This window comes from Oceanithermus profundus DSM 14977 (genome assembly GCF_000183745.1).
Taxonomy (GTDB): Bacteria; Deinococcota; Deinococci; order Deinococcales; family Marinithermaceae; genus Oceanithermus; species Oceanithermus profundus.
The window spans coordinates 1,003,765-1,058,813 of sequence record NC_014761.1 but is presented as its reverse complement, the minus strand read 5'-3'; the positions used below and the strand labels follow the sequence as shown (position 1 = coordinate 1,058,813).

56 protein-coding genes and 1 rRNA gene (2 of these 57 only partly in view) are annotated in these 55,049 nt (G+C 70.4%); 38 read left to right on the top strand and 19 right to left on the bottom strand.

The features are described 5' to 3' along the window. The 4 genes from OCEPR_RS05185 to OCEPR_RS05170 form a co-directional block, all read left to right on the top strand. A protein-coding gene (locus tag OCEPR_RS05185; RefSeq protein WP_013457658.1) for a DNA translocase FtsK crosses the window boundary here: on the top strand, positions 1-64 show its final stretch. Its footprint begins 2,693 nt before the window's first position; 64 of the gene's 2,757 nt are visible here — the last part of the coding sequence; its start codon lies beyond the left edge, outside the window; the stop codon is at positions 62-64. A gap of 76 nt (positions 65-140) precedes the next feature. Beyond that, complete coding sequence (locus tag OCEPR_RS05180) at positions 141-1,301, top strand: DUF1800 domain-containing protein (protein WP_013457657.1); 1,161 nt, start codon at positions 141-143, stop codon at positions 1,299-1,301. 9 nt (positions 1,302-1,310) lie between these two features. Beyond that, the gene (locus tag OCEPR_RS05175; protein ID WP_013457656.1) at positions 1,311-2,474 is read left to right on the top strand and encodes a DUF1501 domain-containing protein; all 1,164 of its coding nucleotides are present in this window, start codon (positions 1,311-1,313) and stop codon (positions 2,472-2,474) included. 31 nt (positions 2,475-2,505) lie between these two features. Further along, positions 2,506-3,627, top strand: coding sequence for a hypothetical protein (locus OCEPR_RS05170; RefSeq protein ID WP_013457655.1), 1,122 nt, complete (start codon positions 2,506-2,508; stop codon positions 3,625-3,627). A gap of 87 nt (positions 3,628-3,714) precedes the next feature. Here OCEPR_RS05170 and sucD read toward each other — a convergent pair whose 3' ends face one another. Together sucD and sucC are read right to left on the bottom strand one after the other, a co-directional pair. Then, positions 3,715-4,584, bottom strand: a complete 870-nt coding sequence (gene sucD / locus OCEPR_RS05165) for a succinate--CoA ligase subunit alpha (RefSeq protein ID WP_013457654.1) — start codon at positions 4,582-4,584, stop codon at positions 3,715-3,717. Beyond that, a complete protein-coding gene (gene sucC / locus OCEPR_RS05160) occupies positions 4,581-5,714 on the bottom strand; it encodes an ADP-forming succinate--CoA ligase subunit beta (RefSeq protein ID WP_013457653.1) in 1,134 nt (377 codons plus the stop codon). The genes sucD and sucC overlap by 4 nt, the downstream gene beginning before the upstream one ends. Before the next feature lie 115 nt (positions 5,715-5,829). On the opposite strand from sucC, the gene OCEPR_RS05155 reads away from it, so the two are divergent. After that, positions 5,830-6,267: a PspC domain-containing protein gene (locus OCEPR_RS05155; protein ID WP_013457652.1), complete on the top strand. Its 438-nt coding sequence runs from the start codon at positions 5,830-5,832 to the stop codon at positions 6,265-6,267. Continuing rightward, on the top strand, positions 6,264-7,148 hold the full coding sequence (locus tag OCEPR_RS12270) for a LiaI-LiaF-like domain-containing protein (protein ID WP_013457651.1): 885 nt from the start codon (positions 6,264-6,266) through the stop codon (positions 7,146-7,148). The genes OCEPR_RS05155 and OCEPR_RS12270 overlap by 4 nt, the downstream gene beginning before the upstream one ends. Here the strand turns inward: OCEPR_RS12270 and OCEPR_RS05145 are convergent. The 3 genes from OCEPR_RS05145 to OCEPR_RS05135 form a co-directional block, all read right to left on the bottom strand. Beyond that, on the bottom strand, positions 7,130-8,176 hold the full coding sequence (locus OCEPR_RS05145) for a PIN/TRAM domain-containing protein (RefSeq protein WP_013457650.1): 1,047 nt from the start codon (positions 8,174-8,176) through the stop codon (positions 7,130-7,132). The genes OCEPR_RS12270 and OCEPR_RS05145 overlap by 19 nt on opposite strands. Next, the gene (radA, locus tag OCEPR_RS05140; RefSeq protein ID WP_013457649.1) at positions 8,173-9,459 is read right to left on the bottom strand and encodes a DNA repair protein RadA; all 1,287 of its coding nucleotides are present in this window, start codon (positions 9,457-9,459) and stop codon (positions 8,173-8,175) included. The genes OCEPR_RS05145 and radA overlap by 4 nt, the downstream gene beginning before the upstream one ends. A 61-nt stretch (positions 9,460-9,520) precedes the next feature. Next, the gene (locus OCEPR_RS05135; RefSeq protein WP_013457648.1) at positions 9,521-11,725 is read right to left on the bottom strand and encodes an ATP-dependent Clp protease ATP-binding subunit; all 2,205 of its coding nucleotides are present in this window, start codon (positions 11,723-11,725) and stop codon (positions 9,521-9,523) included. A 168-nt stretch (positions 11,726-11,893) separates the two neighbouring features. Between OCEPR_RS05135 and OCEPR_RS05130 the strand changes: the two genes are divergently transcribed. The 5 genes from OCEPR_RS05130 (at position 11,894) to OCEPR_RS05110 (ending at position 16,550) form a co-directional block, all read left to right on the top strand. After that, positions 11,894-12,751: a glycine--tRNA ligase subunit alpha gene (locus OCEPR_RS05130; protein WP_013457647.1), complete on the top strand. Its 858-nt coding sequence runs from the start codon at positions 11,894-11,896 to the stop codon at positions 12,749-12,751. Beyond that, positions 12,748-14,841, top strand: coding sequence for a glycine--tRNA ligase subunit beta (gene glyS / locus OCEPR_RS05125; protein WP_013457646.1), 2,094 nt, complete (start codon positions 12,748-12,750; stop codon positions 14,839-14,841). Before OCEPR_RS05130 ends, glyS begins: the two co-directional genes overlap by 4 nt. 121 nt (positions 14,842-14,962) lie before the next feature. Next, positions 14,963-15,949, top strand: a complete 987-nt coding sequence (locus tag OCEPR_RS05120; protein WP_013457645.1) for an aspartate-semialdehyde dehydrogenase — start codon at positions 14,963-14,965, stop codon at positions 15,947-15,949. A gap of 55 nt (positions 15,950-16,004) precedes the next feature. After that, entirely contained in the window at positions 16,005-16,205 is a 201-nt protein-coding gene (locus OCEPR_RS05115; RefSeq protein WP_013457644.1) for a dodecin, read from the top strand. 3 nt (positions 16,206-16,208) lie between these two features. Beyond that, positions 16,209-16,550 (top strand): DUF3234 domain-containing protein, encoded by a 342-nt coding sequence (locus OCEPR_RS05110; RefSeq protein ID WP_013457643.1) that lies wholly within the window; start codon positions 16,209-16,211, stop codon positions 16,548-16,550. 402 nt (positions 16,551-16,952) lie between these two features. On the opposite strand, the gene OCEPR_RS05105 is transcribed toward OCEPR_RS05110, so the two are convergent. Then, positions 16,953-18,483, bottom strand: a 16S ribosomal RNA gene (locus tag OCEPR_RS05105). A 291-nt stretch (positions 18,484-18,774) separates the two neighbouring features. Here OCEPR_RS05105 and thyX point away from each other — a divergent pair. Continuing rightward, positions 18,775-19,593: an FAD-dependent thymidylate synthase gene (gene thyX, locus OCEPR_RS05100; RefSeq protein ID WP_013457642.1), complete on the top strand. Its 819-nt coding sequence runs from the start codon at positions 18,775-18,777 to the stop codon at positions 19,591-19,593. On the opposite strand, the gene pheA is transcribed toward thyX, so the two are convergent. Next, positions 19,590-20,420: a prephenate dehydratase gene (gene pheA / locus OCEPR_RS05095; protein ID WP_013457641.1), complete on the bottom strand. Its 831-nt coding sequence runs from the start codon at positions 20,418-20,420 to the stop codon at positions 19,590-19,592. The genes thyX and pheA overlap by 4 nt on opposite strands. A 21-nt stretch (positions 20,421-20,441) precedes the next feature. On the opposite strand from pheA, the gene ruvA reads away from it, so the two are divergent. The 4 genes from ruvA (at position 20,442) to OCEPR_RS05075 (ending at position 25,627) form a co-directional block, all read left to right on the top strand. Next, on the top strand, positions 20,442-21,029 hold the full coding sequence (ruvA, locus tag OCEPR_RS05090) for a Holliday junction branch migration protein RuvA (RefSeq protein WP_013457640.1): 588 nt from the start codon (positions 20,442-20,444) through the stop codon (positions 21,027-21,029). A gap of 6 nt (positions 21,030-21,035) precedes the next feature. Further along, positions 21,036-22,109 carry a lipid II:glycine glycyltransferase FemX gene (locus tag OCEPR_RS05085; RefSeq protein ID WP_013457639.1) on the top strand — a complete coding sequence of 358 codons (1,074 nt, stop codon included), beginning with the start codon at positions 21,036-21,038 and terminating at the stop codon, positions 22,107-22,109. Between the two features lie 107 nt (positions 22,110-22,216). After that, positions 22,217-23,323, top strand: a complete 1,107-nt coding sequence (locus OCEPR_RS05080) for an Mrp/NBP35 family ATP-binding protein (RefSeq protein WP_013457638.1) — start codon at positions 22,217-22,219, stop codon at positions 23,321-23,323. Positions 23,324-23,395: 72 nt separating this feature from the next. Continuing rightward, entirely contained in the window at positions 23,396-25,627 is a 2,232-nt protein-coding gene (locus OCEPR_RS05075) for a DEAD/DEAH box helicase (protein ID WP_013457637.1), read from the top strand. On the opposite strand, the gene OCEPR_RS12265 is transcribed toward OCEPR_RS05075, so the two are convergent. After that, positions 25,624-27,543 carry a sensor domain-containing diguanylate cyclase gene (locus tag OCEPR_RS12265; RefSeq protein ID WP_013457636.1) on the bottom strand — a complete coding sequence of 640 codons (1,920 nt, stop codon included), beginning with the start codon at positions 27,541-27,543 and terminating at the stop codon, positions 25,624-25,626. The genes OCEPR_RS05075 and OCEPR_RS12265 overlap by 4 nt on opposite strands. 55 nt (positions 27,544-27,598) lie before the next feature. After that, positions 27,599-29,059: an amidohydrolase gene (locus tag OCEPR_RS05065; protein ID WP_013457635.1), complete on the bottom strand. Its 1,461-nt coding sequence runs from the start codon at positions 29,057-29,059 to the stop codon at positions 27,599-27,601. Between the two features lie 30 nt (positions 29,060-29,089). Here OCEPR_RS05065 and OCEPR_RS05060 point away from each other — a divergent pair, with 30 nt between their 5' ends. The 9 genes from OCEPR_RS05060 (at position 29,090) to OCEPR_RS05020 (ending at position 36,972) form a co-directional block, all read left to right on the top strand. After that, entirely contained in the window at positions 29,090-29,575 is a 486-nt protein-coding gene (locus OCEPR_RS05060) for an NUDIX domain-containing protein (protein WP_013457634.1), read from the top strand. Next, positions 29,575-30,459, top strand: a complete 885-nt coding sequence (gene ribF, locus OCEPR_RS05055) for a riboflavin biosynthesis protein RibF (RefSeq protein ID WP_041554632.1) — start codon at positions 29,575-29,577, stop codon at positions 30,457-30,459. Before OCEPR_RS05060 ends, ribF begins: the two co-directional genes overlap by 1 nt. A 32-nt stretch (positions 30,460-30,491) precedes the next feature. Next, on the top strand, positions 30,492-31,577 hold the full coding sequence (locus OCEPR_RS05050) for a GAF domain-containing sensor histidine kinase (protein WP_013457632.1): 1,086 nt from the start codon (positions 30,492-30,494) through the stop codon (positions 31,575-31,577). Next, the gene (locus OCEPR_RS05045; protein WP_342626184.1) at positions 31,564-32,166 is read left to right on the top strand and encodes a response regulator; all 603 of its coding nucleotides are present in this window, start codon (positions 31,564-31,566) and stop codon (positions 32,164-32,166) included. Before OCEPR_RS05050 ends, OCEPR_RS05045 begins: the two co-directional genes overlap by 14 nt. Positions 32,167-32,274: 108 nt before the next feature. Then, positions 32,275-32,811, top strand: coding sequence for a TorD/DmsD family molecular chaperone (locus OCEPR_RS05040; RefSeq protein WP_013457630.1), 537 nt, complete (start codon positions 32,275-32,277; stop codon positions 32,809-32,811). Continuing rightward, on the top strand, positions 32,795-35,104 hold the full coding sequence (locus OCEPR_RS05035) for a molybdopterin-dependent oxidoreductase (protein ID WP_013457629.1): 2,310 nt from the start codon (positions 32,795-32,797) through the stop codon (positions 35,102-35,104). The genes OCEPR_RS05040 and OCEPR_RS05035 overlap by 17 nt, the downstream gene beginning before the upstream one ends. Beyond that, entirely contained in the window at positions 35,105-35,692 is a 588-nt protein-coding gene (locus OCEPR_RS05030) for a 4Fe-4S dicluster domain-containing protein (RefSeq protein ID WP_013457628.1), read from the top strand. It abuts the gene before it with no gap. After that, positions 35,689-36,486 carry a polysulfide reductase NrfD family protein gene (locus OCEPR_RS05025; RefSeq protein ID WP_013457627.1) on the top strand — a complete coding sequence of 266 codons (798 nt, stop codon included), beginning with the start codon at positions 35,689-35,691 and terminating at the stop codon, positions 36,484-36,486. Before OCEPR_RS05030 ends, OCEPR_RS05025 begins: the two co-directional genes overlap by 4 nt. A gap of 39 nt (positions 36,487-36,525) precedes the next feature. After that, a complete protein-coding gene (locus OCEPR_RS05020) occupies positions 36,526-36,972 on the top strand; it encodes a rhodanese-like domain-containing protein (RefSeq protein ID WP_013457626.1) in 447 nt (148 codons plus the stop codon). Positions 36,973-36,992: 20 nt separating this feature from the next. On the opposite strand, the gene OCEPR_RS05015 is transcribed toward OCEPR_RS05020, so the two are convergent. From OCEPR_RS05015 to tdh, 3 genes are all read right to left on the bottom strand, one after another. Next, entirely contained in the window at positions 36,993-37,400 is a 408-nt protein-coding gene (locus OCEPR_RS05015) for a DUF4258 domain-containing protein (protein WP_013457625.1), read from the bottom strand. Positions 37,401-37,421: 21 nt separating this feature from the next. Then, entirely contained in the window at positions 37,422-38,018 is a 597-nt protein-coding gene (locus tag OCEPR_RS05010) for a ComF family protein (protein WP_013457624.1), read from the bottom strand. A 153-nt stretch (positions 38,019-38,171) separates the two neighbouring features. Further along, positions 38,172-39,209 carry an L-threonine 3-dehydrogenase gene (tdh, locus tag OCEPR_RS05005; protein WP_013457623.1) on the bottom strand — a complete coding sequence of 346 codons (1,038 nt, stop codon included), beginning with the start codon at positions 39,207-39,209 and terminating at the stop codon, positions 38,172-38,174. Between the two features lie 58 nt (positions 39,210-39,267). Between tdh and OCEPR_RS05000 the strand changes: the two genes are divergently transcribed. The 12 genes from OCEPR_RS05000 (at position 39,268) to OCEPR_RS04945 (ending at position 49,311) form a co-directional block, all read left to right on the top strand. Then, the gene (locus tag OCEPR_RS05000) at positions 39,268-39,999 is read left to right on the top strand and encodes a YebC/PmpR family DNA-binding transcriptional regulator (protein ID WP_013457622.1); all 732 of its coding nucleotides are present in this window, start codon (positions 39,268-39,270) and stop codon (positions 39,997-39,999) included. Positions 40,000-40,002: 3 nt separating this feature from the next. Then, the gene (gene ruvC / locus OCEPR_RS04995; protein ID WP_013457621.1) at positions 40,003-40,494 is read left to right on the top strand and encodes a crossover junction endodeoxyribonuclease RuvC; all 492 of its coding nucleotides are present in this window, start codon (positions 40,003-40,005) and stop codon (positions 40,492-40,494) included. Positions 40,495-40,570: 76 nt separating this feature from the next. Further along, complete coding sequence (locus OCEPR_RS04990; protein WP_013457620.1) at positions 40,571-41,896, top strand: hypothetical protein; 1,326 nt, start codon at positions 40,571-40,573, stop codon at positions 41,894-41,896. A gap of 9 nt (positions 41,897-41,905) precedes the next feature. Beyond that, entirely contained in the window at positions 41,906-42,493 is a 588-nt protein-coding gene (locus OCEPR_RS04985) for a hypothetical protein (protein ID WP_013457619.1), read from the top strand. Positions 42,494-42,560: 67 nt separating this feature from the next. After that, a complete protein-coding gene (locus tag OCEPR_RS04980) occupies positions 42,561-43,676 on the top strand; it encodes an ABC transporter ATP-binding protein (protein ID WP_013457618.1) in 1,116 nt (371 codons plus the stop codon). Then, positions 43,669-44,538, top strand: coding sequence for an ABC transporter permease (locus OCEPR_RS04975; RefSeq protein WP_013457617.1), 870 nt, complete (start codon positions 43,669-43,671; stop codon positions 44,536-44,538). Before OCEPR_RS04980 ends, OCEPR_RS04975 begins: the two co-directional genes overlap by 8 nt. After that, positions 44,535-45,317: an ABC transporter permease gene (locus tag OCEPR_RS04970; RefSeq protein ID WP_013457616.1), complete on the top strand. Its 783-nt coding sequence runs from the start codon at positions 44,535-44,537 to the stop codon at positions 45,315-45,317. Before OCEPR_RS04975 ends, OCEPR_RS04970 begins: the two co-directional genes overlap by 4 nt. 2 nt (positions 45,318-45,319) lie before the next feature. After that, the gene (locus OCEPR_RS04965; RefSeq protein ID WP_013457615.1) at positions 45,320-46,345 is read left to right on the top strand and encodes a polyamine ABC transporter substrate-binding protein; all 1,026 of its coding nucleotides are present in this window, start codon (positions 45,320-45,322) and stop codon (positions 46,343-46,345) included. 54 nt (positions 46,346-46,399) lie between these two features. Further along, on the top strand, positions 46,400-46,864 hold the full coding sequence (locus OCEPR_RS04960) for a c-type cytochrome (RefSeq protein ID WP_013457614.1): 465 nt from the start codon (positions 46,400-46,402) through the stop codon (positions 46,862-46,864). Between the two features lie 61 nt (positions 46,865-46,925). Next, entirely contained in the window at positions 46,926-47,654 is a 729-nt protein-coding gene (gene modA, locus OCEPR_RS04955; protein WP_013457613.1) for a molybdate ABC transporter substrate-binding protein, read from the top strand. Next, positions 47,651-48,313 carry a molybdate ABC transporter permease subunit gene (modB, locus tag OCEPR_RS04950; RefSeq protein ID WP_013457612.1) on the top strand — a complete coding sequence of 221 codons (663 nt, stop codon included), beginning with the start codon at positions 47,651-47,653 and terminating at the stop codon, positions 48,311-48,313. The genes modA and modB overlap by 4 nt, the downstream gene beginning before the upstream one ends. After that, positions 48,280-49,311 (top strand): ABC transporter ATP-binding protein, encoded by a 1,032-nt coding sequence (locus OCEPR_RS04945; RefSeq protein ID WP_013457611.1) that lies wholly within the window; start codon positions 48,280-48,282, stop codon positions 49,309-49,311. The genes modB and OCEPR_RS04945 overlap by 34 nt, the downstream gene beginning before the upstream one ends. Here the strand turns inward: OCEPR_RS04945 and OCEPR_RS04940 are convergent. Genes OCEPR_RS04940 through minD form a run of 5 tightly spaced genes read right to left on the bottom strand, consistent with a single transcriptional unit; the run spans position 49,278 to position 52,345 of the window. Continuing rightward, positions 49,278-49,445 carry a twin-arginine translocase TatA/TatE family subunit gene (locus tag OCEPR_RS04940; protein WP_013457610.1) on the bottom strand — a complete coding sequence of 56 codons (168 nt, stop codon included), beginning with the start codon at positions 49,443-49,445 and terminating at the stop codon, positions 49,278-49,280. The two genes, OCEPR_RS04945 and OCEPR_RS04940, sit on opposite strands and share 34 nt — an antisense overlap. A gap of 10 nt (positions 49,446-49,455) precedes the next feature. Then, entirely contained in the window at positions 49,456-50,190 is a 735-nt protein-coding gene (locus OCEPR_RS04935; protein ID WP_041554625.1) for a sulfite exporter TauE/SafE family protein, read from the bottom strand. A 42-nt stretch (positions 50,191-50,232) separates the two neighbouring features. Next, entirely contained in the window at positions 50,233-51,312 is a 1,080-nt protein-coding gene (gene rodA / locus OCEPR_RS04930) for a rod shape-determining protein RodA (protein WP_013457608.1), read from the bottom strand. Then, a complete protein-coding gene (gene minE, locus OCEPR_RS04925; RefSeq protein ID WP_013457607.1) occupies positions 51,309-51,539 on the bottom strand; it encodes a cell division topological specificity factor MinE in 231 nt (76 codons plus the stop codon). Before minE ends, rodA begins: the two co-directional genes overlap by 4 nt. Further along, on the bottom strand, positions 51,539-52,345 hold the full coding sequence (gene minD / locus OCEPR_RS04920) for a septum site-determining protein MinD (protein WP_041554623.1): 807 nt from the start codon (positions 52,343-52,345) through the stop codon (positions 51,539-51,541). Before minD ends, minE begins: the two co-directional genes overlap by 1 nt. A gap of 101 nt (positions 52,346-52,446) precedes the next feature. Here minD and OCEPR_RS04915 point away from each other — a divergent pair, with 101 nt between their 5' ends. Further along, positions 52,447-53,769: an acetyl ornithine aminotransferase family protein gene (locus tag OCEPR_RS04915; protein WP_013457605.1), complete on the top strand. Its 1,323-nt coding sequence runs from the start codon at positions 52,447-52,449 to the stop codon at positions 53,767-53,769. 60 nt (positions 53,770-53,829) lie between these two features. Here the strand turns inward: OCEPR_RS04915 and lepB are convergent, their stop codons facing one another. Together lepB and OCEPR_RS04905 are read right to left on the bottom strand one after the other, a co-directional pair. After that, positions 53,830-54,651 (bottom strand): signal peptidase I, encoded by an 822-nt coding sequence (gene lepB, locus OCEPR_RS04910; protein ID WP_013457604.1) that lies wholly within the window; start codon positions 54,649-54,651, stop codon positions 53,830-53,832. Then, positions 54,638-55,049: the 3' portion of a patatin-like phospholipase family protein gene (locus OCEPR_RS04905; protein WP_041554033.1), read on the bottom strand. It continues 353 nt past the right edge of the window; only the last 412 of its 765 coding nucleotides appear in the window; its start codon lies beyond the right edge, outside the window; its stop codon occupies positions 54,638-54,640. The genes lepB and OCEPR_RS04905 overlap by 14 nt, the downstream gene beginning before the upstream one ends.

The window sequence follows — 55,049 nt, the reverse complement described above, 5'->3', positions numbered from 1 at the left end:
CCAGGGCTCGAAGCCGCGCGAGGTCCTGATCACCGCCGACCAGATCGAAGAGTACTTCGGCTGAGCATGAACCCGCGTTAACCTGAGGCTCACCCCCGGGATCCCCGCGCCCCTTTAACCTGGGCGGCAAGGAGGGATCCATGTACACCGGACCGTTTACGCCGTACGAGGCCGCGCACCTGCTGCGCCGCGCCGCCGCCCGCGGCAAGCGCGAGGAGGCCGAAGCGCTCGCCGATGCCGGGCTCGAAGGGGCCGTGGAGCGGCTGCTGCAGCCCCCCGCTCCGGCGCCGGAACCCGCGTTCGAGCTCGACCCCAAGACGAACCGGGGCCAGGTGCACCGGGCGCTGGTGAAGCACTGGCTCCGGCACTGGCTCACCACCCCCACGCCCGCGGCGGAGCGGCTGGTGCTCTTCTGGAGCGGCCACTTCACCAGCGAGTTCCGGAAGGTCAAGCTGGGCAGCTTGGTCTGGCGCCAGAACCAGACCTTCCGCACCCTGGGGCCGGGACGCTTCCCCGAGCTGCTCGAGGCCGTGGCCCGCGACCCGGCGATGCTGGTCTACCTCGACAACGCCACCAGCCGCAAGGAACACCCCAACGAAAACTGGGGGCGGGAGCTGCTCGAGCTCTTCACCCTGGGCGAGGGGCAGTACGACGAAGCGGACGTTCAAGCGGCGGCGCGCGCCTTCACCGGCTGGTCCATCACGCCGCCCCGCAAGGCGCGCGCGGAAGGGCGCCCGATCGGCTTCGAGTTCCGCGCGCGCTGGCATGACGACGAACCCAAGACCTTTCTCGGGCAGACCGTCCGGGGCGGGGAGGAGGTGCTGCAGATCCTGGCCCGGCACCCCCGGACCTACCGCTTCCTCGCCGGAAAGTTCCTGCGCTTCTACCTCGCGCCCGACCCGCCCGCCGAGCTGGTCGAACGCGGCGCCGAGGTGCTGCAACTGGAGGGCAGCTACGGCCTGCTGCGCTGGCTCTTCACCCACGCGGCCTTCTACGCCCCCGAGGTCCGCAACGCCCTCGTCAAGTCGCCCGTCGAGTACCTGATCGGACTCCTCTACGTCGGCAAGGCGGTGCCCGAGCGCCTGCTCGCGCGGGCGCTCGTGGGCATGGGGCAGGTCCCCTTCCAGCCGCCCAACGTCGCCGGCTGGCCCCGGGGCGAGGCCTGGCTGGGGGACGCGGCGCTGCTGGTGCGGCTCAACCTGCTGCCGGCGGTGCTCGAAGAGGAGAGCGACCTTTCCGTTTTCATGGACGGCGCGGAGGACGCCTACGCCGCCGTACTGCCCCAGGGGCAGATGCTCTAGGAGGAAGCCATGAACCGCAGAGACTTCGTACAGCGCATGCTCACGACGCTCGCCGTGGGCGGGGCGGCGCCCTCGCTGCTGGCGCGCACCGCGATGGCCGCGGCCCCGGGCGAAAAGATCCTGGTCGTGGTGCAGCTTTCAGGGGGCAACGACGCCCTGAACACGCTCGTTCCCTATCGGGACGCGGGCTACCGCAAGGCCCGCCCCAACCTGGCCGTTCCCGCCAAGGAGGTGCTCGACCTGAACGGCGAGCTGGGACTGCACCCGTCCTTGCGGGGGCTGATGCCGTTCTGGGAACGGGGGCGCCTCGCGCTGATCCCCGCGGTGGGCTACCCGCAGCCCAGCCGCAGCCACTTCGTCTCCATGGCCATCTGGCACACCGCCGATCCCAGCCGCAGAAGTACGGAAGGCTGGCTGGGGCCCTGGCTCGACGAAGCCGAAGACCCCTTCTGCGCCGTCAACCTCGGCCTCTCCGCACCGCTCGCCCTGCGCGGCGAGTCCCGTCAGGGGGTGGCCGTGGGCGGCCTCGACGCCTTCCGCCTGCGCCTGCCGAAACCCGCCCTGGAGCGGTTCGAGCGGGGGCTGGCGCGCCCTGCGGAGGGTCCGCTCGAGCGCACCCGCGCCGCCATGGAGCGGCTGCTCGCCGACACCCGGCGCGTGCAGGCGCTGCGCGGCTACCGCCCGGAGGCCGCCTACCCGCGCGGCGCCTTCGGCGACGCCCTGCGCGACGTCGTGCGCATGATCGCGGGCGGGCTGGGCGCCCGGGTCTACTACGTCGCCTTGGGCGGCTTCGACACCCACGCCGACCAGCTGGGCCGTCAACCGGGCCTGCTCGAGCAGCTCGCGAGCGGCCTTGGCGCCTTCGCGCAGGACCTGAAGGCCCTGGGCCGCGAGGACGACGTGCTCGTCCTGGGGTTCAGCGAGTTCGGCCGCCGGGTGCAGGAAAACGCCTCCGGCGGCACCGACCACGGCAAGGCGGGGCTGATGTTCGCCCTGGGGCCGAACGCCGGCGGCCTCAAGGGCCCCGGCTACGACCTCGACGACCTCGACGCGGGCGACCTGCGCTACCGGGTGGACTTCCGCAGCGTCTACGCCGGCGCCGCGGCCTTCATCGGGGCGCGTCCGGAAGAGCTCTTCCCCGAACCGCAGCCCGTCCTGCGCCTCTCGGGTTAGCCGCCGCACCGGGGTAGGATGGGCGGGAGCCATGCGTTTTCGCGTACGGTACCGCCACCCCGCCCCACCCGACCGGCCCTCGCGCCTCTACCTGATGCTGCCCGCGGACCGGCCGGGTCAGCGCATCCACGACGCCCGGTTGTCCCGTCCGCCTCGGGAGCGCCGGACCAAGCCGGGGCGCGCCCTCGCCTGCTTCGAGCTGGAGCCGGCCTCGGAACTGACGCTCGATTTCGAGCTCGACGCGGTAGCGACGCCTGCGCCCCCCAGCGAGGACGCCCACCGCCCGCTGCAGGAGCTGATCGAGGAAGTCTACGCGCGTTTGCTCGAGGAAGGGTACCGGCTCGACGGCGGCGAGGACGCCGAACCGGGCGCGGCCGCGTTGACGCTGGCCTTGGGCGTCTTGCAGGCGGCGCGCGAACGCGGCTGGGGCGGAGAGGTCGTGCTCGGCCACCTGCTGCTCAGCGAACCCGCGCCCCACGCCTGGTGCCGGTTGCAAACGCCCGCAGGCGCGGTGGAATGCGACCCCTGGTTCCACCTGGTGCTGCAGGGCGTGCCCGACTACTGGTTGGCCTACGGCCTTGCGCCCCGGGCCGAGGACTACCTTTCGGGACACGAGGGGCGGCGCGTCGTCTGGGGCACCGCCCCGGTGCCCGCGAGCGCGCTTCCCTGTCTTGCGGACGCTGCGGAAGGGAGCGAAGACGGAGGCTTCTTCTATTTCTGGCCCGACGCCGTCTGGATCGGCGGGGCGGGGTTCCTTCCCCCGGCGAACCGGGAGCTGGCCGCGGTGGAGACCGGAACGGCCGCGGCCTTCAGGGGCGCGCTCGAGGCCTTTCGCGTCGCCGCCTTCGCGGGGCTTCTGCTCGTGGCCCTTGGCCTGGTGCAGCCGGGCGGCTGGACGTTGCTCGCCTACGCCAGCTACGCCGCGCTGCTCGCCCGGGTGCAGGGGCCCGCGTGGTGGCGGCTGCTGCAGCGCCCCAGCGCGCGTGAAACCGCCTTCGAGCCCCTGCTCTTTCACGCCGCTTTTCTGGCGGTGGTGGCGGGCTGGAGCACGGTGCTGCCCCAGACCCTTTTCGCGCTCACCTGGATCTACCGCCGCGCCCGCACGCTTTGGCAGGGCTACCGCGACGCCGGACGCCGCCCCGACCGGGCTTGAGGAGGCACGGGACCCGAGGCCGAAGCGCCCTTACCCCGACCACGGGAAAGGGCGGCCGCGGCCGCCCTTTCGTACGCAGCGGATGCCTTAGCCCAGCCTTTGCTTCACCAGCTCGACGATCTCGTCGATCGTGTCGGCCACGGGAATGTCCGCTTCGGCGAAGGCCTTGAGCTTGGACTCGGGGGTGCCCACGTCGCCCATGATGATGGCGCCCGCGTGCCCCATGCGCTTGCCCTTGGGGGCGCTGCGGCCGCCGATGAAGCCGACGACCGGCTTGGTCATGTGCTCCTTGACCCAGGCCGCGGCCTCCTCCTCGTCCGAACCGCCGATCTCGCCGATGACCACCACGGCCTCGGTCTCGGGGTCCTCGTTGAAGAGGGGCAGCAGGTCCTTGAAGGTGGTGCCGATGATGGGGTCGCCGCCGATGCCCACCGTGGTGGTGGTGCCCAGGCCGGCCTCGCTGAGCGCCGCGGCGGCCTCGTAGGTGAGGGTGCCCGAGCGCGAGATGAGCCCGACCCGGCCCTTCTTGAAGACGTGGCCCGGCATGATGCCCAGCTTGGACTCCTCGGCCGAGATGAGGCCCGGGCAGTTGCCGCCGATGAGGCGCACGCCCAGTTCCTTGATCTCCTTGACCGCGGCGACCATGTCGAGGGTGGGGATGCCCTCGGTGATCAGAACCACCAGGGGGACGCCCGCGTGGGCGGCCTCGAGCGCCGCGTCGGCGGCGGCCGCGGCCGGCACGAAGACGATGGAGGCGTCGATGCCGTGGTGGGCCACCGCCTCCTTGACGGTGTCGTAGACCGGCACGCCCAGGACCTCCTGGCCGCCCTTGCCGGGGGTCACGCCGGCGACGATCTTGGTGCCGTACTTCTGCATCTGTTCGGCGTGGAAACGCCCCTCGCGGCCGGTGATGCCCTGCACCAGCACGCGCGTGTCCTTGTTGATCAGGATGCTCACTTCGCGCCTCCCACCATGGTCACGATCGCCCCCGCCGCCTCGAGCGAGTTGGGGTAGAGGTAGATCGGCTTGCCTTCGAGGAGCTTCTTGGCCTCTTCCTCGGCGGTCCCGGCCACGCGCATGACCACCGGAACCTTGACGAGGCCTTCCTCCAGGGCCTGGATCACGCCCTTGGCCACCTCGTCGGCGCGGGTGATGCCCCCGAAGATGTTGATGAAGATGCCCTTCACGTCCGGGTCCTTGGCCACCAGCTTGACCGCGTTGTAGACGACCTCGGCCTTGGCGCCGCCGCCGATGTCGAGGAAGTTGGCGGGTTTGCCGCCGGCGCGGTTCACCAGGTCGAGGGTGTACATCACCAGCCCCGCACCGTTGCCGATCACGCCCACGTCGCCGTCGAGCTTGACGTAGGCGAAGCCGTAGTTGCTGGCCTCGATCTCGAGCGGGTGCTCGGCCTCGACCTCGCGCAGCTTGGCCAGGTCGGGGTGGCGGAAGAGGGCGTTGTCGTCCAGGTCGATCTTGGCGTCGGCGGCGATGATCTCGCCCTGCTCGGTGACGACCAGGGGGTTGATCTCGGCGAGCGAGGCGTCCACGCCCTTGAAGGCGTTGTAGAGCTGCACGATCACGTTCGCGAGCCGGTTGAGGTTGCCCTCGAGCCCCGCCTGCTTGACGACCTCGCGGGCCTCGAAGTGGCGCAGGCCCTTGTGCGGGTCGATGGGGTACTTGACGATGGCCTCGGGGTTGGTGCGGGCCACCTCCTCGATGTCCACGCCCCCCTCCTTGCTCACCATGAGGACGGCGCGCTGGCTCGAGCGGTCGATGATCAGGCCCGCGTAGTACTCACGAGCGATGTCCACGGCCTCGGCCACCAGGACCTTCTTCACCGTCAGGCCCTTGATGTCCATCCCCAGGATCTTTCCGGCGACCTCGCGCGCCTCCTCGGGCTGGGCTAGCTTGACGCCGCCGGCCTTGCCGCGACCGCCCACGTGGACCTGGGCCTTGATGACCACCTGCTTGCCGAAGTCCTTGGCGATGCGCTCGGCCTCTTCGGGGCCGTAGGCCACCTTGCCCGGAGGCACGGGTACGCCGTACTGGGCCAACAACTCTTTTGCTTGGAATTCGTGGAGTTTCAAAAGGCACCTCCCGTGCTGGATACCGCCGCGTGGCGGCCGCAGGTATTATAACCCGCACATTTTGCGTGGGGTCCGGGTTAAACGTCATACGGTAGACTGTTCGTGGAGGTCCCACATGGAGCGGAAACGGCTGGTGCGCAGCGAGCGCCATCGCCTGCTGGCGGGCGTCTGCGGCGGCCTGGCGGAGTACTTCGGCCTCGACGTCAACCTCGTCCGGCTCATCGCGCTCGTACTCGTCGTGGTGCAGCCCGTCTTCGCCTTGGTCTACCTGCTCCTCGTCTTCGTGCTGCCGCGGGAAGGCGAGGAGGAACGGCCCCTGGAAGCGCGCGTGAGCGAAGGCGTGCGCGAGATCGAGGAAGGCGTGCGCCGCATCACCGGGGAGAACGAGCCGTCCAAACTGCGGTTCTACGGGGGGCTGGCCCTCGTCGTCCTGGGCCTTTGGCTGCTGCTGGAAAACCTGGGGCTTTGGTGGATCGACGGGTCGCTGCTGGGGGCGTTGCTCCTGATCGCCCTCGGGGTCTACTTCCTGCTCCCCAAGGGAGGCCGGGGTTGACGCTGGGTTGGATCCTGATCGCGGTCGGGTTGGCCTGGCTGCTGGCCGATCTCGGCTACCTGCCGGGCGCCGCTCTGGAGCTCTGGCGCCTCTGGCCCCTGCTGCTCGTCGCCCTGGGCCTGGAGCTGCTCTTCGGACGCGACCCCAAGGGGCGGCGGCTGTCGGCCCTCGTGCTCTTCGGTCTGCTGCTCGCCGCGGGGTTCTGGCTCGCCTTCGGCCCGCCGCCTTCCGGCCCGTTCGTTCGCGAGTCCCTGCGGGTGCCGCTCGCTGCGGGGCTGCAGACCGCCAGCCTGCGCCTCGACACCCCCGTGGCGCGGCTCGAGCTCTCCGCCCTCCCCGCGGACGCCGAAACCCTGCTCGATGCCGAACTGGAACGCCTCCCCCGGCAACGAATCCTCCTCGAAAGGAAGCGCCGGCGCGAACGGATGGAGCTGCGCCTTCGCAGCGAAGGCCGCAACCTGCGGCTGCAGGGGCGGGCGCCGCTGTGGAAGCTGGGGCTGCATCCGGCCGTGCGCTACGACCTGGACCTGCGGCTGGGGGTGGGCCAGGGCAGGCTCGATCTGCGGGGGTTGGAGCTCGAGGGGCTGGCGATCCGCGCGGGCGTGGGCGACCTGACGGTCTTCTTCCCCGCGAAGGGGGGCTACGAGGCCCGCGTGGAAGGGGGCGTGGGGCGGTTGACCCTGCTCCTGCCCCCCGGACTCCCGGTGGAACTCGAAGTCGAAAAGGGCATCGGCGGGGTCGCGGTCAGCGGGCTGGGGGGCGGCGGGCGCCGCTGGTCCTCCGGCGGCTCCGGGCCGCCGCTGCGGCTCGCGGTCGAAGCCGGCGTGGGGCAGGTGGAGGTCCGGGTGCTGGAGGCCGCGCCTTACCCCGAGGGCGACTGACCTTCGCCGGACTCCGCCTCGGTCTGCAAACGGGCGAAGACGAGGCGGCCGACCTGGGTCTGGATCGTCTGGGTGATGACGACCTTGACCTTGCGGCCGCGGTGCTGGGCGGCGTGGTCGACGACGACCATGGTGCCGTCCTCCAGGTAGCCCACCCCCTGCCCCGGTTCGCGCCCGGGTTTGATGATCTCGAGCTCGACGCGGTCGCCGGGGCGGTACTGGGTGCGCAGCGCGATCGAAAGCGCCTGCACGCTGAGCACCTTGACGTCGTAGATGCGCGCCAGCTGAACCATGGCGGCGTCGTTGGTCACCAGGGCCATGCCGCGGGCGCGGCAGAGGTCGAGCAGCTTGTCGTCGGTCAGCTCCTGCCGGCCCACCTCGTCGTCGATGACCTCCAGCGGCACGGTGCCGCGGAGGCGCTCCAGGGTTTCCAGCCCCCGCCGCCCCTTGCCGCGGCGTACGGGGTCTTCCTGGTCTGCGAGCAGCTGCAGCTCGCGCAGAATGAAGCGCGGCACCCACAAAGGGCCTTCGAGCCAGCCCAGCTCGGCCATCTCGGCGATGCGGCCGTCGATCAGGACCGAGGAGTCGAGCGCCTTGCCGCCCAGGTCGAGCGGGGCGGAGGCGCCGCCGCGGGGACGGAAGAAGTGCATGTTGCGCACGGCCACGAAGCTGAACACCAGGACGAGGACCAGGGCGATGCCCAGGGAGTGGTACCAGGCGAAGCCGGGAACGCTCGAGAGCAGCGTGGTCAGGAGGACGGCCGCCAGCAACGCGAGGACGCTCGCCGCGGTCACCGCCAGCGGCAGCTCCGGCGGCAGGCGGCGCCAGCCCTCTTCCAGCCGGGCGAGGCCGCGCAGGATCCCGTGCTCGAGCCGCGGCGCCAGCAGCAGTCCGAGCAGCGCCCCGACGACGGTGAGGTAGATCAGGTTGATGGGGCTGGAGAGGAGGCCGCGCTCGTCGAGCCAGACCCCGAACTCGAACCCCAGGTAGGTGAAGATCGCGAGCAGGGCGACGCGCAGGGGCTTCATGCCAGGGCCTCCCGCACGGCCTGCTCGACGGTCGGGAGCGCCCCCGGACCCAGTACGCGTTCGAAGCCGGCGCGCCGCCCTTCACGCAGCCGCGCCTCCAGGAGCGTGACGGAGCGGACCTCGCCGGCCAGGCCCACCTCGCCCACGGCGGCGGTCTGGGGGTGCACCGGGCGGCCCATGACCGCAGAATACACGGCGAGGGCCACGGCCAGGTCGAGGCCCGGGTCGCTCACGCGCAGGCCGCCGGCCAGGTTGACGTAGACGTCGAGGTGGCCCAGCTTGAGGCCGAGCCGCCGTTCCAGCACCGCCAGCACCACGTCCACGCGCCGCGGGTCGAGCCCCTGGGCCACGCGCTTGGGCGCGGCGTAGGGGCTCTTGGCGGCGAGCGCCTGGACCTCGAGCGCGATCACCCGCTCGCCGTAGAGGGCGAGGCCCACGGTGGAGCCCGGCACCCCGAGCGGCCGCTCGGCCAGGAAGGCCTCGGAAGGGTTGGCCACCTCCACCAGGCCGGCGTGCTCCATCCGGAAGACGCCCACCTCGCCCACCGGCCCGAAGCGGTTCTTCGCCGAGCGCAGCACCCGAAAGACCCCGGCCGTCTCCAGGTAGAGCGTCGCGTCCACCACGTGTTCGATGACCTTGGGACCGGCGACGGTCCCCTCCTTGGTAACGTGACCGACGAGCACCAGCGTGCCGCCGGAGGCCTTGGCCCAGCGAACCAGGGCCTGGGTGGCGTTGCGCACCGCGACCAGGGAGCCGGGCACGCCCTCGGACTCGAGGGTCTGGATCGAGTCGACGACGACCAGGTCGGGAGCGTGAGCGTCCAGCCCCGCCAGCACCGCGTCCAGCCGGGTGTCGCGCATCAGCTCGAGGCGGGGGCTCACCCCCAGGCGCTCGGCGCGCAGCTTGACCTGCTGCGGCGACTCTTCACCGGCCACGTAGACGACGCGCTTGCCGCTCTTCAGCACCCGGTCGGCGACCTGCAGCAGCAGGGTGCTCTTCCCCACCCCGGGCTCGCCGCCGATCAGCAGCGCCGCGCCGGGGACGAACCCGCCGCCGAGGACGCGGTCCACCTCTTCGCTCCCGCTCGAATACCGCGGCAGCGCCTCCGCGTCGACCTCGGCGAGCGGCAGGACCCCTGCGGGCGGCGCGGCCTCGGACCCGCCCCCATCCGACCGCTCCTCGAGGAAGCTGCCCCAGGCGCCGCAGCCGGGGCAGCGCCCCAGCGACTTGGGGGCGCGGTAGCCGCACTCGACGCAGCGGTACTGGCTCTTCGGCTTGGCCATGCCCACCTCAAAGCAGACCGCCGCACCGTGCGGCGGTCTCGATCGCTTGCGGCTTCATCGGTTAGACGAGGCTGACTTCGCCGGCTTCGAAGAAGAGCTCGCCCTCGCGCAGGAGGACCCGCAGCCGCTGGCCGGGGTGTTCGAGCAGCGCGATGGAAAGCGGGTCTTCGACCTTGTCGCGGATGATGCCGCGGAGGATCCGGGCCGAACCCAGCTGGGAGGCCTGCTGCACCACCCATTCGGCGACGCTTTCGTCGAAGCGCACCTCGACCTCGCGGCTCGCGAGTTCCTCGGCGATCTCGTCGAGCATGAAGCCCGCCACCTTGACCAGGTCCTCGCGCGCGAGCGGGCCGAAGCGGATGACCTCGTCCAGTCGGTCGAGGAACTCGGGGGTGAAGAGCGCCTTGAGCGGCGACTCGCTGTCGACCTCGGTTTCGGTGAAGCCGATGGCCGGACCGACGTTGAAGCCGGTGTTCGAGGTCATGATCAGGATGACGCGGCGGAAGTCGACGGTGCGGCCGAGGCCGTCGGTGAGGCGGCCGTCGTCGAGCACCTGCAGGAAGGCGCCGTAGACGTCGGGGTGGGCCTTCTCGATCTCGTCGAGGAGGACGACGCTGAAGGGCTGGCGCCGCACCGCTTCGGTGAGGCGGCCGCCCTGCTCGTAGCCGACGTAGCCCGGAGGCGCGCCGATCAGCTTGGAGATCGAGTGCGGCTCCTGGAACTCGGACATGTCGAAGCGGATGAGCGCGCGCTCGCTGCCGAACAGCGTCTCGGCCAGCGCCTTGGCCAGCTGGGTCTTGCCGACGCCGCTGGGCCCGACGAAGAGGAAGCTCGCGGTCACCCGGGCGCGGCCGCCCAGCCCCACCCGGGCGCGCCGCAGCGCCGAGGCCAGGGCGCGCACCGCCTGGTCCTGGCCGACGACCTTCTCGCGCAGGCGCGCTTCGAGCTCGAGCAGGTTCTCCTCTTCGGACTCGTCCACGTAGACGCCGCCCCAGGAGTCCACCACCGTCTCCAGGTCCTCGCGGGTGACGACCGGGGTGTCGTCCTCGTCGGTGGCCACCGGCAGGCCGAGCGAGGCGTTCAGGCGCACGCGGCTCGCCGCCTCGTCGATCAGGTCGATGGCCTTGTCGGGGAAGTTGCGCCCCGGAAGGCCGCGCACACCGATGCGCACCGAGGCCTTGAGGATCTCGTCGGGGATGATGACGCCGTGGTGCGCTTCGTAGCGCGGACGCAGGCCCTTGAGGATCTCGAGCGTCTCCTCGGGGTTGGGCTCGAGCACGATCACCGGCTGGAAGCGGCGTTCGAGGGCCGCGTCCTTCTCGACGTAACGGTGGTACTCGCCGGTCGTGGTCGCGCCGATGAGCTGGATCTCGCCGCGCGAGAGCGGCGGCTTCATGATGTTGGCCGCGTCCAGCGTGCCCTCGGCGCCGCCGGCGCCGATGAGGGTGTGCAGCTCGTCCATGAAGGCGATGATCTTGCCGTTCTTGAGCTCTTCGATGATCTGGCGCAGGCGCTCTTCGAACTCGCCGCGGTACTTGGTGCCCGCGACCACCCCGGCCAGGTCGAGGCTGACCACGCGGGCCCCCTGCAGCACCGGGGGCACCCGGCCCTCGACGATCGCCTGGGCCAGCCCCTCGACGATCGCCGTCTTGCCCACGCCGGGATCGCCCACCAGCACGGGGTTGTTCTTGGTGCGCCGCGCCAGGATCTGGATGACGCGGTTGATCTCGTCCACCCGGCCGATGACCGGGTCGAGCTTGCCCTCGCGGGCGTCCTTGGTGAGGTCGCGCGCGTACTCGTCGAGGAAGGGCGTCTGCGCGGCCTTCTCCTGGGTGGCTTCTTCGCCGCCGGCCATGATGCGCCAGCGGATCGTGTCCACGTCCTTGGCGAAGTGGCTGAGGATGCGGTAAGCGACGCCGTCGCCCTCGCGGATGATGCCGAGGAGGATGTGTTCGGTCCCGATGGCCGGGGAACTCATGTTGCGGGCCTCGGCGCCGGCCAGCTCCATCACCCGACGCGCGCGCGGGGTGATGGCCGGGGGCTCGCCGGAGCGGCTCCCCTCGCCGCGGCCCACCAGCTCTTCCACCATGCGACGCATGGCCTCCAGGTTGGCCCCGTATTCGGCCAGGATGCGGGCCGCGGTGCCGCCCTCACGCATGAGGCCGAGCAATAGGTGTTCCGGCCCGATCATCGAGTGGCCCAGGCGGCTCCCCTCTTCGCGGGCGTAGTGGAACACCAGGCGTGCACGGTCGTCGTATCGGTTCAAGGCGAAAACTCCTTTCTACTCCATGCCTTGAAGACTTCTTGCCTACAGGCTTCCCGCGTTTCGTACGCAACGAAGGCGAAGATGAAGCCTGTCTATATGATATATTATCCGCGCGCGTTCCGCGCGGGTGAACCGCCCGTGACAACCTCTCATGAACAGGAGCCGGCGATGCTCTTTCAAGACCTGATCCTAAAACTCCACGACTACTGGGGCGGCTACGGCTGCGTGATCACGGAACCCTACGACACCGAGGTGGGCGCGGGCACCTTCTACCCCACCACCTTCCTCAAGGCGCTCGGGCCCGAGCCCTGGAAGACGGCCTACGTGGCCCCGAGCCGACGGCCGCAGGACGGCCGTTACGGGGAGAACCCCTACCGCTTCCAGTACTACTTCCAGTACCAGGTCATCCTCAAACCCTCGCCGGCCGACGTGCAGGACCTCTACCTCGACTCGCTGCGCGCCATCGGCATCCGGGTGGAGGACCACGACGTGCGCTTCGTCGAGGACAACTGGGAAAGCCCCACCCTGGGCGCCTGGGGGCTGGGCTGGGAGGTCTGGCTCGACGGGATGGAGATCACCCAGTTCACCTACTTCCAGCAGGTGGGCGGCGTCGACGTCAACCCGGTCAGCGTGGAGATCACCTACGGGCTCGAGCGCATCGCCCTCTACCTGCAGAACAAGAAGCACACCTACGACGTGGAGTACGCCCCCGGCGTGACCATCGGCGACATCCGCCGCGACTTCGAACTGGAGCACTGCGCGTACAACTTCAAGCACGTCAACGCCGAGAAGGTGCGGCGCTGGTTCGACGACTACGAGGAGGAGGCGCGCCGATTGCTGGAGCTCGAGCTCATCCACCCCGCCTACGAGTTCGTGCTCAAGGCCTCCCACGCCTTCAACCTCCTCGACGCCCGCGGGGTGCTCGGCCACGCGGAACGCCAGGCCTACGTGCAGCGGGTCCGCCGCCTGGCCGAGGCCACGGCCCGGGCCTACCTGAAGAAGCACCACCCGGAGGTGGCCAAATGAACCTCCTCTTCGAGATCGGAACCGAGGAGCTGCCCGCCGCCTACGTGCCCCGGGCGCTGGCCGACCTCGAGCGCCTCGCCGCCGAGCGCCTCTCCGCGGCGCGGCTCGACTTCGAGGCCATCGAGACCTACGCCACCCCCCGCCGACTGGCGCTGGTGGTGCGCGGCCTGCCCGAGGCGAGCGCGCGCGTGGAAGAAGCGCGCCGCGGCCCGCCCGAGAAGGCCGCCTTCAAAGACGGGAAGCCCACCCCCGCGGCCGCGGGCTTCGCCCGCAAGGCCGGCGTGGAGGTGGCCGACCTGACCGTGAAGGACGGCTACGTCTGGGCCCGGGTGGTGCACGAGGGCGAGCCCACCGCCCGCATCCTCCCCGAGCTGCTCGCGGGGCTGGTGCGCGACCTACCCGCACCCAAGAAGATGATCTGGGGCGCGGGCGACGGTCCCTTCGTGCGTCCGGTGCGCTGGCTGGTGGCCCGCCTGGACGGCGAGGTGCTGCCGGTCGAGGTCTTCAACGTCTCGGCGGGCCGGACGAGCCGCGGCCACCGCTTCCTGGGGCCGGACGTGGTCGAGGTGGACGCCGAAACCTACCGCGACGCCCTCTACGACGCCCACGTGGTCGCCGACGTCGCGCAGCGGCGCGAGCGGGTGGTGCTCGAGACCGCCACCCTGGCCCTGAGCGAAGGTTACGAGGCCGTTCTGCCCGAGGACCTGGTGGAGGAGGTCACCCACCTGGTCGAGTGGCCGGTGGCCGTCATGGGAAGTTTTTCCCAGCGCTACCTCGAGCTCCCCGACGAGGTGCTGGCGACGGTGATGATCCAGCACCAGCGGTTCTTCCCGGTGCGCGTCCCCGGCGAACGCCTCACCAACCGCTTCATTGGCGTCTCCGGACACCAACCGCCCGACCTGAGCGTGGTGCGCGCGGGGTACGAACAGGTGCTCGAAGGCCGCATCTACGACGCCTACTTCTTCTGGACCGAAGACCTGAAGACCCCGCTGACCGAACACCACAAGAAGCTCGCGGGGATCAACTTCCAGCGCGGCCTGGGCACGATGGCCGACAAGGCGGAGCGCGTGCGCCAGGCGGCAGAGAAGCTGGGCGGCCGGCTCGGGCTCGACGAGGAGGTACTGCGCGAGGCCGCCGCGCTCTACAAGGCCGACCTGCCCACCCAGATGGTCTACGAGTTCCCCGAGCTCGAAGGCGTGATGGCCCGCGCCTACGGCGAGAAGCAGGGGCTCGACCCCCGGGTCGCCCGGGCGCTCGAGGACGCGGTGCGCCCCACCGGACCCGAAGCCTCCCTGCCCGAGACGCCCGAGGGCGCATTGCTCGCCGCCCTCGACCGCGCCGATACGCTGGTGGGCTTCTTCCACCTGGGCAAGAAGCCCAGCGGCTCCGCCGACCCCTACGGCCTGCGCCGCGCCGCGGCGGGGTTGGTGCGCATCCTCGGCCGCACGGGCTGGGCGCTGCCGCTCGAAGACGTGCTGGAGGCCGCGGCCGAAGCCTACCGCGCCCGTGGGCTCGAGGTAAGCCCCGAAGCGGTGCAGGCCGCGCGCGCCTTCGCCGAGGAGCGGCTCGAGTCGCTCCTCACCGAGGCCGGCCTGCCCACGCTGGCGGTGCGCGCCGCCCAGAAGGCCCCCTCGGTCTACGGCAAGATGCTGCGGGCGCGGCTCGTCTACGAGCTGATGCAGCGGCCCGAGTTCGCCGAGTTGACCCGGCTCTACAAGCGCGCGGCCAACCTGGCCTCGCAAAGCGAAAGCACGCGCGAACCCGACCCGGAGCTCTTCGAAACCGAAGAGGAGGCCCGCCTGCTCGAGTCGCTCGCGCCCACCCGCCGGGCCGTCGGCGAGCTGCTCGAGCGGGGGGCCGAGCTGCTCCCGCCCTGGGACCCGGCCGCACCGCTCCCCAACGTCGACCTCGCCCCGCTCACGGAGCCCCTGGCCCAGATCCTGGCCCTCGCCGGCGCCCTCGACCCCTTCATGGACCACGTGCTGGTGATGGTGGACGACGCGGCGGTGCGCGAGAACCGGCTGGCGCTTCTGCGCGGCGTTCGCGACGCGCTGGGCGAGCTGGGGGCGCTCGAACTCCTCGGCGCATAAACATTCGTGCACAACTCCCAAACGAAGGCCGCATCCGCGGCCTTTTTCCTTGCGCGCCGCGCCGGGCTGTGCTAGTTTTAGTGAATCTTTTCGCGCACCTCGGGTGCGCCCTGGAGGAGTTATGCGCGTCGCCATTGTTGGAGCCACGGGAGCCGTAGGCAAAGAGCTGATCAAGGTCCTTGAAGAGCGCGACTTCCCGGTGAGCGAGCTGCGCCTCTTCGCCAGCCCGCGCTCCGCCGGAAAGACCGTCACCTTTCGCGGCGAACCCCTCACCGTCGAGGTCACCCCCGAAGGCCCCATCCCCGCCGACGTGGTCCTTGCCAGCGCCGGCGGCGGGGTTTCCAAGAAGCTGGCCCCGCTGTGGTCGAGCGCGGGGGCCGTCGTCGTCGACAACTCCTCGGCCTGGCGCTACGACCCCGAGGTGCCGCTCGTCATCCCCGAGATCAACCCCGAATCCGCCCGAGCCCACCAGGGCATCATCGCCAACCCCAACTGCACCACCGCCATCCTGGCCGTCGCCCTCTGGCCGCTCCACAAGGCTTTCGGCGCCACCCACGTGGTGGTCAGCACCTACCAGGCCACCAGCGGCGCCGGCGCCGAGGGTATGCAAGAACTGCTGGACGAAACCCGCAACCACCTCGAAGGCCGCCCCGTGGGCCACAAGGTCTTCCAACACCCCATCCCTTTCAACGTCATCCCCCACATCGACGCTTTCCAGGAAAACGGCTACACCCGCGAGGAGATGAAGGTGGTCTGGGAAACCCGCAAGATCTTCGGCGAGCCGGAGATGAAGATCAGCTGCACCGCGGTGCGCATCCCTACCCTGCGCGCCCACTCCGAGGCGGCCACCGTCCTCTTCGAACGTCCCGTCACCCCCGAGGCGGCGCGCGCGGTGCTGGAGGAGGCGCCGGGCGTGGAGGTCGTGGACGAACCCGAGCGGAACCGTTACCCCATGCCGCTTTCGGCCACAGGAAAGTGGGACGTGGAGGTGGGGCGCATCCGCAAGAATCTGGCCTTCGGCAACGCCCTCGACTTCTTCGTCTCAGGCGACCAGCTGCTCAAGGGCGCCGCGCTCAACGCCGTACAGATCGCCGAGCTCCTGCTGTGACCAAGGTTTGTCCCTCGCCCGCGGCGCTAGAATGGTAACCGAAAGGAGGGGCGTTATGGCGGTCTATAAGAAGATCGAGCTCGTAGGCACCAGCGACGAAAGCCTCGAAGCCGCGATCCGCACGGCCATCAAGAAGGCCTCGGAAACCCTGCGGCACCTCGACTGGTTCGAGGTCAAGGAGATTCGCGGCAAGATCGGCGACGGCGACGTGCAGAGCTTCCAGGTCGTCCTCCAGGTGGGCTTCAAGCTCGACTGAGCCGTGGCAACCGACTTTTTCGAAGCCGTATGGTACGTGCTCACCGACCCCGAGCGGGCCGGTGAGCACCTTACCCTGACCGCGGCCGAGGTGAAGTACGCCCTCGTCTGGACGAGCTCGAAGGCCGCCCTTGACTTTAGCCGCGAGGTTTCCGCGGCGCGGGGCATGAAGGTAGAGCCGCTGCACTCCTGGACCCTGAAGGACGCTTTCCTCACCGCCAGCGAGAAGCTGGGCGCCACCCACCTGCTCATCGACTACCGACCCGGCTCGCTCCAGGCAGCCGCCGCTCCCATCACCCTGGCCCGAGAACGCATCCAACACAAGCCACAAAACCCCAGGGCGTAAAAACGCCGACGCCATAGGAGCGACTTGAGGCGCGGGAAGGTAGGGGAGGGTTTCAAACCCTCCCCTACCGTTGATGAGCGTTTGGGTGGGGTTGTCGGACTTGGCCGTTGTCGGCCATGCTCCTGACATCACGGGCGGACCCGCGGGTCCGCCCCTACGACGCACTACGTACTGCGCACCACGAACTACGCACCACAAAGTACGCACCAAGTACCAGGTACTACGCACCGGCACCTGTAGCAAAACCTACCTCCCACACCCCACCTCCTACCTCCCAAACAAAAACCCCCGGCCGAAGCCGGGGGCAGGTGCGCCAGGGCGCGGGGGGTGAAAGCACGGATCAGGGCAGGCTCGCTTGCAGCTTGGTAAGAAGTGGTTCCTTGCGGAACGAGAACTCCTTAGAAAGGAGGTGATCCAGCCGCACCTTCCGGTACAGCTACCTTGTTACGACTTAGCCCCAGTCATGAGCCCCACCCTCGGCGCCTGCCCACTGACGGGCTCCCGGCGACTTCAGGTGGAACCCACTCCCATGGCTTGACGGGCGGTGTGTACAAGGCCCGGGAACGTATTCACCGCGGCATGGCTGATCCGCGATTACTAGCGATTCCGCCTTCATGCAGTCGAGTTGCAGACTGCAATCCGAACTGAGACCGGCTTTTTGCGATTCGCTTCCCGTCGCCGGGTCGCTGCGCTTTGGGCCGGCCATTGTAGCACGTGTGTCGCCCAGGCCGTAAGGGCCATGCTGACCAGACGTCATCCCCGCCTTCCTCCCGGTTTCCCGGGCAGTCTCGCTAGAGTGCCCGGCCGAACCGCTGGCAACTAGCGACAGGGGTTGCGCTCGTTGCGGGACTTAACCCAACATCTCACGACACGAGCTGACGACGGCCATGCAGCACCTGTGTCCGGGCTCCCCGAAGGGCACCCCCCTGTTTCCAGGGGGTTCCCGGCATGTCAAGGCCTGGTAAGGTTCTTCGCGTTGCTTCGAATTAAACCACATGCTCCACCGCTTGTGCGGGCCCCCGTCAATTCCTTTGAGTTTCAGCCTTGCGGCCGTACTCCCCAGGCGGAGTGCTTAACGCGTTAGCTACGGCGCCGAGCCAAAGCCCGACACCCAGCACTCATCGTTTAGGGCGTGGACTACCCGGGTATCTAATCCGGTTTGCTCCCCACGCTTTCGCGCCTCAGCGTCACGGGACGTCCAGGTAGCTGCCTTCGCTATCGGCGTTCCTCCCGGTATCTACGCATTTCACCGCTACTCCGGGAATTCCGCTACCCCCTCCGTCCGTCTAGCCCGCCAGTATCCGGCGCCTTTCCACGGTTGAGCCGTGGGCTTTGACACCGGACTTAACGGGCCGCCTACACGCCCTTTACGCCCAGTAAATCCGGGTAACGCTCGCACCCTCCGTGTTACCGCGGCTGCTGGCACGGAGTTGGCCGGTGCTATTAGCAGGGTACCGTCATTCCCCTTGCGGGGTTTTCGTCCCCTGTTCAGCGGTTTACACCCCGAAGGGCTTCATCCCGCAAGCGGCGTCGCTCCGTCAGACTTGCGTCCATTGCGGAAGATTCCTAACTGCTGCCTCCCGTAGGAGTGGGGCCCGTGTCTCAGTGCCCCTGTGGCCGGCCATCCTCTCAGACCGGCTACCCGTCGTCGCCTTGGTGAGCTTTTACCTCACCAACAAGCTGATGGGCCGCAGGCCCATCCGGAAGCGGCCGAAGCCCTTTAGACACGCCCCAAGGGGCGGGTCCACATCGGGGATTAGCCCGGGTTTCCCCGGGTTGTCCCCGTCTTCCGGGTAGGTCACCTACGTGTTACGCACCCGTCCGCCGCTAAGCTTACCCAGTGTCCGAAGACTCCGGGCAAGCTTCGCACGACTTGCATGTCTTAGGCACGCCGCCAGCGTTCACCCTGAGCCAGGATCAAACTCTCCATCACAGTCCTAGGCCCTGAGGCCTAACACTCGAAGAGAAGATCCGCAGAAACTCTGCGGGTTTGCGCATGGCGTCGCGGGCGTTGCGAAGGGGTGAACCCCCGCGCCCGCGCGCTTGCTTTTAGGTGTGCTGCAGGCTGAATTTACGCAGACCGCTGTGGGGTTTACCCTCGTCTGGCCTGCGTTCTTCGCCTTCCCTGATCCGTGCTTTCAAGATCCCCGCACCCGCTGGGCGCAAGACCTAGGGTACAGGCGACCCCGGGGGTTGTCAAGCGCCCTCGGGCTAGAATTGGGGCATGGCGGAACCGCAGACGATACCCGTGCTCGACAAGGGGTTCGTGCGCCTGGTGGACGCGATGGGCGACGACCGACGCATCGTCCAGGCGGCGCGCGTGAGCTACGGCGAAGGCACCAAGACCGTGCGCGAGGACGCGGCCCTGATCGACTACCTGATGCGCCATCGGCACACCAGCCCCTTCGAGATGGTGGAGTTCACCTTCCACGTCAAGGCGCCCATCTTCGTGGTGCGCCAGTGGTTTCGCCACCGCACCGCCAGCGTAAACGAGATCTCGGCGCGCTATTCGGTGCTGAAAGACGAGTTCTACGAACCCACGCCCGAAGAGTTGCGCACCCAGAGCGAGGTCAACAAGCAGGCAGGCGAGGGACGGCTGCCCGAGGCGGAGGCCGAGCGGGCCGCCGCGCTGCTGGCCGCGGCCGAGCGCGACGTCTACGCCCGCTACCAGGAACTCTTGGAGCTGGGGGTGGCCCGCGAGCAGGCCCGCAGCGTCCTGCCCGTGGGCATCTACACCGAGTTCTACTGGAAGCAGGACCTACACAACCTGCTGCACTTCCTCAGGCTGCGGCTCGACCACCACGCCCAGGCCGAGATTCGCGCCTACGCCCGCGCGGTGGCCAAGTTCGTGAAGGCGCGGGTGCCGCTGGTGTGGCGCTCGTTCGAGGAGCACGTTCTGAACGCGCGTACGCTGAGCGCGAGCGAGATCGCCGCGCTTCGCAAGCAGATCGAACCCCAGGCCTACGAGGCCGCCCTGAAGGAGGCCGGCCTTTCGAAGAGCCGGGTGCGGGAAGCGCTGGAGAAGCTGTTCGGCGAGGCCTAGCCGCCGTTCATGGGCGCGGCCGGATAGGAACCGAGCACCTTTACGAAGGCGGCGCGGCGCAGCAGGGTCACCAGGGCCTCGGCGGGCTCGGGATCTTCGACGTGGCCTTCGAAATCGAGGTAGAAGACGTAGCTCCAGGCGCGGTCTCGGCGCGGGCGCGACTCGAGCTTGGTGAGGTTCACGCGCGAACGGGCGAAGGCCTCGAGCGCCGAGAGCAGCCCCCCGGGCTTGTGGCGCACCCCGAAGACGACGCTGGTCTTGTAGGGACCCTCGGTCCGCGGCCGCTCCTCGCGGGCGATCACGAAGAAGCGGGTGTAGTTGAAGTCGAAGTCTTCGATCCCCTCGGCCAGCACCTCGAGCCCGTAGACCTCGGCCGCCCGCTTCGAGGCGATGGCCGCGAGCCCCGGCTCGGGGCGCTCGGCCAGCTGCTTGGCCGCCCCGGCGGTGTCGTAGACGGGCACGGCCTCGAGCTTGTGCCGGGCCAAGAAGCCGTCGCACTGGGAGAGCGCCTGGGGGTGACTGATCACCTTGCGCACGTCCTCGAGCCGGGTTCCCTGCGGGGCGAGCAGGTTGTGGCGCACCCGCAGGTAGACCTCCCCCACCACGTGCAGGTCGGACTCGAGCAACAGGTCGTAGGTCTGGTTGATGCTCCCGGCCACCGCGTTCTCCACCGGCACCACGCCGCAGGCGGCCGCGCCGGAGGTGACCGCCTCGAAGACCTCGTGGAAGGTGGGGTAGCCCACCGGCTCGGCGCCGCCCGCAACGGTGAGCGCCGCCTCCTCGCTGAAGGCGCCGGCGGTCCCCTGGTAGGCGACCTTCTTCGACATAGCCAACAGTATACTGGTCGCATGGTGCGTTTTCTTGAAGGGGTCGTGCTGGAGGCGACCGAGGACCGCGCGATCGTGAGCCTGCACGGGCTGGGCTTCGAGGTCTTCTGCCCCACCGGCACGCTGGGCCGGCTGCGCGTGGGCGAGACCGCGCGGCTGCACACCCGGCTGGTGGTGCGCGAGGACAGCCTGACCCTCTACGGCTTCCACGACCCGAGGCTGCTCGAGTGGTTCGACCTGCTCGTGGGCGTCTCGGGCGTGGGCCCGCGCGTGGCGCTGGGTCTGCTCAGCGCCCTGCCCGCCGACCTGCTGGGCCAGGCCGTGACCGGTGACGACCCCAAGCTGCTCACCGCCGCCCCCGGCGTGGGCAAGAAGCTGGCCGAGCGCATCGTGCTGGAGCTGAAGACCAGGCTCCCCGACCACCTGGCCGGCCTCGCCCCCAGCGCCGCGCCCATCGAGAACCCCGCCGCCGGCGAGGCCGCGGCGGCGCTGATCACGCTGGGCTTCCGCGAGACCCAGGTGCACGCGGTGGTGCAGAAGCTGGCCGCCAAGCAGCCCGAGGCCGGGGCCGAGGAGCTCATCCGTCTGGCCCTGCGCGAACTCCGGTAGGGCATAATGGCTAGGTGCGGCCTGGCCGCCCTCACCATGGAACGACGCGAGATCAACGACCCCGAAGCCTGGAACCGCATCGTCAGCGGGCTGCCCCTCACGAGCGCCCTGCAGTCGTGGGGCTGGGGCGAGGTGAAGCGCACGAGCGGCTGGAAGCCCATGCGCCTCGCCCTCTACGACGGCGGCGCGCCCGTGGCCGCGGCGCAGCTGATGGAGCGCCGCCTGGCCGGCCCGCTGCGCATGTCCTACACCCCCCGCGGCCCGGCGCTGGCCGAGGCGGGGCTGCTGCCGCGCGTGGCCGCGCAGCTGGCGCGGGCGGCGCGCGGGGCGCTCTTCCTGCAGCTCGAGCCGCCCCTGGCCCTGGAAGAACCCTACGAGGCGCCGGCCTATGCTGGCCTCGCGCCCGCGGCCACGATCCAGCCCGAGTACTCGATTCTGGTGGACCTCAGCCCCGGCGAGGAAACCGTGCTCGCGCGCATGAAGTCGAAGACGCGCTACAACATCCGCCTTGCGGCCCGCAAAGGGGTGACCGCGCGGATCGTGCGCCCCCACGACGAGGGCGCCGCGGCGGCCTTCGAGGCCTTCTGGGCGCTGTTCACCGAGACCAACCGGCGTGCGAAGCTTCTGCAGCACGCGCGCAGCTACTACGAGACGGTCTTCCGGGAGATGGAGCAGCCGGGGGGCGCGGCCTTCGTGAGCCTGGCCGAGTACCAGGGAAAGCCGCTCGCCGCCGGGCTCTTCGTGGCCTTCGCCGGCCGGGTGGACTACCTCTACGGGGGCTCGAGCCGCGAGCACAAGAACGTGATGGCCCCCTACGCCATGCACTGGGCGGCGATGCGCTGGGGCATGGAGCACGGCTACCGCGTCTACGACCTCTGGGGCGTGCCCCGGGTGCTCACCCCCGAGTCGCACGCTTACGGCATCTACCGCTTCAAGGAAGGCTTTGGCGGGAAGCGGGTGCGTTTTCCGGGCTACGTGCGGCCGCTCTCGCCCCTCTACGGCCCGGTGCAGACGGCGCTGCGCTGGCGCAAGAACTGGGTCAACTGGCGCAGCCGCGGGACCACGCGGGACGTGCTCTGAACCGGCCGCCCCATGACCGGGCCGCGGCGGCCCAACCGCGGGCGGAAGGCCGAAATGCAAGCCGAACGGTAGACTTTTAGCCCCGCTTGCGTCAGAATCGATACGGCATGCTAGATACTGCGACGGTACTCCAAGCGCTTTCGACGATCGTCGACCCCGACTTCAAGAAGGACATCGTGGAGCTCGGGTTCGTACGCGACCTCAAGATCGAAGACGGGGTGGTCAGCTTCACCATCCGGCTGACCACGCCCGCCTGCCCCATCAAGGACCAGTTCAAGCGGCAGGCCGAGGAAGCCGTCGGGGCGCTGCCGGGGGTCCGTGAGGTGCGGGTGACCATGGACGCCGCGCCGGCGATGGAGGTGAGCACGGGGCTTCCCGGCGTCGCCCACATCGTCGCGGTGATCGCCGGCAAGGGCGGCGTGGGCAAGAGCACCACCGCCGTCAACCTGGCGGTGGCGCTGATGCAGATGGGCGCCAAGGTAGGCCTCTTCGACGCCGACGCGTTCGGCCCCAACACCCCGCGGATGCTGGGCGTGCGCGGGGTTCCGCTGCGCACCCAGGGCGGCAAGATCGTGCCCATCGAGGCCCAGGGAATCAAGCTGGTCTCGATCGGCTCGGCCATCCCCGAGGACCAGCCCGTCGTCTGGCGCGGCAGCCTGCAGCACGGGTTCGTGCGCGACTTCACCCAGAAGACCGAGTGGGGCGAGCTCGACTACCTGGTGGTGGACATGCCGCCGGGCACCGGCGACATCCCGCTTTCGGTGATGCAACTGCTGCCGCTCTCGGGGGCGCTGGTCGTGGGAACGCCGCAGGAGGTGGCCCTCGAGGACGTGCGCCGCGGGGTGACGATGCTGAACAAGATGAACGTCAACCTGCTCGGCTTCGTCGAGAACATGAGCTACCTCGTCTGCCCGAACTGCGGCGAAGAGATCGACGTCTTCGGCAAGGGCGGCATGGACGCCTTCGCCGAGACCTTCGGGGCGCCGGTGCTCGCGCGCATCCCCATGGACGTGAACATCCGCAAGGGCTCCGACGCCGGCCTCCCCGCCGCCTTCCAGGAGGGCCCGGTGGCCGAGGCCTACAAGGAGCTGGCCGCCGCCGTGGTGCAGCGGGTGGCGGTGGTGGAAAAGGAGAACCCCCCCAAGGCCGCGGGCGTGCCCCAGGCGGGCCCCGGCGGGAACCAGCCCTTCCTCAACGTCCCCAAGAAGAACTGATCCACCGTTGCCGTCTGCCGGCGCCCCGACGGGGCGCCGGTTTCTCACGCGGGTTCAATAGAATGTCCCTGCATGCTGCCCCTCGCGGTCGAACCCTTCGGCGGGTACCGGGCCTGGCTGGAGACCCTGCCCGGCTACGCGGGGCAGATCGCCTTTCACCGCGTGCAGCCGGCCCGGCCGCCTGAGGTGGTGCCCTACGAGGGGGCCTTCAGACCCGTCCTCGCGCGCCTCGGACTCGCGCCTTACGCCCACCAGGCCGAGGCCTTCGCCAGGTTGGAAGCGGGCGCCAACGTCGTCATGGCCACGCCGACGGCCTCGGGCAAGAGTCTGGTCTTCCAGGCGCCCGTGCTGGCGGCGATGCAGCAGGGCGGCACCGCCCTCTTCCTCTACCCCACCAAGGCGCTGGCGCGGGACCAGCGGAGCCGGCTCGAAACCTTGGCCGACCCCTTCGACCTCGCGGACCGGGTCTTCACCTACGACGGCGACACCCCGCCCGGCCGCCGTCGTCGGGCGCGCGAGCAAGGGCTCGCCATCCTCACCAACCCCGACATGCTGCACTTCGGGATCCTGCCGCGGCACGCCGCCTGGGCGGGATTCCTCGGCCGCCTTCGCTACGTCGTGATCGACGAAGCCCACTACCACCGGGGCGTCTTCGGCAGCCACGTCGCCCTGATCCTCAGGCGGCTGCTGCGGATCGCCGAACACTACGGCGCGCACCCGCAGCTGATCGCCGCATCGGCGACGATCGCCAACCCCGCGGCCCACGCCGCCGCGTTGACCGGACGGCCGTTCGCGGCGATCACGGCGTCGGGGCGGTTCAGCGAGCTCGAGTTCGTCGTCTGGCATCCCAAGGCGCTGGACGCCGGCGGCGACCGCCGGCGCAGCGCCAACCTGGAAGCTGCGGAGCTGGCCGTCTGGGCCGCCACCCACGACCTCAAGACCCTGATCTTCACCGGCAGCCGCAAGACCGCGGAGCTGATCGGCCGTTACACTCGGGGAACCGCCGTGGAGGACAAGATCCGCAGCTACCGCGCGGGCTACACCGCCGAAGAGCGCGCGCAGCTGGAAGAGGCGTTCCGTGCGGGTGAACTCGCGGTCCTCGTCAGCACCAGCGCCCTCGAGCTGGGCATCGACATCGGCGGCCTGGACGCGGTGGTGATGGTCGGCTACCCCGGCTCGGTCAACGCCTTCTGGCAGCGCGCGGGGCGCGCGGGGCGCGGCCGCGAGCGCGCGTTGACGCTTTGGATCCCCCGCGAGGACCCGCTGGACGAGTACTTCCTGCAACGGCCCGAGCTGCTGCTCGGCAGCCCCCCGGAGTCGGCCGTGGCCGACTGGCGGAACCCCTACCTCTACCCGCCGCACCTCCACTGCGCCGCCTTCGAGCTGCCGGTGCGCGAAGTGGAGTCGCTGCACCGACCCGAGCTGCTGGAGGGCGAGGCCCTGGTCCGCCGGAACGGACGCGTCCACACCGTGTACAAGGCGCCGCACCGTAGGCTCACCTTGCGTGGCAGCGGCGTCACCTTCACGCTGCGCGACGCCGAAGGGCGAGCGTTGGGCCAGCTCGACGAACGCCAGGCCTACTGGGAGGCCCACCCGGGGGCGGTCTACCTGCACCAGGGGGAGAGCTACCTGGTGCGCAACCTCGACCCGCGCAAACGCGAGATCGTGCTCCTGCCGGGGCTCGAGGACTACTACACGCAGCCGCGCGCCCTGACCGAGATCGAGGTCTACCCCGAACACGCCCAGGAGGTGCGTCCCGGGGTCTGGGTCGGACGGGTGCGGATGCGGGAGCAGGTGACGGGCTACGTGAAGAAGCGCTACGTCACCGAGGCGGTGCTCGAGGAGGTGGAGCAGCCCATGCCCGAAGTGGCCTTCGACACCGAGGCGGTCTGGTTCCACCCCCCGGTCGAGCAGCTCGCCGTCGACCGGGTTCCGGGGGGGATCCACGCACTCGAGCACGCGATGATCGGCCTTCTGCCCCTTTTCGTGCTCGCCGAGCGCGGCGACGTGGGGGGCGTGAGCTACCCGATCTACCCGCGGCCCCTGCCCTCGGGCGAAGGCGCGGTGGTCTTCATCTACGACGGCTACCCGGGCGGGGTCGGCTACGCGCGCGCCGGGGCGGAGCAGTGGGAGCGCTGGCTGCAGGCGACGGTCGAGCTGCTCGGCGGCTGCCCCTGCGAAGACGGCTGCCCCCGCTGCGTGCTCAGCCCCAAGTGCGGCAACGGCAACCAGTTCCTCGACAAACAGGTGGCGCTCGAGCTGGCGGAACGGCTCGCGGGCCAGCGCTTCCGGCCGAAACCCTAGTCGCCCAGCGGGTGCTCGAGCACGGTCAGGCCGCGCTTCTTGGCGGCGTACATCTCGCGGTCCGCCCGCTCCAGCAGGTCCTCGGGGGTGTCGCCCTCCCGGTAGACGGCCAGCCCGAAGTTGGCGTGCACCCCATAATGGCTCAGCTCCGGGTCCCTGGCGATCACCTCCGCGGCCCGGCGCGCGGCGTGCAGCCCCTCATCACGGCCCGCGTGCGGCAGCACGATGACGAACTCGTCGCCGCCGAGGCGGTAGACCTCGTCCTCTTCGCGCAGGGCCTGCTTGAGCAGGCCGGCCACGCGCGCAAGCACGCGGTCGCCGACGAGGTGACCGTAGCGGTTGTTCACGCCGCCGAAATTGGCCATGTCCACGACCGCCAGGGAAAAGACGTGGCCGTGACGGGCCGCGAGCGAGGCCAGCCGCGCGAGCTGTTGGTCCAGCTGGCGCCGGTTGTAGACGCCGGTGAGGGGGTCGAGCGCGGCCTCGCGGGCGAGCCGCGCCTGCAGGCCGAGGCGCTCGGCGTAGGGACGGATCTCACGCATCATCGAACGCGCCAGCTGCAGGTCCCACTCGGTGAAACCGCGCGCACTCGCCAGCCAGATGAACCCCTCCCCGAAGGGCAGCAGCAGCCCCCCCTGCATCTTCTCCGGGTTCCACAGGGGCCGGAAGACCTCGGGGAGCTGGCGGAAACGCGAGAACATCAGGGGTTGTTCCAGGTGCAGGCTGACGGGGTCCAGCCGCCGCGGCAACCACTCGACACGGCCGGTGACGGCGATGCGCTCGAAGGGCGCCTCCTGGGTTTCCCGCACGAAGAAGGCCGCGCCCAGCTGGTTCCAAACCTCGGAGGTGGCCAGCAGCAGCTGGTGGAAGAACTCGCGCTCCTCGCCGGCGCGCCACTGCAGCTGCCCCAGCCGGCGCGCGAAGCGCTCGAGCCCCCGCCAGCGCAGGTGCTCGATCGCGTACCCCAGCACCTCGGCCACGGCCACCAGGTGCTCCAGGTCCTCGAGCCCGTAGTGCCAGGGCCGCATCGACTGCAACGAGAGCACGCCCTGGGTGCTGCGGCTCTCGAAGGGAACGGCGAGGAAGCTGCGCAGCTCGGGTTCGTCGCGCTCGGGCTCGGGGTCGAGGATGCGCACCGGGTACATCTGCCGGGCCATGGGGTCGGTCATGTCGCCGATCAAGAGCGGTTCACCGCTGCTGAAGACGAGGTGCGTGAGGGTCTCCTTCTCGAAAGGCACGATCGCCTCGCCGATCGTGCGCGGCCCGTGGCCGCTCTCGCCCACGCCGTAGAGGATGCGCAGCGAGGCCCCTTCGATGAAGTTGATGGCCACCGCGTTGTACGCCACGTCGCGGGAGAGGCTGCGAAAGAGGACGGGAACGAGCTCGTCGAGGCGGTTGATCTTGTGTATCTCGTCCATGAAGGCGACCAGCCCCCGCTGGCGCTCGTTCCTACGGCGCTGACGCCGCAGCGCCGCGTGCGCCGAGAGCAGGCTCTGCAGGATGCGCAGCTCCTGCAGCTGACGCGCGTCCAGACCCGGGTGCGGCCGGGTGTGCATCGTCATGACGACGGCCCCGTGGTCCTCGCCCCCGAAGCGGAGCGGCAGGACCAGCAGGCTGCGCACGAAGCCGCTGCGCGCCGGCAGCGCGTCCGGGTGCTGGGGGTAGTCGCGCACCTCCAGCGGCTCGCCGCTGTTGAAGGCGCGGCCGACGACCCCGTCCCAGGGGCGGGCGACGATCTTGAGCTCCTCGAGGGGCTCCCCTTCGCCCCCTTCGGCGAAGGTCAGCTCGGCGGTGCCCCCGTGGACGTCGAAGACGCGAACGCCCTCGTACCCGTAGTGCCGGTAGATCTCCGGCCAGATCCGGTCCAGGGCCCCGCCCGACTCGATTTGCCGCAACCACCCGTCCAAGGGTTCCAACCTCGGCGACCTCCCGGTGCCCCCAGTATACGAAGGCCGCCCCCGCGCCCTCGGGTCAACCCAACGCCTCCAGCCCGCCGCGCCACACCCGCGCCACCGGACGCCCCCGCTCCCACAGCGTCAGGGCCGCGAACGCACCCGGCTCGACGCGTCCCCACGGCGCCGCTTCCCGCGTCCAGCCCAGAACGGCGGCCGGCGTGTGCACGTAGGCCGCCAGCGCCGCGTCCAGCCCCAACCCCCGCGCCCCGGGAAGCGGCGGCCGTTGGGCCAGCCGCAAAGCGCGCGCGGCGTCGGGCTCGGCCACGGGGGCGTCGGAGCCCAGCAGCAAGCGCACCCCCGGAAGCGCGGCGAAGGCGCCCCAGCGGTAGGCCGCGCGCCTCTGGCCGCGAGAAAGCCGGTCGAGGGCGGCGCGGTCGTCTTCGGCATGCTGCGGCTGCACCGAGAGCACCAGTCCGGCGAGGCGGGGAAGGTCGTCGTCGGCGACGTGCTGCACGTGTTCGATGCGGAAACGTTCGCGCGCCGGGAGGCCGCAGGCTTCCAGGCGCCCGATCAGGTTCAGCACCTCGTGCACGGCCCGGGTGCCGATCGCGTGCCAAACCGGAACGAGCCCGCGCCGCAGCACCTCCGCGACGGCCGCGTCGGCTTCGCGGGGGTCGTCGAGCGGCATGCCGCACCCGCCTTCCGGGTAGGGCTCGAGCATCCAGGCGGTGCGGCTCGTCAGCGCGCCGTCGGCGAAGAACTTGACCCCGAAGACGTGCAGACCGCGCGGGGACCGCACGGGCTCCCAGGCGTCGGGGCTGGCGGCGGGCAGCGTCCAGGCGACCCGCAGGGGCAACGCCCCCTCCGCGTCCAACTCGCGGATCCAGCCGCCAGCCTCGGGGGGCTCGCCCATGGCGTGCACCGCAACGAAGCCGCGCCCGGCCAGGTCCCTGAGGCCCGCGAGGAGCTGGGCCTTGCCGGGCGGGGGCAGCGCCTCTGCAACGAGGCCCGCCGCACGTTCGAGCAGGTAGCCGGTGGGCTCGCCGGAGCCGTCGCGCAGGACGCGGCCGCCCTGGGGATCGGGGGTGCTGCGGTCGACGCCCGCCCGCTGCAACGCCCGCCGGTTCGCCCAGGCGGCGTGGAGGTCGCGCGAGCGCAGGAAGACGGGGTGGTCGGGGGCGGCCTCGTCGAGCCAGCGGCGGTCCGGGTAGGCGTCGAAGACGTAGCCGCCGCCAAGGATCCAGCGCCCCGGGGGGAGGGCCGCGGCCCGCTCCGCCACCCGCTCGGCCACCCGGGCGGGGTCGTCCTCACCGCGCAGGTCGAGCGCTTCCAGCGCAAGCCCCCACTGCAGCGGGTGCACGTGCGCGTCGTGCAATCCGGGCGTGATCCATTCGGCGCGAATCCGGCGGGCTCCTGGGTAGCGGGCCCGCAGATCCGCGATCGAACCCACGGCGACGACCCGCTCGCCTTCGAGCCGCACCGCGGCGGTGCGGGGGGGCGCCCCGTCGAAGGTCCAGACCTTGCCCTCGAGCAGCATGCGTCCAGCCTACCGCCTATACTGGGGGGCGTGAGGCGCTACGTCTACCAGGGGAAAATTCTTTCTTTGGCCATCGAGGACGGGCACTGGGAGATCGTCGAGCACAAGGACGCAGTCGCCCTGCTGGTCCAGGATCCGGAACGCGGCGTGCTCTTCGTGCGCCAGTACCGCCCAGCGGTGGGCCTGCGCACCCTGGAGATCCCCGCGGGCCTGATCGAGCCGGGCGAACGCCCGGAGTCGGCCGCGGCGCGCGAGCTCGCCGAGGAAGCGCAACTGGGCGGCCGGCTCGAGCGCCTCGCGGAGTTCTACGTGAGCCCGGGCTTTACCGACGAAAAGACCTACCTCTTCCGCGTCCACGACCCCCGGCCCGCCGCCGGCACGCCCGACGCCGACGAGGACCTCGAGACCGTTTGGCTCGACCCCGGCGACGTGCTCGCAGGCGTGCGCGCCGGCACGGTGCAGGTCAGCGCCGCCACGCTGATCGGGCTGCTCTACGCGACGGGGGCGGAGCGGTGATCATCGCCGCCGAGGTGGCCGACCTCCCCCCGGGCCCGAAGGTCGTGGCCGTGGGCTCTTTCGACGGGGTCCACCTGGGTCACCAAAGCCTCCTGGCCAAGGCCCGCGCCCTGGCGGCGCAGGAACGGCTGCCCCTGCTCGTCTACACCTTCGACCCCCCCACGAAGGTCTTCATGCGGGGGGTGGGGATGCTCTCCACCCTGAGCGAGAAACTCGACCTGCTGCGCGAGCAGGGGGTGGACCTCGCGCTGGCCGTGCCCTTCGACGAGGACTTCGCCGCCCGCGACAAGGCCGCCTTCCTGGACGACCTGGTGCGCCTGGAGGCCCGGCGCCTCGTCGTCGGAGAGGACTTCGCCTTCGGCCGCGGCCGCTCGGGCGGCCCCGCCGACCTGAAGACGGTGGCCCCGACGCTGACCGTGCCCCTGCTCGACCTGGGGGGTGCGCCCGTGAAGAGCACCCGGATCCGCGAACTGCTCGAGCAAGGCGACGTGGAGGCGGCGCGCCATCTGCTTGGCCGCCCGTACGGCGCCCGGGGCATCGTTCGCCAGGGCGAGCGCCTCGGCCGACGCCTGGGCTTCCCCACCGCCAACGTCGAAACCGCCCCGGGCAAGGTGCTTCCCCGCGGCGTCTTCGCCGCCCGCACCTGGGTCGCCGAGCGGGCGTACCCCGCGGTGGTCAACGTGGGCACGCGGCCCACCGTGAGGGGAAGCGGCCTGCGGCTCGAGGCCCACCTCATCGGTTTCAGCGGCGAGCTCTACGGGCACGAGCTCCGGCTGGTCTTCCTAAAGAAGCTGCGGGACGAGCGGGCCTTCGAAGACCTGGAGGCGCTGCGGTCGCAGATCGCCCGCGACCTCGAAGCCGCGCGCCGGTTCTTTCGTCTCTAACCCGCCGCGCGGCCCCCGGCTAAGCTGGGGGTATGAACACCGACCTCACCCTGGCCGACTGCCCGGGGGGCCATCGCCTGGCCGCGCTGAGCCGGGTGGCCGCCGCGATGGCCGAGACGTTCGAACCGGCCAGGGTCCTCGAGCGCAGCATCGAAGCCCTCATCGAGGCCACGGGCGCCCGCTGCGGCGAAGCCTACCAGGTGGGCCCCAACGGGCCCGCCCTGGAGGTGGTGCGCGGATGCCGCGGGGTCTGCCCGTTCAAACGGCGGCTCGAGGGGCTGGCCCGGGAGGCGGTGCGGCGGCGTGAACCGGTGCGCGAGGGCAGCCTCGTCGCCTTTCCGGTGCTGCGCGAGGGCGAGGTGCGGGGCGTCTTCGGCCTGGACCTGGGCGAAGAACGCGAGGGCGTCGACGGCTGCTTTTTGGGTGCGGTCGGCCACCTTACGGCACTGGCCCTGGACCACGCCGAGCTGGTCCGCGAATTCGAGCGCCGCGAGGCCGAGCGCGTCCGGCTGCTGCGCAAGTGGCTGGGCGCCCAGGAAGAGGAGCGTCGGCGGGTGGGGCAGGCGCTGCACGACGAGGTCGGAGGCATCCTCACCGGGGCGCTGCTGGCCCTGCGCCTGGCCAAGAACGATCCGGAGCGCCTCGAGGAGGTCCGCCGGGTGCTGGGGCAGGCGCTCGACGAGGTCCGCCGGCTTTCGCGCGAGCTGCGCCCCGCCGCCCTCGACGACCTGGGGCTGGCCCGCGCCCTGGAACGCCACCTGCGGGAGTTCGCCGGCCGCACCGGAATCCGCGTGCACGCGCGCATCGACCCGCCCAAACTCGACCGGGCGCGGCAGGTCGCGCTCTTCCGGATCGCCCAGGAGGCCCTCACCAACGTGGCCCGGCACGCCCACGCGCAGAACGTCTGGGTCACGCTGGAGCCGCGCGGGGACCGGCTCGTGCTGGAGGTGCGCGACGACGGCGCAGGCTTCGACCCGGAACGCACCTCGGGAACGCTGGGCCTCGAAGGCATGCGCGAACGCGCGGAACAGCTCGAGGGGCGGTTGCGCATCGTCAGCGCCCGCGGCGACGGCACGCGGGTGCTTGCGGAGGTCCCCCTTGCGGGTGGCGTTGATTGAGGACCACGCGGTCGTGCGCACCGGCTTGCGGCTGCTGCTGGAGGCCAGCGGCCACGAGGTGGTGGGCGACTTTTCGCGCGCGGAGGACGCGCTGGCCAGTTCGGTACGCCCCGACGTTTACGTGCTGGACCTCAACCTGCCGGGGGTCGGGGGCCTCGAAGCGCTACCCCGACTGGCGCGCCGGGCGCGGGTGCTCGTCCTCTCGATGCACGAGGAACCCGCCTACGTGAGCGAGTCCTTCAAGCGCGGGGCCCGCGGATTCCTCAGCAAGCGCGCCGCCGACGTCGCCCTTCTCGACGCCCTGTCCGCGCTCGCGCGCGGGGAGCGCTACCTGCACCCGGAGCTGGCCGCGCGGCTGGCCGACTACGTCGCCGAGCCGGGTCCGGAGGTGCTTTCCCGGCGGGAGCGCGCGGTCCTCGCAGGGCTGGCCCGGGGGCTCGAGCTCAAGGAGGTGGCCGCCGCGCTCGGGATCAGCCCCAAGACCGCCGCGACCTACAAGGCCCGCGCGCTCGCCAAGCTGGGGCTGAAGCGCTCGGAGATCGCGCGCTGGGCGCGCGAGCACGGGCTGCTGCAGGACCCCGCCCCGTAAACAAGAATTCTTAGGACATCCGTTGTAGGCTCCGTTCCGACGCGGCCGTACGCCCGGTTCCGACGCCGCCGCCGTCTCCCGAAGCCATGCTGGGGGCGAGGAGGCGGTATGGAATGGATCGGGTTGATCACCGCGGCGACGTTCCGCGCGCCGGGCAGGGCCTTGGAACGCGACCTCGCCAGCGGCAGCCTGCAGGCGGCCGTGGAAGAGCTGGCCCGCGCCCGCGGGCTGCCGCCGCCCAGGCTGCCGGAGCCGCCGCTTGCGGAACTGCAGGCGGCCTACACCCGCCTCTTCGTCGCCAACCCCGGAGGCCTGCCCGCGCCCCCCTACGCGGGCTACGCGCTCGACGGTCGGCTGATGGGCGGCGCGGAGGAAGCGCTCGAGCGCTTCTACGCGGAACACGGCCTGGTGACCCGGGAGGGCTGGGACGACCTGCCCGACCACCTCGCCGCCCTGGGCGAGGCGATCGCGCTGCTCGGGGAGACCGACCCCGAAGCGGCGCGGGCGCTGGCGCGCGGCTACCTCGAGCCCTGGCTCGAACGCTACGCCGAGGTGGTGGCCCGGGAAGACCCCACCGGCTTCTACGGCGCGATCTGCACCTTCCTGAAAAAGGCACTGGAGGCGGAACATGAAGCTCGACCGTAGGCGTTTCCTCAAACTCAGCGCGGCCAGCGTGGGCGCCGTGGCGTTCGGCGGCCGGGCCGCGGCCCTGCGCGCCCCCTGGGCGGTGCCCCGAAAGTGGTACGCCGGCGAGGTCCGCACCGTTTACTCCTACTGCGAGAACTGCTTCTGGAAGTGCGGCATCGCGGTCAAGGTGGAAGGCGGCCGGGTGCGCAAGATCGACGGCCAGAAACACAACCCCAAGTCGCGCGGCCGCCTCTGCCCGCGCGGCCAGGGGGGCGTGGCCCAGCTCTACGACCCCGACCGCCTCAAGCGGCCGCTGATCCGCGTGGAGGGCAGCGAGCGGGGCGAGGGCAAGTACCGCGAGGCCAGCTGGGAAGAAGCCCTCGACTACGTGGCCGAGCGGATGCTGAAGATCAAGGAGCAATACGGCCCCGAGGCCGTCGCCTGGTTCGGCCACGGCAGCGGCGACACCTGGTTCGTGGAGTACCTGCCCGCCGCCTGGGGCAGCCCCAACGCCGCCAAGCCGGCGGTGAGCATCTGCACCGCCCCGCGCGAGACCGCGAGCCAGTGGACCTTCGGCCGCCCCATTGGCGGCCACGAGCCGGTGGACTGGACCGAAAGCCGCTACATCGTCCTGATCGGCCACCACATCGGCGAGGACACCCACAACACCCAGCTCCAGGACTTTTCCGAAGCCCTCCGGCGCGGTGCCAAGCTGGTGGTGGTGGACCCGCGCTTCTCCACCGCCGCCTCCAAGGCCCACCGCTGGCTGCCCATCAAACCGGGCACCGACCTGGCGCTCCTGCTCGCCTGGATTCACGTCCTCATCAAGGAGAACCTCTACGACCGCGACTACGTGCAGAAGTACACCGTCGGTTTCGAGCAGCTGGCCGTCCACAGCAACAAGCACACCCCCGAGTGGGCCGAAAAGATCACCGAGATTCCGGCCGGGACGATCCGCGCCGTCGCCCGCGAGATGGCCGCGGCCGCGCCGCGGGCGGTGCTGCCGCCGGGGCGCCACACCGTCTGGTACGGCGACGACACCCAGCGGATGCGCGCGGTCTACATCCTGAACGCCCTGCTTGGCAACTACGGCGTGCCCGGGGGCTTCTACCTGGCCAAGCCGCCCTACCTGGAGCCCTACCCCCACCCGCCCTTCCCGCTCGAGCCCGCCGCCGGCGGCTGCAGCGGCTCGTCGGGAGGCGAGGAGGAGGTACCCGAAGGCTTCAAGCCGCGGGCCGACAAGGGCAAGTTCTTCGCCAAGACGACCGCCATCCAGGAGCTCATCGAGCCGATGCTCACCGGCGAACCCTACCCCATCCGCGGCCTCGTCTGCTACGGCACCAACCTCTTCCACTCCATCCCCAACGTGCCCCGCACCAAGGAGGCGTTGAAAAAGCTCGACCTCTACGTCGCCATCGACGTGCTGCCGATGGAGCACGTGATGTGGGCCGACGTGATCCTGCCCGAGTGCACCTACCTCGAGCGCTACGACGACCTGGTCGCCATCGCCCACAAGACCCCCTTCATCGAGCTGCGCCAGCCCGCGGTCGAACCCCTGTGGGACACCAAGCCGGGCTGGTGGATCGCCCGCGAGCTGGGGCTGCGGCTGGGGCTCGAGAAGTACTTCCCGTGGAAGGACATCGAGGAGTACCTGGACACCCGCCTCCAGCTCATCGGCTCGAGCCTCGAGGAGATGAAGCAGAAGGGGACGCTGATCCAGCGCGGCCGGCCCTACCTGAAAGACTGGGAGCGCCGCCGCCGCAACCCCTTCGGCACCCCCTCGGGCAAGATCGAGCTCTACTCCGAGACCTTCGCCAAGCACGGCCTCGACCCGCTCCCCGACTACACCCCGCCAATGCCGGTGCCCGAAGGCTACTACCGTCTGCTCTACGGCCGCACCCCGGTGCACAGCTTCGCCAAGACCCAGAACAACTGGGTGCTGATGGAGCTGAAGCCCGAAAACGAGGTCTGGATCAACCGTCGGGAGGGCGAGCGGCTGGGCCTCGTGCAGGGCGAGTACGTCTGGCTCGAGAACGACGTCGGCGTGCGCGAGGGGCCGGTTCGGGTGCGGCTGACCGAGCGCATCCGCCGCGACTGCGTCTACCTGGTGCACGGTTTCGGGCACAAGGCCAAGGGCCTGCGCCTGGCCTACGGCCGCGGCGCCTCGGACAACGCGCTGCAAACCCGATACGTCCTCGACCCCATCTCCGGGGGCGCGGCGCTGCGCAACAACTTCGTCAAGGTCGTGAAGGGCGCCCCCCGGCCGAAGCGGAAGCGGATCGGGCAGCTCGCCCGCGAAAGGAGGCTCTAGATGGCCCGCTACGCGATGCTCATCGACCTCGCGGCCTGCGTGGGCTGCGCCGCCTGCGCCGCCGCCTGCGTCCTCGAAAACGAGGTGCCGCCGGGGCACGGCCGGCTCTGGATCCGACAGCGCGAGCTCGGCGCCTTCCCCGACGTCACCGTGGAGTACCGCCCGGAGCAGTGCCTCCACTGCGAACGCCCGCCCTGCGTGCCCGTCTGCCCCACCGGGGCCAGCCACCAGACCGAGGACGGCCTGGTGCTGGTGCGCGCCGAGCGCTGCATCGCCTGCGCCGCCTGCATCGCCGCCTGCCCGTACGACGCCCGCTTCATGAACCCCGCGGGTTACGTGGACAAGTGCACCTTCTGCGAGCACCGACTCGCCCGGGGCGAGGACCCCGCCTGCGTGGAGACCTGCCCCACGGGCTGCCGCGTCTTCGGCGACCTGGACGACCCGGAAAGCCCGCTCCACGCCTGGCTCGCTGAAGCCGAGCGGGTGGACGTGCTCCGGCCCGAGATGGGCACCGCGCCCAAGCTGCTCTACCTGAACACGCCCTCGAAGCGCGGGCTCGCCAACCACGAAAGCGAGGTGGAGTCATGACCACGTTCTACGGCCTTCCCGGAGCCGAGGCCTTCTGGCACTGGACGACGCTGGTGCACTTCCTCCTCGTCGCCCTCGCCGGGGGCACGGCGTTCTACACCGCGGTGCTGGGGATCCGGCGTGCGGCGTCGGCGCGCGGCCTCGCCTGGCTGGCGCTGGCCTTCATCGTGCTGGACCTCTTCATGCTCTGGGCCGAGTCGCCCGCGCGCTTCCGCTTCAGCCACGTCTGGCTCTTCCTGAGCTTCGAACCCGCCTCGGCGATCTGGTGGGGCGCCTGGGGGCTGGCGACGAGCGCGCTGATGCTGTTGCTGCTCGCGCTCGGCCTGGGGCCGGCGCGCTTCTGGGCAGGCGTTCTCGCCCTGACGAGCGCCGTCGTGCTCGCCTACCCGGGCTACGCCCTGGCCGCGAATGCGGCGCGCCCCTTGTGGGACCACCTGCTCCTCGCCTTCTTCCCCGCGAGCGGGCTGCTGCTGGCGCTGGCCGTGCTCGTCTGGCTGCGGCCCGCGGAGGAGGCCGCACCCTGGTTGCAGGTCGCGGCGTTGGCTAGCCTGGCGCTCGCCGCCCTCTACCCGGTGGCCCTCGCCAGCGGCGGGGCGGACGCGCGGCTGGCCTTCGCGCTTTGGCTGCGCGGCTGGGGCTGGTTCCTGCTGGGGGGCGGCCTTCTCTTCCTGGCCGCCTTCCTGGCGCGGCGGGCCCCGGCGCTCGCGGGGGCGTGCGCGCTCGCCGGCGCCTTCGTGCTCCGCAGCTGGATCGTGGAGCAGGGGCAGCACTCGTTCTTCGTACACGGCTTCTAGGGGGAGGAACCCCCTGAGCAGAATCGCTGGAGGTGAGTCATGAAAAGAGCGGTATGGATCGGCATCATCGGCTTGATTTCGCTAGGCGTCTTCGCCCAGACCCAGGTGGTCAACACCCAGGCGGCCCAGGCGGTCATGCAGGTCATCAAGGAAGTCAGCACCCAGGGCTGGGGTTTCATCACCCCGGACAAGGCGGCCGACTTCATCGACGAGGTGAACCCCTTCATCCTCGACGTACGCACGCCCAAGGAGTGGGACGAGACCGGCGTGATCCCGGGCGCGGTCACGATTCCGCTCACCGAGCTCGACCAGCACCTGAGCGAGCTGCCCCCGCTCAACAAGCCCATCCTGGTCTACTGCAAGGCGGGCGCGCGCGGGCAGTACGCGCTCACCTACCTGAAGGTGCTGGGCTACAAGAACGTCAAGAACCTCAAGGGCGGCATCACCGCCTGGATCAACGCGGGTTTCGAGGTCGCCAAGAAGTAGCGCCCTCCGCCTTCCCTACCCTAGCCCGCCGCCTCGCGCGGCGGGCGGTTTTCGGTCCCGCCGGCCCACTCGACGGCCTCGCGTCCGCCGTCGAAGCGCAGCAGCGCGGCCAGGCGGGCGCGCGAGTAGACCCGGTGCGGACGCTCGGGAATGAAGGCGGTGACGATGTCGACCCAGCGGGGCTTGGCGTACTCGAGCACCACGTGCAGCGGCAGTTTGACGCGCCTGCCGAAGACCATGTACCCCAGCACGAGCATGCGGGCGTCCTCGGGGTAGACGGCGAGTTCGCGCCCCCAGCGCAGCGCCGTGAGCACGTCGCGCTCGAGGAAACCCTCCTGGAGCATGTGCCGGGCGACGTGGGGGCCCAGGCGGTAGCGGCCGGCCTCGATGTGCTCGAGCAAGGTGTGCAGCCTGCGAATTTTGGGCATGGCCCTCCCCCTGCCTGCAGTTTACCAGTCCCCGTCCTGGCGCGCGGCGATCACCGCGCCGTAGACCGCCTCCGCCCCGCCGGCGCGCAGCACCCGCTCCACCGCCCGGAAGGTGGCCCCGGTGGTCCAGACGTCGTCGACGAGCAGCCAGCGACGGTGCTCGAGCTCGCGTTGCAGGAAGAAGGTGCCGGCCTTCATGCGCGCGCGCTCGTCGCGTCGCCGGCGCGTCTGGCTGGGGGTGTACCTGCGCGCCACCGCGCGCACGAAAGGCAGTTCGAGCCGCTCGGCGATGCGCCGCCCCAACAACTCGGCGGGGTTGTAGCCGCGCACGAGCGCCCGCCACCAGGTGGTGGGCACCGCGGTAACGGCGTCGAGCGCCCATCCGGCCTCGCGCACCCCTTCGGCGAGGGCGTCGGCCAGCGGGGCGACCAGCCGCCGGCCGCCCTTGAACTTCAGGGCCCGCACCGCGCCGCGCCATTTGCGGTAGCCCCCCAGGTAGACGAGGTTCTGCCAGCGCCGCGCGTGCAGTTCCGAGCGGCAGCGCCGGCACAGCCCCGGGGCGTCCAGGTCGCGCCCGCAGACGGGGCAGCGGGCGCCGAGAACGGACTCGAACTCCACGTGGCCCCCTAGCCCGCGTGCGGTTCGACCCCGTTCCGCGCGCGCCCGCGGCGCTCCGTCCGCCTTTCTGGAATACCCGCGCGACCGCGCGCGGCCAGTATAGGGTTCATGCAATTAGTTTAATTGTTTGAACCGCTGCGGGCAAGCCGGGGGTCAGGCGTCCGGGTAGAGTACGGCCTTCACGCCCTCGCCGCGCTCGAGCAGCTCGAAGGCCTCGCGGTAGTCCGCCATCGCGAAGCGGTGGGTGATCAGCGGCTCGAGGTCCACCCGGCCGCTGTAGATCAGGCCGCTGCCCTGGTACCAGGTCTCGTAGAGGCGGCGGCCGGCGATGCCCACCGCGGTGATGCCGCGCATCACCAGCTCGCCCGCGAGGTCGAAGCGGATGGGGTCGGAGGGGATGCCCAGGATCCGCGCCTCGCCGCCCGGCATCAGCGCCTGCAGGCCCTGGTGGATGGCCCGCTCGCTGCCCGAGAACTCGAGCAGCACCTCCACCCCCTGGCCGCCGGTGAGCTCGCGCACGACCTCCACCGGGTCCTCCTCACGCACGTTCACCACCCGGTCGGCGCCCATGCGCCGGGCGAACTCGAGGCGGTAGGGCTGCAGGTCGGTGGCCACCACCAGCGTGGCCCCGCTGGCGCGCGCCACCGCGATGGCCATCAGCCCGATGGGCCCCGCGCCGGTGACGAGGACGGTCCTGCCCTCGACCCCCACGCCCGAATAGACGGTGTGGACGGCGTTGCCGAAGGGCTCGAGCACCGCGGCGATCTCCCAGGGCAGGTCGGGCGGATTGACCCAGGCGTTCTCGGCGGGCACGGTGGCGTACTCGGCGAAACCGCCGTCGGTGTCCACGCCGAGGATGCGGGTGTTCTGGCAGATGTGCCCCTTGCCGGTGCGGCACTGGTAGCAGGTGTGGCAGACGATGTGGCTCTCCAGGCTCACGTGGTCGCCCACCCGCGGGGTGGCGACGCCGGGGCCCACGGCCTCGACCACGCCCGCGAACTCGTGTCCGGTGATCACCGGGGGTCTGAGCCGGCCCGCGGCCCAGTGGTCCCAGCGCCAGATGTGCAGGTCGGTGCCGCAGATCGAAGCCGCGCGGATCTTGACCAGGATCTCGCCCGGTCCGGGCTCGCGCACGTCCACCTCGCGGAGCGTCAGGCCGGGCGCGGGGGTTTCCTTGACGAGGGCTTTCATCCTGGATTCAGGCTAACACGCGCGCGCCCTATAATGGGCGTGGAAAACGAGGTGATGCATGGCTGGACATAGCAAGTGGGCCCAGATCAAACGCAAGAAGGCGGCCAACGACGCCAAACGCGGCAAGCTGATCACCAAGCACATGCGCGCCATCGCCGCGGCGGCGCGCTCGGGCGGCGGCCCCGACCCCGCCGGCAACGTGCAGCTGCGCAACGCCATCGAGGCCGCCAAGCGCGACGACGTGCCCGCCGACAACATCGAGCGGCTGCTCGCCAAGCTGCGCGGCGAGGGCGAAGGGGCCACCCAGTACGAAGAGATCGTCTACGAAGGCTACGCCCCCGGCGGCGTCGCCCTGCTCGTCTTCGCGCTCACCGACAACCGCAACCGCACCGCCGGCGAGGTGCGCCACGTCTTCAGCAAGCACGGCGGCTCGCTCGGCGCCAGCGGCGCGGTGGCCTGGCAGTTCGAGCGCAAGGGGCTGATCGTGCTGCCCGATACCGGTGAGGCGGCGCAGGAGGCGGCCATCGAGGCGGGGGCTCTCGACCTCGAGGAATCCGACGGCGTTCTCGAGGTCTACACCGACCCCACCGAGGTCTACGCGGTGGCGCGCGCCCTCGAGGAGGCCGGCTTCAAGCCCGACGCGGTCGAGATCACCATGATCCCGCAGAACACCACGGCGCTGCCCGAGGAAGAGGCGCAGAAGGTGCTGCGCATGATCGAAGCCCTGGAAGATCTGGACGACGTGCAGAACGTCTACTCGAACCTGGACCTGGAAGGCGTCGTGGCCTGAGCCGTGGTCGTCCTGGGCATCGATCCCGGAATCAGCAACCTGGGCCTGGGCGTCGTCGAGGGCGACGGCGCCCGGGCCCGCTTCCTGCACGCCGAGCTCGTGCGCACCCGGCACGGCGACCCGGCGGCGGCGCGGGTGGGCGCAATCTACGAGGCGGTCGCCGGCGCCATCGCGGAACACCGGCCCGAGGCGGTCGCGGTGGAGGCCCAGTTCTTCTACCGCCAGAACGAGCTCGCCTACAAGGTGGGCTGGGCGATGGGCGCGGTCTTCCTGGCCGCGGGGCAGGCGGGGCTCGAGGTCTTCCAGTACGGGCCCATGGAGGTGAAGCGCGCCCTGGTGGGCACCGGCCGCGCCGACAAACGCCAGGTCGCCTTCATGGTGCGGGCGCTGCTCGGCCTCAAGCAGACGCCTTCGAGCAGCCACGCCGCCGACGCCCTGGCCGTGGCCCTCACCCACCTGGCCCACCTGCGCACCGGGACGACGCCCCGGGTTTGAGCCCCCTCGCCTGGGGGTGTTCGCCGCCCCCGAGGCGGTCTATGCTGGAGCAAATGCCACCTCACGGAGGACCCTCATGAAGCGACTTCTTTGGACGGGCGCGCTGCTTGCGCTGCTGGGGCTGGCGTCCGCGCAGGACGTGCGCAGCCTGGGCATGGGCGGATTGACGCTCCCCGGGCCCGCGGCCGCCGACCTGAACCCCGCCTACGCCGCGTACCCGAACGACCGGTTCGGGGCCGGCGGCGGCTTCACCCTGCCCCTGGGGCTCGTCAACCTGGCGCTGCGGCCGAGCGTCAGCCCGCTCTACTACTTCACCGACCGGACCGTCTTCAAGGACAACTTCGACCTGCTCGCCTTCTACGACCAGGCGACCCACCTCGGCGAGTTCGTGCTCAACCCCCCCGCGAGCCCGACCGAGATCGTCTTTCACGTGAGCGCGGACGGCGTCCAGATCACCGACGGCGCGGGCAACCCCTTCGACCTCGAACGCTACGCCGCCTCCTCGAGGCCTCCGCAGGGTGCGCTGCCGGCGCCGCTCTTTCAGTTCAACGTCCCCAGCGGCGTGCCCGGACTGCGGCTGGCGGCCGGCGCCTTCCTCGACGCCGGAGGATTCGGCCTGAAACCCGACGACCAGCTCCTCGCGGACCTGGCCGCGGGGGCCTTGCAGCCGGACACCACCTACCGCCTCAGCGCCCGCGGCGCCGTCAAGGGCGGCGTGACCGCCACCGTGGGCTACGCCGCCGCGCTGCCGCAGATCCCCGGTTTCGAGGGCCGCCTCTACCTGGGGACGCAGGTGCAAGGGTTCTACGGCCTCCTCTACGCCGACGCCACGGTGACGGCCGAGACGACGACCGACGCCTCCGGGGCCCCCGGACCCGTGGGGTACTCGACGGACACCTTCTACCTCTACCCCGGCAACGGCCAGGGCTTTGGCGTCCAGGTCGACCTCGGTGTCGCCCTCGACTACGCCGAGGGCACCTACGGCCTGGGGGTGCGGAACCTCGTCGGCTACCGGAGCTGGAACGGACACCGCCGGATCACCGACACCGCCGGGAACGTGACTTCCGACACCCCGGAAACCCGGACGTTCACCGGCTTCCAGCCCGACGTCTACGCCAACGCCGCCTACCTGCAGCCGCTCGAGGGAGCGGGCGAGGTGTTGCTGGGCGCCGACCTGGGCTACGCCGGCGGGCAGGTGCGCGGCCACCTCGGCGCCGAATACCGCCTGGGCATCGTGCGCCTCCGCGGCGGCGTCGGCTACGAAGACGGCCTCAAGCTGGGGCTGGGGGCGGGCTTCGCCTTCGGTCCCGTTCGCACCGATCTGGCCCTCACCCGCCACGCGGCCCCGTTCACCGGGCAGACGGTCTTCGGCCTCGCCGCCAGCCTGGGGCTGTCGTTCTAGGAGGTTGTGATGAAACGCCTGTTCCTCTTGTCGCTGCTGCTGCTGCTCACCCTCGCCGCCTGCAGCGCCCGAACCCTGCTCGTCGCGGACGTGGACGTCCTCTCGTTCGTCGACGCGGCCGACCTCGAAGGCGACCTGACCGTTCCGGGCAGCGTACAGGTCTTCGTCCCCGACGCCGACGGCGACCCCCTCACGCCCGATGGGGGACAGCTGGTGGACCAGCTGCCGGTGCTGGACGCGCTGGCGGGCTTCGCGGTCCGGGTGACCGTGGAGGTGGAGAACACCGGCGGCGGAACGCTCCAGGTCGCCGCCGAGTTCCGGCTCGCGCCCGCATCCGACAGCGCCGACATCTACGACGGCGTCCAGGACCTGAAGCTGGCCGAAGCCGGGTTTCAGCTCGACCCGGGTGCGCGCCGCACGATCACCCTGGAAGCCGAACTCGTGCAGGGCGACGCCGGCATGGAGTTGATCACCCAGGAAGGCTTCCGCGTGGGCATGAAGATCGCGGCGACCGGCGCAAGCAGCGTTCACTACCGGATCACCGGATTCGACCTGCAGCTCAAGCAGCGCCCCTTCGACCTGATTCCGAGCGGCTGAGCGTGTTCCCGGCCCTTGCACCGCACCCCCGGGGGGCTTAGACTTCCAGTGCGGAGGGGGCTGAGAGTTGGAGCAGCGGAAACTCTTTAAAGGCAAACGCACGCGCACCCCGGGTGGCGAAACCATCGTCCGTCTTTCCGGGGTGCGCAAACGTTTCGACCGCCACACCACCGCGCTTGACGGAGTGGACCTCGAGGTCCGCGCCGGCGAGTTCTTCAGCCTCCTAGGCCCTTCGGGCTGCGGCAAGACGACGCTGCTGCGCATCCTCGCGGGGTTCGAGGAACCCGACGAGGGCCGGGTCGAGATCGCGGGAAGCGGCATGCAGGGCGTTCCCCCGTACCGCCGGCCCGTCAATCTGGTCTTCCAGAACTACGCCCTCTTCCCGCACATGAACGTCTTCGACAACATCGCCTTCGGCTTGCGCATGAAGCGGCTCGCGGGCGAAGAAATTCGCGCGCGGGTGGGCTGGGCGCTGGAACTGGTCGACATCGCCGAGCTCGAGCGCCGCCGCCCCCACGAACTCTCCGGGGGCCAGAAGCAGCGGGTCGCGCTCGCGCGTGCCCTGGTCAACGAACCCGAGGTGCTGCTCCTCGACGAACCCCTGGGCGCGCTCGACTACAAGCTGCGCAAGCAGCTGCAGGTCGAGCTGATGAACCTGCAGGAGGAGCTGGGGCTCACCTTCATCTACGTCACCCACGACCAGGAAGAGGCCCTGGTGATGTCGGACCGCATCGCGGTGATGCGCGCCGGCCGCATCGAACAGCTGGGCCTGCCGGAGGCCCTGTACGAGCGCCCCGCCAGCCGTTTCGTCGCCCAGTTCCTGGGGACCTCCAACCTCATCCCCGCCCGGGCCGTGGGCGAGCGGCAGGTGGAGACCCCGTTGGGACCCCTGCGGGTGGCCGAAGCGCTGGAGACGGGGCGGCGGTACACCCTTTCGATCCGGCCGGAGAAGGTGCGGCTCAGCCGCCGCATCCAGCCCGGGCCCAACCGCATCGAAGCGCGCGTCGACGACATCATCTACACCGGCGCCGAGAACCAGTACCTCCTCGACGCCGGCGGCTTCGAGCTGGTCGCCTACACCCTCAACTCGGACATCCAGGAGCCCGGCTACGAAGAGTTCGACTACGACGAGCGCATCGCCGTCCATCTGCCCGAGGAGAACCTGGTCGTCATCCATGAATAAGCGCACCCGCTGGACGCGTCTCCTGCCCACCCTGGGGCCGGGCACGGCCTGGTTGCTCGTCTTCACCCTCGTACCGACGCTGCTGATCTTCTACACCTCGTTCCTGCAGCGCGATCCCCACGGCTGGCTCAGCGGCCCGCTGACCCTCGAGAACTACCGCCGCTTCTTCGGCATCGGGCCGGACGGCCTCGACCCGCTCTACCTCAACATCCTGGGACGCAGCCTGCTGCTCGGCTTCGTCACCACCTTGGCGACGGTGCTGATCGGCTACCCCTTCGCCTTCTTCATCGCCGGCAGCCCCCGGAAGAACCTGCTGCTGCTGCTCGTGGTGCTGCCCTTCTGGACCAACTTCCTCATCCGCGTCTACGCCTGGATCGTGATCTTTCAGCGCAAGGGGGTGCTCAACGCCCTGCTCGGGCAGTTCGGCCTGGACCCGGTGCTGCTCTATCCAAGCTGGACCGCCGTCTACGTGGGCACGATCTACACCTACCTGCCCTTCCTGATCCTGCCGCTCTACGCCTCGGTGGAGAAGATCGACTGGACCTTGCTGGAGGCGGCCCACGACCTGGGGGCCGGCAAGCTCCGGGGGTTCTGGCACGCCGTCTTCCCGCAGACGCTGCCCGGCCTGATCGCGGGCATCCTGCTCGTATTCATCCCCGCGGTCGGCACCTTCGTCATCTCGGATCTGCTCGGCGCGGGCAAGGCGATCCTGGTGGGCAACGTGATCCAGCAACAGTTCGGCGCCTCGCGCGACTGGGCCTTCGGTTCGGCCGCGGCCTTCGTGCTCATGGCCGTGGTGCTGACCGGACTCTGGCTCTACGCCCGCTGGGCGGGGGAGCGCGGCATGGAGGAGCTGGTATGACGACCCGCCGCTGGCTGACGCTGCACGGCGTCCTGGTGCTGCTCTTCCTCTACCTGCCGATCGCCGTCATCGTCGTGCTCTCGTTCAACGAGAGCAAGTACGGCGTCGCCTGGCACGGCTTCACGCTGAAGTGGTACCGGCAGCTGCTCGAGCACACCCGCATCCACCCCTACGTCTGGAACAGCCTGATCGTCGCCACGGTCTCGACCTTCCTCTCTACGGTGCTGGGCACCCTGCTGGCGCTGGGGCTCGCCCGCTACCGCTTCCCCTGGCGGGGCGGGCTGCTCTTCCTGCTCTACATCCCCGTCGTCATCCCCGACGTGGTGATGGGCGTCTCGCTGCTCCTCTTCTTCGCCTGGGTGCAGCGCGCCTTCGACGCGCTGCACCTGGGCCTCACGACCGTCATCCTCGGCCACGTCAGCTTCCAGATCGCCTACGTGACGCTCGTCGTCAAGAGCCGGCTCGCGGGCCTCGACCCCAGCCTGGACGAGGCCGCGGCCGACCTGGGCGCGGCCGGGTGGACGCGCTTCTGGAAGGTGACCTTCCCGCTGATCGCTCCGGGCATCGCGGCCGCGGCGCTGCTGGCCTTCACCCTCAGCCTCGACGACTTCGTGATCACCTTCTTCACCGCGGGTCCCGGGGCGACGACGCTGCCGATCTACATCTTCTCCAGCGTCAAGCGCGGGGTCACGCCGGAAATCCACGCGCTCTCGACGCTCATGATCTTGGTCACCACGCTGGCCCTCATCGCGGTCCAGCGGGTACAGGCAAGGAGGTGAGGATGAAAAGGCTCATCGCAGGACTGGGAACGTTGCTGTTGCTCGTGGGTATGGCCAAGGGGGAGCTGAGGATCTTCAACTGGTCCGACTACATCCCCGAAGAGGTGCTGGTCGAGTTCGAACGGCGCTACGACGTGCGCATCATTTACGACACCTTCGAAGCACCCGAGGCCATGATGGCCAAGCTGCAGGCCGGTGGGGCCCGCGAGTACGACCTCGTCGTCCCCCCCGACTACTACGTGGCCGAGATGGCGCGCGCGGGGTTGATCCAGCCGCTCGACCACGACCGCATCCCCAACCTGAAGAACCTGTATCCCGAGTTCCAGAACCCCGACTACGATCCGGGCAACCGCTACTCGGTCCCCTACCAGTGGGGCACGACGGGCATCGCCTACCGCGCCAGCGAGGTCAAGCAGCCCGTCGACTCCTGGGGGGTCTTCTTCGACCCCGCGCAGTACCAGGGCCCCTTCCTGCTGCTCGACGAGATGCGCGAGACCATCGGGGCGGCGCTCAAGTACCTGGGCTACTCGCTCAACGATACCGACCCCGCCCACCTGGAGGAGGCCAAGCAGCTGCTCATCGACGCCAAACGGCGCGGTCTGGGCTTCGCCGGCAGCGTGGAGGGCCGCAGCCGGCTGCTGGCCGGGGACGCCGTCGTGGTGCACAACTACTCGGGCGACATCTTCCAGATCCAGGAAGAGGACGACGACATCGTCTACGTCATCCCCAAGGAGGGGGGCACCATCTGGATGGACGCCGTGGCCATGCCCGCCGGCGCGCCCCACCCGGACCTCGCCTACGCCTTCTTGAACTTCATCCTGGAGCCGGAGATCGCCGCGGCCATCTCGAACTACAACTACTACGCCTCTCCGGTGCAGGCGGCGGAACCCTACCTCGACCCCGAGCTGCTGAACGACCCCGCCGTCTACCCGCCGCCCGAGGTGCGCGCCAAGCTCGAGTTCATCCGCGACGCCGGGGCTGCGCTGCCCCTCTTCGACCGGATCTGGACCGAGGTGAAGGCCCGCTAGCTGCGGCCCGTCCCCGCACAGCGGGCTGATATAATCCGCCTGGAGGTGTACACGATGCGAAAACTCGTGACCTTGCTGATCGCGTTGCTGGCGCTCGCTCCGCTGGCGCTGGCGGACGGCGCCGCCGACTACGGCAAGTTCTGCGCCAGCTGCCACGGCGCCACCGGACAGGGCACCCCGGGGGTCTTCCCGCCCCTGGCCGACTGGGCCGGCCACTTCGCCCAAAACGACGAGGGCCGCGCCTACCTGGTTCACGTGATCGTCTTCGGGCTCCAGGGGCAGATCAGCGCCCAGGGCAAGACCTACAACGGCTTCATGCCCCCCTTCGCCCAGCTTTCCAACGATCAGGTCGCGGGAATCCTGAACTACCTGCTGACCGAGTGGAACAAGGACCTGCTCCCCAAGGACTTCCGACCCCTGACCGCGGACGAGGTGGCCAAGCTGCGCGCCAAGGCCCTCACCCCCGCCGACGTTTTTAAGGCCCGCCAGGCCTTGGTGGAATCGCTCGGGATCAAGTAACGACGCCCCATCCCGCCGCCCCGGGCTCCTGGGGCGGCTTTTCTTTTGTAGGATGGGCGTGATGCGACGCCTCCTGGTCGTCTTCCTGCTCCTGGGTCTGGCCCAGGCGCAGCCCCTGAGGATCGCGGCGGCGGCCAACCTGAGTCCGGTGCTGCCCGAGCTGGTGGCCGCCTACGAAGCCGCACACCCCGGCGTCCAGGTGGGGGTCTCCTACGGCGCTTCGGGCCAGCTCGTCGAGCAGATCCGCCGGGGGGCACCCTTCCAGGTCTTCCTTTCGGCCAGCCCCGACTACGTGCGGCACCTCGCAGAAGGCGGGGTGCGCGTCTACGCCGAGGCGCCGTTCGCCCGCAGCCCCCTCGTCCTCTACGTTCCCTCGCGCCTGGGCATCGAACCCACGGGCTTCGACGTTCTCGCGGATCCGCGCGTACGCCGCGTCGTCGTCGCCAACCCCGCCTACGCCCCCTTCGGCAAGGCGGCGCTGGCCGCTCTCCGGCGGGCGGGCTGGTACGCGCGCGTCGAGGCCAAGCTGATCTTCGCCGCCAACGTCTCGCAGGCCGCGCAGATGACGGTGCAGGGGGCCGACGCCGGCTTCCTCGCCCTCTCCTCGGCGCTCCACCCCACCCTGCGACAGCGGGGCGCCTACTGGCGGGTGCCCGACGACCTCTACCCGCCGCTGCTCCAGGTCGCCGCGCAGCTCGATCCCGGCCCCGAGGCGCAGAGCTTCGTCGCCTTCCTGAGCGGCGACGAAGCGCGCGCCATCCTGGCGCGCCACGGGTACGCGACGCCATGACCGAAGCCTTCCTGCTCTCGTTCAAGCTGGCGGCCCTCACCTCACTCACCCTGCTGGTGCTGGGCGTGCCGCTGGCCTACGCGTTGGTCTTCAAGCGCGTGCCCGCCCGCGCCCTCGTCGAGGCCGTCTTCCTGATGCCGCTGACCCTGCCGCCCACCGTGCTGGGGTACTACCTGCTGATCCTGCTCGCACCCGAGGGGTTCCTCGGCCGCCTCGGCCTCGACTGGGCCTTCCGCTTCGAGGGCATCTGGCTGGCCTCGGTGATCTTCAGCCTGCCGTTCGCCCTCACCGCCTACCGGGAAGCTTTCCAGGCCGTCGAGCCCGAGGTGCTGGAGGTCTCGCGCACCCTCGGTCTGGGCACCTTCCGACGCTGGCGCCGGGTCATCCTTCCTTGGATCTGGCCGGGGTTGCTCTCCGGGACGCTGCTCGCCTTCGCGCACACCCTGGGCGAGTTCGGGGTCGTGCTCATGGTCGGCGGCAACCTGCCGGGCGAGACGCGCGTGGCCAGCATCTACATCTTCGACCTCGTCCAGGCCCTCGAGTTCGAGCAGGCCGCACGGGCCGCGCTCGTCTTCGTCGCCCTCTCCTTCGTCATGGTGCTGGCCGTGCGCACACTGGAGGTCCGGTGGAGATCGATTACCGGCTCGAGCGTCCGCTGAACCTGCACGCCCGCCTGCGCGTCGAGGGCCTGACGGCGCTCCTGGGCGAGTCGGGGTCCGGAAAGACGAGCCTCCTGCGGGCCCTGGCCGGCCTGATCCGGGCCCGCGGCCGGCCCTTCGGAGGGTTGCGCCCCGAACACCGGCGCGTCGGCTACCTGCCGCAGGGGTACGCGCTGGTGCCCCACATGACCGCGCTGGAAAACGTGGCCTTGCCGCTGCGGGGGCCGGAGGCCGGCCGCACCGCGCGGCGCTGGCTCGAGCGCGTGGAGCTCGCGCACCTGGCGGACCGCCGCCCGCACGAGCTCTCCGGCGGAGAGCGCCAGCGCGTCGCCCTCGCCCGGGCGCTGGCGCTGGAGCCGCGGCTGCTGCTGTTGGACGAACCGACGAGCGCGCTGGACGCCGCCACCCGCGAGACGACGATCGACCTGATCGACCGGATCGTGGCCGAGGTGGGGCTGCCCACCCTGCTCGTCACCCACGACCGCTACGTCGCCGCCCGCAGCCGCTCCCTGGCGGTGCTGGAGCACGGGGCCGTGCGCCAGCAAGGGCCGCCCGACGAGGTCTTCGCCCGCCCCGCGACCCTGGGGATCGCCCGCCTCGTGGGCTTCGCCAACGTCTTCTCCGGAAAGGTGGCCGGACACGAAGCGGAAGGCGTCTGGATCGAAACGGAGGGGCTGCGCGTCTTCGCCCCCACCGACGCGCCGCCGCCGCCGGGGCGGACGGTGCACTGGGGGATCCGCCCCGAAGAGGTGATGATCGTGCGCCCCGACCGGCCGCTCAGCTCACCGCTGGCCCGCAACCGGCTCGCGGTGGTCGTCCGCCGTCTGGTGAAGAAGGGCCTCGCCTACGCGGTCCGTGTCGAGGGCGCGCTGGTCCTCGAGGTGCTCCTCCCCCGCCACGTACAAGACCGCCTCCGCTTGCGCGAAGGCGATCGCATCGAGGTGGCCCTCAAGCCCACCTACGTTCACTTGTTCTCTTCGGAAGGCTTCTCTTCCTGATCCTCCTTGAGCCCCTTCTTGAACTCGCTGGCCGAGCGGCCCAGGCCGCGGGCCAGTTCGGGGAGTTTTCGCGCACCGAAGAGCAGCACGATGATCAAGAGGATCAAAATGATTTCTACCGGTCCCAGGTTCATCTCTCCTCCTTTAGCGGCGGCGCAGGTAACGCAACCCCGTCCACAGCAGCACGGCCGCGAAGATCCACCTCAGTATACCTTCGGGGATGCCCAGGGCCACCTGCCCTCCCGAGAAGGCCCCCACCACGATGCCAAGCAGCAATCCGGGGGCGATCTTGCGGTCGATGTGCCCCATGCGCCCGTGGGTGTAGGCGCCGATCAGCGAGGGCAGGATCATGGCCATGAGCGCCGTCCCCTGCGCCAGCTGCTGCGGCTCTCCGGCCCCCAGGACCAGCGCGGGCACCATCACCGTCCCCCCGCCGATGCCGAGAAGCCCGGAAAGGAAACCCGCGAGCCCGCCGGCGCCGAGCAACACGACCCAGCTCAGCGCGCCGGCGCCGCCGGCCGCGACGTGCGGAAGCTGCTTCTTGAACGGCAGCAGGAAGGCGGTCAGGATCAGGAAGCTGCCGAAGATGCGGCGCAGGCTGCGGGCGTCGAGCTTCTGGGTGTAGCGCGCGCCCAACCGGGCCGTCATCATCGCGGTGACGGTGAGCAGGGCGGCGGCGACGTAGTCGACGCTGCCCCCCAGGGCGTAGCTGACGCCGCCGACGAGGGCGGTGCCCGCGACCGCCATGAGGCTGGTGCCGTGGGCGCGGTGCTGGTCGAGCCGGGCCCAGCTTACGAGCAGGGGGACCATGATCACCCCTCCGCCCAGCCCCACGAGCGCTCCGAAGCCGCCCGCCAGGAAGCCGATCAGAAAACCAATCACGCCCCCTACTCTACCGCCACCCGGGGCGCGGGCCCAAATCTAGGCGGGCTCGTAGCGGTCGCGGTAGACGAGCTGGGCGAGGCCGAGCGCCAGGTAGGTGGTGAGCAGGCTGGTTCCGCCGTAGCTCATCAGGGGGAGGGTGATGCCCGTCACCGGCGCGACGCCCAACGTGACGCCGACGTTCACGAGGAGCTGGAAGGCCAGCAGGCTCATCACCCCCGCGAGCACGAGGCGGTCGCCGTCGTGGAGCACCTCCACGGCCATCACCCCCAGGCGGTAGAGCAGGGCCGCGTAGCCGAGCAGCACCGCGAGCGCGCCCACGAGCCCCATCTCCTCGGCCAGGACCGAGAAGATGAAGTCGGTGTGGCGCTCGGGAACGAAGCCCAGCTGCGCCTGGGTGCCCTGCCCGTACCCCTTGCCGGCGACGCCGCCGGAACCGATGGCGATCATCGACTGGATCACCTGGAAGCCGGCCCCCAGGGGGTCGCTCGAGGGGTTCAGCAACACCAGGATCCGTTCCTGCTGGTGCGGCTTGAGGTTGGGCCAGACGACCGTCGGCACCAGCACCGCCGCCAGCAGGACGGCGACGGCGAGGTGCCGCCAGGGCAGGCCGCGAACGAAGAAGATGCCGAAGACGATGGCCGAGAGCACGAGCGCGCCGCCCAGGTCGGGCTCCACCAGGGTGAGGGCGACCGGGGGCAGGGCCAGCGCGAGGGGGAGCAGGTAGTCGCGCCAGCGCTCGAGCCCGCGGCCGTGGAGGAAGCGGGCGAGGGCCAGGATCAGCGCCAGCTTGGCGAGCTCCGAGGGCTGGAGCCGGAACGGGCCCAGCACGAACCAGGAGCGCGCCCCGTTCACCTCGCGACCGAAGAAGAGCACGGCGACGAGGAGCAGCAGGCTCAGGCCGTAGGCGACGTAGGCCCAGCGGTAGACCGTCGCCTTGCGGAAGAGCTGCAACAGCGCCGCGGCCACGAAGGCCACCCCCGTGAAGAGCAGCTGCAGCTTCCACAGCCGCGGGTTGGGGGCGGCGCTCGCGAGCACGAAGAGGCCGGCGACGTTGAGGCCCAGCGTCAGCAGGGCCAGGGGCCAGTCGTAAAGGGTGAGGTCGAGCCTGCGGATCATGAACGAACCGGGATGTCGGCGATCAGGACCATGCGCTCACCGCGCTGTTCGAATTCGATCTCCATCTCGCGGTCCTCGGTGGGGAAGTACTTCTGCAAGACCTTGAGCAGGTCCCGCTTCAGGGCCTCGACCTGTCCGGGGGGCAGCTTGGCGCGGTCGTAGGCGAGCACCAGCTGCAACCGCTCCTTGGCCTTCTGCTTGCTCTTCTTGCGGCGCCACCAGAACATCACCGGCCTCCAAAGATGCGGCGGACCGTCTGCCACAGCCCCGACGCCTCGTCGAGGCTGGGAAAGGGCACCTCCTCGCCGCGGATGCGGCGGGCGATGTTGCGGAACTCCTCGCCGGCCGCCGACCGTTCCTTGCGCAGCGCCACCGGCTCGCCGATGTTGGTGGAGACGAGGATGCCCTCGTCCTCAGGCACGATGCCGATCAGGCCGAGGCCCAGGATCTCGACGATGTCGTCGACCGAGAGCATGTCCCCGCGCTTGACCATCTTGGGGCGGATGCGGTTGACGATCAGCCGGTTCTCGGCCACCTCGCCGGCCTCGAGCAACCCCACAATGCGGTCGGCGTCGCGCACCGAACTGACCTCGGGGTTGACCACGACGAGCGCCCCCTCCGCCGGCGCCGCCGCGGTCTGGAAACCCCGCTCGATGCCCGCCGGGGAGTCGATGAGCACCCGGTCGAAACCCTCGTCCTCGATCAGGTGCTTCACCACCGCGCGAAAGATCTTTGGGTCCAGGGCCTCCTTGTCGCGCGTCTGCGAGGCCGGGAGCAGGTAGAGGTTCTCCACCCGTTTGTCGCGGATCAGCGCCTGGCGCATCTTGCAGCGGCCCTCGAGCACGTCGATCAGGTCGAAGACGACGCGCCCCTCCAGCCCCATCACCACGTCCAGGTTGCGCAACCCGACGTCGACGTCGATCACGGCCACCTTCTCGCCCTCGCGCGCCAGCGCCGCGCCCACGTTGGCCGTGGTGGTGGTCTTGCCGACGCCTCCCTTCCCCGATGTCACGACGATCGCTTTAGCTTGCAACGCGCCCTCCTCCTTCATTCCATCCAAGTATAGCCGTCCGTTTTGAGGAGGTAAGGAGAATTCCGGGGATACGTCCCGGTTGCGGGCGCTAGACTGGAGGCATGAAAACCCTTCAACGTCCCGAGGTGCACACCCCGCTGCCCGGCCCCAAGGCCAAGGAGATCCTCGCCCGCGACGAACGCGTGCTCTCGACCTCGTACGTCCGGCCCTACCCCTTCGTGCCCGAGGCCGGCGAGGGCGTCTGGATACGCGACGTGGACGGCAACGTCTTCCTCGACCTGATGGCCGGCATCGCGGTGAACACCACCGGCTACGCCCACCCCCGGGTGGTCGAGGCGGTGCGCGCGCAGGCGGCGCGCTTCAGCCACGTCTGCTTCTCCGACTTCTCGTCGGAGCCCCAGGTAAGCCTGGCCGAACGGCTCGACCGGCTCGCGGGCGGCGGCTACCGGGTCTACTTCGGCAACTCCGGCACCGAGGGCGTGGAGGCCGCGGTCAAGGTGGCGCGCTACCACACCCGCCGCCCTTACATCCTCGCCTTCACCGGCGCCTTCCACGGGCGCACCCTGGGCTCGCTCGCCCTCACCTCCTCGAACAGCAAGTACCGCAAGGGCTTCGCGCCGCTCCTTCCGGGCGTGGTGCACGTGCCCTACCCCCACCCCTACCGCCCGCCCTTCGGCGCCAAACCCGAGGACGCCGGACGGGTCGTCCTCGACTACATCGAGCACCTCTTCAAGACCAAGCTGCCCCCCGACGAGGTGGGCGCGGTCTTCTTCGAACCCATCCAGGGCGAGGGGGGCTACATCGTGCCGCCCGAGGGCTTCCTGCCGGCGTTGCAGGAGCTGGCGCAGAAGCACGGCATCCTGCTGGTGGCCGACGAGGTCCAGACCGGCAGCGGCCGCACCGGCCGTTTCCTCGCCTCGGCGTACGAGGGGATCGATCCCGACGTCGTCATCCTGGCCAAGGGCCTGGCCTCGGGCTACCCCATCTCGGCGGTGCTCTTCAAGGAGGAGCTCTCGAGCTGGCCGCCGGGAGCGCACGGCTCCACCTTCGGCGGCAACCCCGTCGCCGCCGCGGCGGCGACCGCCACCCTCGACCTGCTGGAGGAGGGCCTGATGCAGAACGCCTTCGAGGTCGGCGAATACCTGCGCGCGGAGCTGCGCCAGCTGCAGGCGGACTTCCCGCGGCTGGGCGACGTGCGCGGCCGCGGCCTGATGATCGGGCTCGACTTCGTGAAGGACCCCGAGACCCGCGAGGAGGACCCCGAGCTGCGCGACCGGGTGGCCGAGGCCGCCTTCGCCAAGGGCCTGCTCACCCTGCCGGCGGGCCCCTCCACGCTGCGGCTCTCGCCCCCGCTGGTCCTGACCCGCGCGGAGGCGGCGCTGGCCGTGGAGCTGCTGGGCGAGGTGCTGCGCGAACTGGGCTAGGCGCCCCCTGCCGAAACGAAGGCCCGCGGACGTCCGCGGGCCTTTTTCGCACCGGTGGGTTCAGTTGGCGGGGGCGTCGGGGACCGCGCGGAAACCCGGGGGGATGGTGAGCCGACGCAGGTTCAGCTTCCACCGACCCCGCTCGTCGCGGGTCAGCGGCGGCCACCAGACCGCGCTGGCGCGGCCGGCGATGTTTGGGTCGGGGATGGGGCCGAAGACGCGCGAGTCTTCGGAACCCCCCAGGGTGCGGTTGTCCCCCATCACGAAGTAGTACCCGGGAGCCAGACGCAGCGTGCCCACGTACTCGACGGGGCGGGCCGTGCTGGCCAGCCTGACCTCCTCGGGCACCGGCTCGAGCATCGCCAGGGCGTCCTCCAGGTAGGGCGGCAGGTTGGAGACGCGGTAGCCCTGGAAGCCCACGACCTTGCCGTCGATCACCAGCACGCGGGGAAAGCTGTCGGGGTAGGGCTGGATCTTGTCCGTGATGAACGACTCGTCCACGTAGACCCCGTTGACGACGAGGCGGCCCTCCTCCACCCGCACCGTGTCGCCCGGACGCGCCACCAGCCGCTTGATGAAGTAGGGGCGGTACTGAAAACCGAGGATCGGGAACGCGGCCACCGAGTTGGGCGCGCCCGGCGGCGGCTTGACGATCACGATCTCGCCGCGGTGCCAGGCCCGCAGGCCGAAGCGCTCGAGCCACATCTCGTACTTGGGCACGAGTACCCGCTCCCCGTGCTGCAGGGTGGGCACCATGCTGCGGCCGTAGACCTGAACCGTGGTGAAGAAGAAGGTGGTGATGACGAAGGCCACCAGCAGGGCCTCCCCCACCTGGCGGAACCACTCGTGCCAAAGGTAACGCAGGAATTCACGAACGTTCATGGATCACCTCGTCGAGAACACGCTTCGCCGCTTCGTACCCCCGCGGCCAAATCTCCTCCAGCTTACCGAAATGCTCGAGCCCGATGCCCCGCAAATCGGGCCGCACGTAGGCGTCGGGCGGGTTCATGGCCAGCCGCGCCTGGGTGAGCCGGGCCTGCATCAGGTCCACCGCGCGCCGTCCGAGCTCGAGCAGGCCGGTGGGCGGATCCTGCTCGTGGTCGGGGTCGTAGGTCACGTCGACCGCCAGGATCCACTCCGAGCCCAGAAAACGCGCGGCGTCGACCGGCAGGTTGTCAAGGACGCCGCCGTCTATCAGCTGCAGACCGTCGCGCTCGACGACCGAGAAGAGGCCGGGGTAGGCGGCGGAGGCGAGGACCGCGCTGGGCAGGTCGCCGCGG

Excerpts from the sequence above, each read along its gene's own strand:
- OCEPR_RS05180 (WP_013457657.1), top strand. The coding sequence starts at position 141 with ATGTACACCGGACCGTTTACGCCGTACGAGGCCGCGCACCTGCTGCGC.
- OCEPR_RS05175 (WP_013457656.1), top strand. The coding sequence starts at position 1,311 with ATGAACCGCAGAGACTTCGTACAGCGCATGCTCACGACGCTCGCCGTG.
- OCEPR_RS05170 (WP_013457655.1), top strand. The coding sequence starts at position 2,506 with ATGCGTTTTCGCGTACGGTACCGCCACCCCGCCCCACCCGACCGGCCC.
- OCEPR_RS05155 (WP_013457652.1), top strand. The coding sequence starts at position 5,830 with ATGGAGCGGAAACGGCTGGTGCGCAGCGAGCGCCATCGCCTGCTGGCG.
- OCEPR_RS05145 (WP_013457650.1), bottom strand. The coding sequence starts at position 8,176 with ATGAAGCCCCTGCGCGTCGCCCTGCTCGCGATCTTCACCTACCTGGGG.
- radA (WP_013457649.1), bottom strand. The coding sequence starts at position 9,459 with ATGGCCAAGCCGAAGAGCCAGTACCGCTGCGTCGAGTGCGGCTACCGC.
- OCEPR_RS05130 (WP_013457647.1), top strand. The coding sequence starts at position 11,894 with ATGCTCTTTCAAGACCTGATCCTAAAACTCCACGACTACTGGGGCGGC.
- glyS (WP_013457646.1), top strand. The coding sequence starts at position 12,748 with ATGAACCTCCTCTTCGAGATCGGAACCGAGGAGCTGCCCGCCGCCTAC.
- OCEPR_RS05120 (WP_013457645.1), top strand. The coding sequence starts at position 14,963 with ATGCGCGTCGCCATTGTTGGAGCCACGGGAGCCGTAGGCAAAGAGCTG.
- OCEPR_RS05115 (WP_013457644.1), top strand. The coding sequence starts at position 16,005 with ATGGCGGTCTATAAGAAGATCGAGCTCGTAGGCACCAGCGACGAAAGC.
- thyX (WP_013457642.1), top strand. The coding sequence starts at position 18,775 with ATGGCGGAACCGCAGACGATACCCGTGCTCGACAAGGGGTTCGTGCGC.
- pheA (WP_013457641.1), bottom strand. The coding sequence starts at position 20,420 with ATGTCGAAGAAGGTCGCCTACCAGGGGACCGCCGGCGCCTTCAGCGAG.
- ruvA (WP_013457640.1), top strand. The coding sequence starts at position 20,442 with ATGGTGCGTTTTCTTGAAGGGGTCGTGCTGGAGGCGACCGAGGACCGC.
- OCEPR_RS05085 (WP_013457639.1), top strand. The coding sequence starts at position 21,036 with ATGGCTAGGTGCGGCCTGGCCGCCCTCACCATGGAACGACGCGAGATC.
- OCEPR_RS05080 (WP_013457638.1), top strand. The coding sequence starts at position 22,217 with ATGCTAGATACTGCGACGGTACTCCAAGCGCTTTCGACGATCGTCGAC.
- OCEPR_RS05075 (WP_013457637.1), top strand. The coding sequence starts at position 23,396 with ATGCTGCCCCTCGCGGTCGAACCCTTCGGCGGGTACCGGGCCTGGCTG.
- OCEPR_RS05065 (WP_013457635.1), bottom strand. The coding sequence starts at position 29,059 with ATGCTGCTCGAGGGCAAGGTCTGGACCTTCGACGGGGCGCCCCCCCGC.
- OCEPR_RS05050 (WP_013457632.1), top strand. The coding sequence starts at position 30,492 with ATGAACACCGACCTCACCCTGGCCGACTGCCCGGGGGGCCATCGCCTG.
- OCEPR_RS05040 (WP_013457630.1), top strand. The coding sequence starts at position 32,275 with ATGGAATGGATCGGGTTGATCACCGCGGCGACGTTCCGCGCGCCGGGC.
- OCEPR_RS05035 (WP_013457629.1), top strand. The coding sequence starts at position 32,795 with ATGAAGCTCGACCGTAGGCGTTTCCTCAAACTCAGCGCGGCCAGCGTG.
- OCEPR_RS05030 (WP_013457628.1), top strand. The coding sequence starts at position 35,105 with ATGGCCCGCTACGCGATGCTCATCGACCTCGCGGCCTGCGTGGGCTGC.
- OCEPR_RS05025 (WP_013457627.1), top strand. The coding sequence starts at position 35,689 with ATGACCACGTTCTACGGCCTTCCCGGAGCCGAGGCCTTCTGGCACTGG.
- OCEPR_RS05020 (WP_013457626.1), top strand. The coding sequence starts at position 36,526 with ATGAAAAGAGCGGTATGGATCGGCATCATCGGCTTGATTTCGCTAGGC.
- OCEPR_RS05015 (WP_013457625.1), bottom strand. The coding sequence starts at position 37,400 with ATGCCCAAAATTCGCAGGCTGCACACCTTGCTCGAGCACATCGAGGCC.
- tdh (WP_013457623.1), bottom strand. The coding sequence starts at position 39,209 with ATGAAAGCCCTCGTCAAGGAAACCCCCGCGCCCGGCCTGACGCTCCGC.
- OCEPR_RS05000 (WP_013457622.1), top strand. The coding sequence starts at position 39,268 with ATGGCTGGACATAGCAAGTGGGCCCAGATCAAACGCAAGAAGGCGGCC.
- OCEPR_RS04990 (WP_013457620.1), top strand. The coding sequence starts at position 40,571 with ATGAAGCGACTTCTTTGGACGGGCGCGCTGCTTGCGCTGCTGGGGCTG.
- OCEPR_RS04985 (WP_013457619.1), top strand. The coding sequence starts at position 41,906 with ATGAAACGCCTGTTCCTCTTGTCGCTGCTGCTGCTGCTCACCCTCGCC.
- OCEPR_RS04975 (WP_013457617.1), top strand. The coding sequence starts at position 43,669 with ATGAATAAGCGCACCCGCTGGACGCGTCTCCTGCCCACCCTGGGGCCG.
- OCEPR_RS04970 (WP_013457616.1), top strand. The coding sequence starts at position 44,535 with ATGACGACCCGCCGCTGGCTGACGCTGCACGGCGTCCTGGTGCTGCTC.
- OCEPR_RS04965 (WP_013457615.1), top strand. The coding sequence starts at position 45,320 with ATGAAAAGGCTCATCGCAGGACTGGGAACGTTGCTGTTGCTCGTGGGT.
- OCEPR_RS04960 (WP_013457614.1), top strand. The coding sequence starts at position 46,400 with ATGCGAAAACTCGTGACCTTGCTGATCGCGTTGCTGGCGCTCGCTCCG.
- modA (WP_013457613.1), top strand. The coding sequence starts at position 46,926 with ATGCGACGCCTCCTGGTCGTCTTCCTGCTCCTGGGTCTGGCCCAGGCG.
- modB (WP_013457612.1), top strand. The coding sequence starts at position 47,651 with ATGACCGAAGCCTTCCTGCTCTCGTTCAAGCTGGCGGCCCTCACCTCA.
- OCEPR_RS04940 (WP_013457610.1), bottom strand. The coding sequence starts at position 49,445 with ATGAACCTGGGACCGGTAGAAATCATTTTGATCCTCTTGATCATCGTG.
- rodA (WP_013457608.1), bottom strand. The coding sequence starts at position 51,312 with ATGATCCGCAGGCTCGACCTCACCCTTTACGACTGGCCCCTGGCCCTG.
- minE (WP_013457607.1), bottom strand. The coding sequence starts at position 51,539 with ATGTTCTGGTGGCGCCGCAAGAAGAGCAAGCAGAAGGCCAAGGAGCGG.
- OCEPR_RS04915 (WP_013457605.1), top strand. The coding sequence starts at position 52,447 with ATGAAAACCCTTCAACGTCCCGAGGTGCACACCCCGCTGCCCGGCCCC.
- lepB (WP_013457604.1), bottom strand. The coding sequence starts at position 54,651 with ATGAACGTTCGTGAATTCCTGCGTTACCTTTGGCACGAGTGGTTCCGC.